This window comes from Mesorhizobium escarrei, from assembly GCF_935825525.1.
Taxonomy (GTDB): domain Bacteria; phylum Pseudomonadota; class Alphaproteobacteria; order Rhizobiales; family Rhizobiaceae; genus Mesorhizobium; species Mesorhizobium escarrei.
This window is the reverse complement of sequence record NZ_CAKXZT010000119.1, coordinates 55,591-111,296: the sequence shown is the minus strand read 5'-3', so window position 1 is coordinate 111,296 and position 55,706 is coordinate 55,591. Positions and strand designations below refer to the sequence as shown.

Here is a 55,706-nt window from a genome sequence, read left to right as displayed (position 1 = left end):
TTGTCCAACGCGACGCCGATAGCCGCGCCGATCACAACGCCGAGTGGTTTGGCATCTATCATGCCGGGTCATGTAGAATGGAAGGGGAGAGCCGCAACTGGTCGGCTACCAACCGGTGTTGCCTGAATCGCTAAGGCCCGCTCTTCGGGTCGTCGACCTTCAGCGCCTCCATGACGGGCGCCAGATCACTGTCTTCGGCCGGATCGGCGGCCTGCGGCTGTTCGCCTGTCCTGGCCTTGTTCAGAGCTTTCTCAATGGCCTCTTCAATGTCGCCGATCTCGTCTTCGCGCACCTCGTGACCATAGCCGGCCGCGTCGGCATCTTGCTCGAATTGATGAACCAGGACGGCCACGCTCACCTCGCTTTCCGCGGGCAGGTTACCGACGTTCTCCTGGAGCCAGGTTTCAAAGAACTCTTTCGTAGCACTCATGCGGGTCTCTCCTTCGGCACACTAAAGCGCGGCGGTGGTCCGAAGTTCCGCTGTTTTCCGGATCATCTTTGCGGTCCACACGCGGGGTTCAATCGTGGGTGACGAGGATGCAATTTCGAATTGTGGGCAGAAGCCTCTCGACGGCCATGCTTCAACCCATTGTCGAAAACCCGATTGATTGGGTGCAGAGCGCTCTTGGCGAAACGATCCGAAGCGGCTATGTGTCGGGCCGCGTGGTCCCGTAGCTCAGTAGGATAGAGCGGCAGATTCCTAATCTGTAGGTCACAGGTTCGATTCCTGTCGGGATCACCATATTTTTCAACCACTTATCGAACCACCGCCATACTTTTTTGCAAATTAGTATGGCAATTAGTATGGCGCATTCCGCAAATGTTTGCGTTTGGTTGGTCGGCAACCCACCGCTCGATGGCATGGTCGCTCCATGAGCTGCAGTTCGTGGCGCTTCTTCGAAGCTGACGTTCGCGAGGGCCGGAGTAGCCGGGCCTCCCCAGGAGAATTCAAAGGGGAACGACTGACCCAAACGCATATGCTTTGGTGGTGCCATTCCAAAACCGGACATTGGTTAGGAAGGAGGCTTTGGACGAGCAAAGGAGCAGAACCGTTTTCATGGCGTAGTTAAGCCTCGGCCTTGGTCATGCCGTCGCGCAGCAGCTGTATACGTTTCCAAGCCGGAAGCCGTTGCCGCCCTCATCCAGCAGGCCGCGACTGCCAATTGAATATTCGGTTTTTCTCACACCCGACTGATACCGGAGCGTCCCAAATAGCGCAGACCTAGCTCGCGGGGCGAAAGCGCGTTAGAGAACCAGTCGCTTCTCCGTTGTCCGCAAGATGCGTATCATATCCGCGGTAGGATGAACCTGCCTGGCGGGCGTGTCTATCTCCTGAGGCTGGCCTGTGGTGGCGGCGCGCTCGATGGCGAGCAGGGCACGCACGTCAGCAAGCCCCTCTCCCCCATCCGGTTCAGGCGGTTGGGCATTCAGGATGCAGTCGGAGAAGTACGCGGTCTGTCCGGCGAAATGGTCGGTCTGCGGGAAGGTCTTTTCGGTGCCGATGTCGCCCTGCCGAAATTTCATGCGCACGGCAGTCTCGAAACGGAAGCCCGGGTCGGCCGTTACGCTCCCCTTCGTTCCGCCCACGTGGTAAAAATCCGAATTATCCGAGCCGAAGCTGGCAATGAACTGCGCAAGCCGGCCCTTGGGGAAGCGCAACGTCACGGCAATGCTCTCCTCGACCTCCCGAACGACGACGCTGCCGTTGCCGAAACTCCTTACCGCGACTGCCTCGATCGGCTCGGCGGCAAAGATATGGCGCGCGGCATTCAGGCAGTAGACGCCGATGTCCTGCAAGGGACCGCCCCAATAGCCGGCCTTAAGGCGGTGATTGTCGGGCGACGCCACGAATGAGAAGACCGCGGAAAAGATGCGGGGATCGCCGATCTCGCCGCTGCGGATACGCTCCAGCAGTTCAACTGTGCCGGGCTCGTTATGCAGCCGATACGCGGTCATCAGGTAGGCCCCGCTCTCATTGGCGGCGGCGATCATAGCCTCGCATTCCGCCTCGGTTGTGGCCAGCGGCTTCTCGACGAGCGCGTGCTTGCCGGCTCTCAGGGCTCGGATCGCATAGTCGGCATGCATGGAGTTCGGCAATGCCACGTAGACCGCATCGGCGACGTCCGATGCGAGCATCTGGTCGTACCGCTCGTAGCTGAAGACGTGTTCCACACCGTGGAATTCGGCGAGCTTTGCGGCGTTTTTGGCTGAGCCGCTGACGATCGCCGAGATCGTCGAGTTTCCGGTCTGGGACACACTGGGCATGAAGGCTTCCTGTGCAATCCAGCCCGCTCCTACCACGGCATATCGTATCTTTCTCAATTGCTCCTCCGGATGGGATTATTCTCGGCACGCGTTCTCAACTGCAACGCCGTGACCAGCAGAATCCTCTTTAAGGCCCTGACGGCAACGGTCGATTTTGAGCCAGTCGCAAACGGAATTGTCGTCGCCTCTCAGCGAAAAGGCGGGCGAGAGTCTCCCCTCGCCCGCCGCAGAGTTGCGCGCCTCGCCTACTTTGCGATGCAGGTGTCGGCGGTTTTGGGGGTACAGACGTCGAGGCCGGTGTAGGTCGGGTCGGCCGGAGCCGGCTTGCCGTCCTTCATGTCCTTCAGCGCCAGCATGGTCTTGTAGCCCATCTCGAACGGCCGCTGTCCGACCTGGCCGAGCGACAGGCCTTCCTTCATCTGGTCCATCTGCACCGGCAAGGTGTCGGCGACGACCAAGGCCAGCGCCTTCGAGGCGATCTTGTCCTTGTACGGCTCGACCGCAGCGCGATTGGCATCCGGTATGAATTGCGGAAAGCCACCTGTCGGGACGAAGGCGTCGAGGTTTGGCGTCTTCGCCATGAAGTCCTGGAACTGCTGAACCGACAGCGGGAAGTCGTCGTTGGTATAGAGAGGGCAGCCCGGTGCTTCCGTCCAGCCGTTCTGGCCTGTCAGGGCATCACCCGGCGAGGCCGCCGACTCCTTGCCGGCCAGCGTATCGCGTATGCCCTTCATGCGCTCGTTGTGGTTGGCCGCAGCCGCGCCACCCGATTGGATGCAGATCGTCCCGCCTTTCGGCTTGATGGTCTGCACGATCTTGGCGAGGTTGACGCCGATCTCGTAATTGTGCGTGCCGACATAAGCGACGCGCAGGTCCTTGTTCTCCGGCAGCACATCCGAGTCCCAGGTAAGCACGGGAATGCCTGCTTCCTTGGCGGCCTCGAGCGCGACGGCCATTGCCGCGGCGTTCGACGGGGCCACGGCGATGCCGTCGACCTTCTTGGCCACCAGGTCCTGCACGATCTGCACCTGCTCCTCGCCGCCGCCATGCTCGCCGGGGCCGATATACATGCATTCGAAGGCGCCGTTGGCTTCCGCTTCCGCCTTCTTGCAGCCGTCGCGGGCCTGGTCGAAGAAGGGATTGTTCATGTTCTTCGGCACCAGCGCGAAAGTGTATTTCTCCTGGGCGTAGGCCTGCCCTGCCATCAGCGCTGAAAACGCCACGGCCGTCGTCAGAATGTATTTTTTCACCTGTTCCTCCACTTTGTTTTGACGTCCACTGTTCCCGACAGCTTGCGGCCGCCGGATATCTAGCCGCGTTTCCAGGCAAACATGCTTGCCAGCGTCTCCATCAGGGACTTTCCGCTGGTCTGCATGCCCAGGAGCACGGCAAGAATGATGAAGGCGCCGACGAACGCGCCTTGCCAATTGGAATCGATTCCGGCCATCAGCAGTGCGTTGCGGATGACTTCCAGGAATGCCGAGCCGATCACCGCGCCGAACGCGGTGCCGTAGCCGCCCATTAGGTTCGCGCCACCGATTACGGTGCCGGCAATGACGCGCAGTTCGTAACCGGTGCCCATGGCGTTGATGGCCGAGCCGCTGTAGCCCAGCAACAGCAGCGATGCGATCGAGGCGGTGAACGCCGAAAATACGTAGGCCTGAAACTTGACCCGATCGACCGGCACGCCGGTCAGGCGCGCGGCGTGTTCATTGCCGCCGATCGCAAAAAGGTGACGGGCCCACGCGGTGAAGATGAAGACGAAGCCGACGATGAGCGCGAGGATCACCATCACCCAGAAATGCGAGGACAGCTCCGGGATCCAATGCGGCACCCAGCCGTCCGGCGTGTGCCGCGGCCATTTGGCCTGGCCGATTGCCTTGACGATCGGCGCATCGGGTCCGAACTGGTAGAGCATCTGGTTGCCGGACAGCACGACCGCCGCGGAGCGCGCGATCGACAGCATGCCTAGCGTCACAACAAAGGACGGCATGCCGATATAGGCGACGAAGAAACCGTTGAAGGCTCCACAGGCCATGCCCGCGAGCAGACCGGCGCCAAACGCGACGTACCAAGGCTGATGCCAGGTCAGCAGCAGGCCGGCGACGATGGCGACCAGTCCCATCACGGAGCCGACCGAGAGATCGATGCCGCCGGTGATCAGCACCACCGTCATACCCAGCCCCATAATGGCGATAGGCGCAAAATTGCGGGTAATGTTGGTGGTGTTGTCGACCGTGCCGAAGCTGGGCTCCAGCCACGTCATGAAGACCACCAACACGAAGAGCGCGATCCCGACCCAGAAGGCTTGGCTGGCGACCATCTTCTGGAAAGCGGTCTGCTCTCTTATTCCGACCACATCGCCGATCGACGCATGGCCTTCCTTCAGCGTGTCAGTCTGGCTATGCGTCACGGATCGCTCCCGTAATCAGGCCGGTGATCTCCTCCGGCGATGTATTCTCCGTCGCCTTGTCGGCCACTTTCGAGCCACGTCTCATCACGATGATGCGGTCGCAGACGGCGAACACATCCGGCATGCGGTGGCTGATCAGCATCACCGACACACTTTGCGATTTGAGCCGCCGGATCAGCTCCAGCACCTCGGCTACCTGGCGGACAGAAATCGCCGCGGTCGGCTCATCCATCAGCACCAGCTTGGCGTTGGAGAGCCGGGTGCGGGCAATGGCGACCGCCTGCCGCTGGCCTCCCGACATTTTTTTGACCAGATCGCGCGGCCGCGTCTCCGACTTCAGCTCCGCGAACAGTTTTGCCGAGCGGTTGATCATCGCCTGCTTGTCGAGCACGCGGAACGGCCACAACCCCTTCTTCATCTCGCGGCCGAGAAAGACATTTTGGGCGGCTGTCAGATTGTCGGCCAGGGCCAGATCCTGATAGACGACCTCGATCCCTGCGCCCCGTGCCTCGATCGGCTTGTGGAAATGGCAGACCTCGCCATCGACCGCGATCTCGCCGTCGCTGGGCGGGAAGTTCCCCGCGATCAGCTTCACCATGGTCGACTTGCCGGCGCCGTTGTCGCCCATCAGGCCAACCACCTCGCCGGCAGCAACCGTGAAGCTAACCTCCGACAAGGCGCGGATAGCACCGAAGCTTTTCGAGACGCTTCTTACGTCCAGTACAGACACGCTCTCCTCCCTATGCGACATCGGCTTGAGCGATCAGCCGACTTGTCTTTCTTGTTGCAATGCATATTGCAATGCGTGCTGGAATGCAATTCCTATTTCAAGCATCGAGGGTGGCAGCGACCAATTTCTCCCTGGCATCAGCCTGTCCGTAGCCACTTGCTCTGCCATGCCGAGGCCTGAATTGCCTCCACGAGTTCCTGGATGCGCTGGCCGGCCCGGAAGCCGAAAGGCTCATCTCGCTTCCCGGCGATCGCATCGACGAACCGCGCCACCTCGGTAGCCTTCAGATCGTTGAAACCGAGCTGGTGGCCCGGTGCGACGCAGAAGAGTCCATAGGGGTCGTGATCCGGACCGGCCTCGATGCGCCGAAAGCCACGCCGGCCGTCGGGATCGGCCGTGCTGTAGAAATGCAGTTCGTTGAAGCGCTCCTGGCTGAAGACGAGCGCCCCCTTGGTGCCATAGACCTCGAAATCGTGCTGCATCTTGCGGCCGGTTGCGACCCAGCTCGCTTCGATGCTGCCTGATGCACCGTTTGCAAAACGCAGAAACGCGCGACCGATGTCGTCGACCGCGACGGTCCGGCGCCCGCCTCTGCTGTCTGGACGGCTCGCTATGACGGTGACGCAATCGCCGAGGACCTGTTCCACCGAGCCAAGCAGAAACTCCGCCGTGGCCAGAGCATGGCTGCCCAGATCCGCCAATGCGCCACCGCCGACTGGATCGTGCCGGAATGTGAACGGACCTTCCGCATCGGCCATGTAATCTTCGGCGTGAATGCCGCGGTAGCTGCGGATGTCGCCCAACTCGCCCTCGCGGATCATCTGCCGCGCCAGCGCGAGCATCGGATTGCAGAGATAGTTGAAACCGACCTGCGTCCTGACGCCGGCCGCTTCCGCCGCCTCGGCCATCTGTCGGGCATCCGCCGCAAGCGGCGCCAACGGCTTCTCGCAATAGACGTGCTTGCCGGCGGCGATTGCCCCGAGCGCCATCTCCTTGTGGAAGGCGTTGGGCGCCGTGATGTCGATCACATCGATCTCAGGGTCTTCGACCAGAAGCCTCCAGTCCCCGCTCGCCCGCGCGAAACCCAAGGCCTGCGCCGCCTGCGCGGCGAGCTCTTCGGTCCTGTCCGCGACGGTGTGAAGAACCAACTCATAGGGCAGGTCAAAGACACGCTGCGCTGCGGCGAAGCCGAACACATGGGTCTTGCCCATGAAGCCGGTGCCGATCAGGCCGATTCTGAGTTGAGGTCTTTCAGCGGCCATTCAACTCGGCTCCGTTTACCACCAGCGCCGTGTCGATCCGCCCGGCGAAAAAATCGAGCACGTTCTGCACTGACGAGATTGCCATGCGCTCACCGCATTCGGCGGTGAGCCCGGCAATGTGCGGCGTCAAAATCACCTGGTCGAAGCCGAAGAGCGGATGGTCCGCGGCAGGCGGTTCATCATCGAAGACGTCGATACCGGCCGCTGCGATGCGCCCCGCTCGCAGTGCCGTAATCAGCGCCGCCTCGTCGACGACGCCGCCCCGCGCCGTGTTGATGAGAACAGCAGTCGGCTTCATCGCCGAGAGTTCCACAGGGCCGATCACCGGGCGCTCGGCCTTGGGTACGTTGACGGAGATCGCATCAGCCCAGGCGAGACCCGCTTGCAAGTCGCTCACCGGCGCGACCGGCCCCTCCGGCCAGCCTTGCCTCTCAAGGAATGGATCATAGGCACGCACGTCCATGCCGAATGCCGCCGCCAGGCGCGCCAAGTGGCGGCCGATCCGGCCGAACCCGAGGATCAGCAGTCGCTTGCCCGCGAGTTCGCTTGGCTCCAGCCGGTTGCGCCAATCCCATTCGTTGTCGCGGACCGAACGATCGGCGCGGATTAGCCGCTTGGTTGCCGCCAGAAGAAGCATCATGGCGTGCTCGGCCACCGATACCGAATTCACGTCGCCGACTATCGCCAGCGCGATGCCACGCAGGTTCAGGGATGGGAGATCCACCGCATCGTAGCCGACGCCATGACGCGAGACGATCTTGAGCCTTTCTGCACGGGCCACCGTTGGCGCCGACAGAGGCTGGGTACGGATAACGAGGCCATCAGCCTTGCCGATCAGCGGCGCATAGCTCGGCTCAGACACCTCTTCGACATAGTCATATGTGACGCCCCCCGCCGCATCGAGAAGCTCGATGCCGCTCTGATGAAGCTTTCCGGCGACCAGGACGTGCGGCATCAGTAGCCTTCCTTGCCGGGTTCGACACGCACGGCTTTCGCGCCGATCAATTCGCGAAAGCGGGTGACGCTCGCCTGGGCCGCAGCGGCAAGCAGGCGAGAGTCGCCCGAGACGGTGATCATGTCGAAACCCCATTCGATGGCGCGTGCGGCGTAGTCGGCCGTGCCGCAATGGAGCGCGGCGCGCTTGCCATGCTTCTTGCAGGCCGCGACAATCGTTTGCAGCGCCTCGATCATCTCCGGCTCCTCGCGGTCGAAGGCCGGTGCAAGACGTCCCTGGTGCAGGCTGAAGGTCAGGTCCGCGGGACCAACATAGATGCCGTCGAGCCATGGCGTTGCGGCGATCGCATCGAGATTGCGCATCGCCTCGGCGGTCTCGACCATGGCGAGGGCCAGGATTTCGTCATTGGCCTCGGCGGCGTAGTTGGCGCCTGCCGAGAAGTTGGCGCGTGTCGGCCCGAAACTGCGCTGGCCGGCCGGCGGGTAACGCATGTAGCCGACGAACTGAGCAGCCTGTTCGGCCGTATTCACCATCGGGCAGATGACGCCATAAGCGCCGGCATCCAGCACCTTCATGATGATGCCTGGCTCGAGCCACGGTACCCTTGCCATCGGCACGACGCCCGAAGCGCGCATCGCCTGGAACATCGGCAGCAGCATCGAATAGTCGAGCGCGCCATGCTGGACATCGATGCTGACGCTGTCATAACCCTGCGCGGCCATGATTTCGGCGGTGAATGAATTGCCGATGGAGAGCCAGCCATTGATCGTGGGCCGGCCTTCGGCCCAGATTTGCTTGAGCTTGTTATTGATCAAGGCGGCCTCCTCAGAGCACGATCTGCGCGAGCTTGGTGTCGAGGTAGTCGCCGATCCCCTCGCTGCCGCCTTCGCGACCCATTCCGGAATAATTCGTACCGCCGAACGGGGCTTCCGATGCCGCCAGCGCGAAACTGTTGATGCCGACCATGCCCGCCTTCAGCTCCGCCACCGTGCGTCGCGCCCGTTTCGGGCTTGACGTGAAGGCGTAGGCGGAAAGCCCCATCGGTGACGCGTTCGCGCGCTCCAAAACCTCATCGTCCGAGGAAAATCGGGTGATCGCCGCGATTGGCCCGAAATTCTCCTCGGCAAAGACTCGCATGTCGTCGTCGACGTCAGTCAGCACCGTCGGTTCGTGAAAATGGCCGGCATTGAACGCTGCGGCGCGATGCCCGCCCGCGACCAGCTTAGCGCCTGCCTTCACTGCGTCCGACACGATGTCTTCGACCTCGGACAGCCGGCCGGCATTGATCAGCGGCCCCATCTGCACGGAGGGGTCGAGCCCGTCGCCCAGTTTCAACGCCTGGGCTCGTTGAACGAAGCCCTCCACGAAAGCGTCGTGCAGGCTTTCGTGGACGAAGAAACGGTCCGGGGTGACGCAGACCTGCCCGGCATTGGCGTATTTGGTCGGGACGGAAACGCTGAGCGCGGCGTCTAGGTCGGCGTCGTCGAAGACGATCAGCGGCGCGTTGCCGCCAAGCTCCATTGACACCTTCTTCACGGTGTCGGCGGCATCGCGGATCATCTGCTGGCCGACACGCGTCGAGCCGGTGAGGGACACCTTGCGCACCGCCGGCGAAGCCATGATCGGCGCATAGGTCGTGCTCGTGGGTCCAACGACCAGACTGACGGTGCCGGCAGGAAGATTGCCGGCGCGGATGCAGTCGACCATCAGCATCGCCGTCCCCGGCGTCTGACTTGACGGCCGGACGATCGTCGAGCAACCGGCGGCGAGCGCCGGCGCCACCTTGCGGGCGACCAGGGCTGCCGGAAAGTTCCAGGCGGTGAAGGCGGCTGCGATCCCGACAGGCTCGTGCAGAACTTCGAAACGACCGCCGGGCACGCGCGATTCGATGACACGTCCATAGATCCGGCGGGCCTCCTCGGCATACCAGCGGAACTGGTCGACCGCGAGCCCCCATTCGCGCTCGGACTGGGCAATAGGCTTGCCGGTCTCGCTGGAGATCATCCGTGCGGCCTCGTCCTTGCGGCGGATCATCTCGTCGGCGATGGCATGCAGGGCGGACGCGCGCTCAAAACCACCCGTGGATTTCCAGGCGGAAAACCCACGGGCGGCGCTATCCAGCGCCTCTTCCGTGTCCGCGCGGGTGGCGACCGGAGCCTCGCCCAGCGGCTTTTCCGTCACCGGGCTCATCATCGGCGCCGTCCCGCCGTCGGATGCCTTGCGCCACTTGCCGTCGATGAACAGTCCGTAGTTCGCGTACATGGCTTATCCGATCTCGCTGACCTTCACGAAGCGGCCTTCGACCGCCGATTTCACCGCCGCCTCAGCCAGGATCAGGGCGCGGCGCCCGTCCTCAAAACCGACCAGCGGCGGCTCGCCCTTCTCGACAGAGGTAACGAAGGCGTCGATCTCGGCATCGAACGCTTCGCGGTATCGCTCGATGAAAAAATCCAGGTAGGGCGCGGCGGCTTCCGTGCGCGCGGCCGAGTAGTGGCGCAATTCGTGGGGCTTGCGATTGCCGCTGATCACCATGCCTGTGCTGCCCAGCAGCTCGACGCGCTGGTCATAGCCATAGGTGGAGGTGCGGGAATTGTTGATGTGGCACTGCTTGCCGCTTTTGGTCCGCATCACGACCATGACGCTGTCGTAGTCGTTCAGCTCCGCCATCATCGCGGGGTCGATCAGCCGGCCACCGATGGCGAACACCTCCTCCGGCTCTTCTCCCAGCATGAAGCGGGCGAGGTCGAAATCGTGGATCGTCATGTCGCGAAAAAGCCCGCCCGCGACCTCGTAGTAGGAACGCGGCGGCATGCCAGGATCACGCGAGGTGATGATGACTTGGTGCAGATCGCCGATCTCGCCGGATCGTACGGCGTTCCACGCCGCACGATGACCGGGGTCGAAACGTCGGTTGAAGCCGATCTGCACCGGCACGCCCTTGGACGAAATTGCCGCGGCGCAACGGTTCACCCTTTCCAGGCTGAGATCGATCGGCTTCTCGCAGAGCACAGGTTTGCCTGCGGCCACCGCCTTTTCAATGTAATCGGCGTGCGTATCAGTCACCGTTGCGACAAGGACCGCATCGACATCCGCCGAAGCGAATACCTCGTCGGCGGACGAAGAAGCGCGGACGCCGTGCCGCGCCGCGACAGTCTCCGCGGACGATTCGTCGATGTCATATACGGTGGCCAGTTCCGCACGAGGATGCGCAGCGATGTTTGCCGCATGCATCCTGCCGATCCGACCACAGCCGAGCACAGCAATCCTGAGCAAGAAATCCTCCCGGTTTGAATTTATGCAATGATCGTTGCAAACATGTTGATTTGTCAATGGGCATTCCGTATAGAGTTGGAAAGATCGTCATTAGGGAGGAGACAAAGATGACCAGGGCCACCGTCCGTCTGACCATGGCGCAGGCGCTCGTGCGTTATCTGTGCAACCAGTTCACGGTCGTCGACGGCGAGAAAGTTCCACTTTTCCCGGGCGTCTTCGCCATATTCGGGCACGGCAACGTGACTTGCCTTTCCGAAGCGCTCGAAGCCGTGAAGGATGTGCTGCCGACCTGGCGTGGTCAGAACGAGCAATCGATGGCGCTCGCGGCGATCGGTTTTGCAAAGGCGAAGCGCCGGCGCCAAATCATGGTGGCCGCCACGTCGATCGGTCCGGGAGCATTGAACATGGTGACGGCAGCGGGTGTCGCCCATTCGAACCGGCTGCCGGTGCTGCTGCTCTCCGGCGACACCTTTATCAATCGCCGGCCCGATCCAGTCATGCAGCAGGTCGAGCACTTTGGCGACCCGACCATCAACGTCAATGACGCCTTTAAGGCGGTCACGCGCTACTGGGACCGCATAGTCCATCCCGAGCAGATCATCTCGTCGCTACCGCAGGCGGTTGCGGTGCTGCTTGATCCGGCGGATTGCGGACCGGCCTTCATCGCTTTGCCGCAGGATGTGCAGGAGATCGCCTGGGATTTTCCCGAAGCCTTCTTCGAGCCCACGGTCCACGCAATTCCCCGCCCCCGGCCGGATCGTGCCCGCCTCGAAGAGGCGGTACGGCTTCTCAAGACGGCCAAGCGCCCCTTGATCATTTCGGGCGGGGGCGCGCGTTACTCCGGTGCGGAGGCCACTCTTGCGAAATTCGCCGAAGCGCGCGGCCTACCGATCGCTGAAACCATCGCCGGCAAGGGCACAGTCACGCACGACCATCCCGCCCATGTAGGGCCAATCGGCATCGTCGGCTCGACTTCGGCCAACGCGCTTGCGGGTGAAGCCGATGTGATCCTGGCCGTCGGCACACGGCTCATGGATTTCACCACCGGATCCTGGAGCGCCTTCTCCGCCGACGCGAAATTCGTCTCCATCAACGCCGCACGCTGGGACGCCACCAAGCACCGGGCGCTTGCCGTTGTCGGCGATGCGCTGGAGACGGTGAGCGAACTCGAAGCCGCCCTCGGCGACTGGAAGGCGGAAAAAACCTGGACCGACAAGGGCAAGATGGAATTCGCCAAATGGAACACGATGCTCGACGGCTTCCAGAAGCCGACCAACGAGCCGGTGCCGACCTATGCGCAAGTGGTGGGCGTGGTGAACGCCAAGGCGGGCGAGCGTGACCTGCTGATTACCGCGGCCGGCGGACTGCCCGGCGAAGTGATGAAGAACTGGCGGGTGAAGGAGCCGAACACCTTCGACTGCGAGTTCGGCTTCTCCTGCATGGGTTATGAAATCTCTGCCGGCTGGGGGGCCGCCATGGCCGACCCCTCCCGCACGCCGATCGTCATGATCGGCGACGGCACGTACATGATGATGAACTCCGACATCTATTCCACGGTGCTCGCCGGCCACAAGATGATCCTCGTGGTGTGCGACAATGGCGGCTATGCGGTGATCAACCGGCTGCAGAACGCCAAAGGCGGCGCCTCTTTCAACAACCTCATCAAGGACTGCCGGGTGAAGGAGCCATTCTCGGTCGACTTTGCCAAGCACGCGGAAGCCATGGGGGCGCTCACGCGGCGTGTCGAAAGCCTCGCCGATCTCGGCCAGGCGATGGAATGGGCGAAGACCACCGACCGCACCACCGTCATCACCATCGTCTCCGACGCCTTCACCTGGACGCCCGGCGATGCGTGGTGGGACGTCGGCGTGCCTGAGGTCAGCGACCGCGAACAGGTTCGCGAGGCCCATTCAGCGCAAGCCGAAGGCCGCAAGAAACAGCGCGTAGGTGTCTGAGCTTTTCGGGCGCGGGGCGTCCCCTGCCGGAACGATGCGACACTCCCTGAGCATTGTTCCGGCAGTTTTTTTACGGCGCAAGCAGCCGGCGACGGCTGGAGATCATGATTGGAGCTGAAGATGAGAGCCAAGCTTGGCATCGCGCCGATCGCCTGGTGGAACGATGATCTCCCCGAATTGAGCGACGACGTCTCGCTGGAGGAGTGTCTGCGGCAGGCCCGCGAGGCCGGCTTCACGGGCATGGAGACCGGCCGCCGCTTCCCGATGGACGCGGCGGTGCTTGAGCCCGTCCTGAAGCAGCATGGCATGAGCGTCTGCGGCGGCTGGTTCTCCGGTCGCTTGCTGGTCGGCGACATCGATGAAGAGAAGGACCGCATCGCCGCGCAGATGCAGCTGTTCAAGGCGACCAACGCGCCCTGCATCGTATATGGCGAGACGGGTCGCACCATCCAGGGCGACCGCGGAACGCCGCTGGCCAAGCGTCCGCGTCTCGACGAAGATCAGATCAAGGCCTACGGCCGCAAGCTCACCATTTTCGGTGAATGGTGCGCGGATCAGGGTATGCCGATTTCCTACCACCACCATATGGCCGCGCCGGTCGAAAGCGAAGAGGACGTCGATCTCCTGATGAAGCATTCCGGCGAAGGTTTGCCCCTGCTCTACGATGCAGGCCACATGGCCTTTGCCGGTGGCGACGTATTGCGGGTGATCGACAAGCACCACGCCCGCATTTCGCATGTACACACCAAGGATATCCGGCAGGCGATCGTGGACGGACTCGACCGCAGCCGGGAGAGTTTCCTCGACGCGGTGATCAAGGGAGCCTTCACCGTGCCCGGTGACGGCTCGCTCGACTTCGAGGCGATCGTCAAGCGCTTGGCGAGCCACGGCTACGAAGGCTGGTTCGTCGTTGAAGCCGAGCAGGATCCCGTCAAGAGCCCGCCGCTCGAAATGGCGAAGATCGGACACCAGGAATTGCTGCGCGTGATGGCCGCGGCTGGCTACACTGTGGAGAGCTGAAGCATGAATCGCATGGATGGAAAGGTTTGCGTCGTCACGGGTTCGACGCAGGGGTTGGGAGCGGCCGTTGCGCGCCGGCTAGCGGAAGCCGGCGCTGCGGGTATCGTGACGCTCGGCCGCAACGAAGCGAAGGGTCGTGCCGTCGCCGAGGCGATCACCCGCGACACCGGCGTGCCCGTCCATTTTGTCGAGGCCGATCTCGGCAAAGTCGAGGATTGCCGACGCGTGATGGCGGAGGCCGAGCGCTTTTACGGCAAGATACATGTGCTGGTGAACGCCGGTGCGCGCACCGACCGTGGCACCATCATCGATACTTCGCCTGAACTCTTCGACGCCCTGTTCGCCGTCAATGTGCGCGGTCCTTACTTCCTCATGCAGGAAGCCATCAGGCACATGATCCGCAATGGCATTGAGGGTGCGATCTGCAACATCGGCTCGATCTCGGAACATGCCGGCCAGCCCTTCATCAACGTTTACTGTGCCACCAAGGCGGCGCTGGCAACGCTGACCCGCAATACAGCGTTTTCCGTTATGAAGAACCGCATCCGCATCAACCAGTTAGACATTGGCTGGATGGCCTCTGATAACGAGCGGGAATTGCAGGCGAGCGAGAAGGGCGATCCCGACTGGGAAGCGAAAGCCGTAGCAAAGCTGCCCTTCGGCCGGCTTATCGACCCGGCCGAGGTTGCCCGCACCGTCAACTTCATTGTTTCGGATGATGCCGGGCTCATGACAGGTGCTGTGGTGGACTACGACCAGACAGTCCTTGGTGCCGCATCCGGTCCCATGGCCGTGCCTGAAAAGGCGATGGCGCTCTCGCCCTCCGACGCCGATTGAGAATCGACCGTCAGCGGACCGCAATACTGCAACAACGCCAGGTTTGCAGTCCCTACCGCTCGGTAACCGTTGGAATGCGGGGATTGACCGTGTTGTTCTGAAGCCTGGCCGCCAAGGCCACGGTCAAGGCCTGAGCAAGACACATGGGCGCCGCCAGCGAGCGCGAGAAAGTGTATTCGTGCTCCGGCACGGCGAAGAGAACGCGCGCGCTCTTGGCCAATGGAGACAGCGTGCTGTCCGAGATCGCCACGATGGGTATGCCTCTCCCCGCGGCTTCCTCCACGACATTAACGACTTCGTTCGCGTAGAAGCGAAACGACACCGCAAACAGCAGGTCCGTCTTCCGCATCGCGCGGGCCATATGAGTGGCCAGTCCGCCGCCCGGATCCAGGAGCACGCAGCGCTTGCCCAGCATAGTCAGTATATAGCGAAGGAGTTCGACGACCGGTTCCGAGCGAAGTTGGCCGATCAGATAGACGACGTCGGCCTTCTCGAGCAGGCTGACGGCTTCCGCCAGATCCTCGGGTTGAATATCTGTGAGCATCTCTTTCAGGGACGCGATGTCACGGACGACCAGGTCGTGCATGAATCCCATCTCGCTGCGATCCGTCCGCTCGCCCAGTTCCTTCTCCAAAGCCTTGACGCGTGCTTCGAAGCCGGGAGCTGCAGTGGACAATCGTTTCTGGAAGAGGCTCTGCAGGTCCTTGAACCCCTCATACCCCAGTGCTTGGGCAAAGCGGACGAAGCTCGACGCGTGAACGCCGCTAGTTTCCCCGATCGAGTTCACCGATCGCACTGCGACGTCATTCGGATTTTGGGTGAGGTACAACGCAATCTTCTGGTACGACTTGCTCATCCCGTCATACCGGTCGTGAATCACGCGGATGAGATCCTCATAGTCCTGGGGAGTCTCGATCTTCTGTTCCACGATGCCCATCCTCGCAATTTTTATTGCATATTGGCGTCTTTGAAGGTTTTTGACCAGCAGAGAGTCATCGTCTTCGTACTGCGCAGTTCAGCTTCGCGGTTCGCCGCGCGCGCGATCGCGAGCAGGCGCACACATCCGCAAGCCTCCCGAGCGGCTCGTCGCCTAAGTCGCGTCATCTGCCTAGCTCTCCGCCCAATGCCGGTGATTGAGCCCGAGTCGCATCATGACTTCCCTATCGAAATCCAGACGACGATCAATGCGCGAAGATGCCTCGTACAAGGCCGTGCCTTACTACCGACTTGAGGGTCGACTGGCCTTCACCCCGACGCTGTTGCGGCTCGCCCCGTCTGATTCACTGTCGATAATCAGCGAAAGGTAGCGCTCAAGAGCCTTCGAGAACTTGGCTTGCCAGATTTCATGCGCAGCGCGGAGATCTCCGTCCTGCAAGCTTTCGAATAGCTTGACGACATACTTCTCGGCGTCCCCCTTTCGGTCAGTATAAACGACCCCCAGTTGATGGTTGAAGCGCCTCACATCTGCGGTCAGCTCAGAAAAGTAGCGTATGGTCCGCTGCAGTCCCGTTGCATCGATGATCGCCTGCTGGAACTCAAGGTCGTTGCGAACGGTCTCGGCCTGGCTATCAAGATTAGCGAATTTGACGGCATTCTCAGCCAATTTTTCAAGCCGCTTGATGTCAGCCGAGGCCAGGCGACCCTCCTCGGCGAGGAGATGATCCAGGGCAATTTTCCCCAACGCCATCCGGATATTGTAGACTTCAATGACGCTGTCTGCGTCCACCGCCCTGACAGATGCTCCCTTGTTCCGCTTGAGCTCGACGAACCCCTCGCGGGCAAGCAGGCGCAACGCTTCCCGGACCGGATGCCGGGATACCTTCAACATGTCGGTAAGCTGTTGCTCGACCAGCCGGTCGCCGGGCTTGAAGTGCCCGGCAATGATCGCGTTCCGGATTTGCTCCGCAGCGAACTGCGTGCTTTCCATCTGCGTCATGGGAGCCAGAATGGCGCCTATTTCATTTGCGTGTCGCATCAAGATCCTCATAAGGCGACCGCAGGAGATCGGCTGCAGGGCATTCGGAATGTAGACTATATACGAATGCGATCACCTAATGAGAAGGCCGCCACTAAGCTATCCTTACGGAACAAGTGGAAAACGTTCTGTCCCGCCTGACTTACCGTTCCTGTCGTTTCAGTGCGTGTCCAGCTTTAGGTAGTTGCGCTGCAGCGCCCAATCAGCCTCGCTGAATCGATCCCGTACAAAGTTGAACTGATGCCAGTATGGATAGATGGAAGGAATGGCGCTCACGTCGTCGAGACGCTTCTTCTCATCCGCGGTAAGCTCCAGCTCCACAGCCGAGATGTTGTCCAGGAAGTGCGCTTCGGTCGCCGCACCACATCCGCAAGGCTGCTGCCGACCGCCTCAAGCGCGCCTTCGACGTTCTTCATCGCCTGCCTTGCCTGCTCGATGGCCGTCTCAGGCATCACACGGGTCTTGTAGTCGCGTCCTGCGGTCAGGGACATGAAGATCCAGTTGTCGAGGGCGACGATCCGCGAATAGGCTTCCTTCTCTTCAAGGATGCTGCCGGACTTGAGCTTCAGGAGTTCCATGCGGTTCTCCATTGCTGATCAGATAGAGATGCCGCCGTCGATCGCCACCGTCTGACCGGTGATCAGCGCGCCGGCGAAACCGAGGAAGACGATAAGCTCCGCGACATCCGCCGTGGTGCAGACTTTCTTCAGAGGTGTGCTGGCGAGGGTGCTCTGACGACGCTCCTCCGACCATTCGATCGCCCACGAACTTTCAACGACGCCGGGCGCCACCGCGTTGACGCGCACATCGGGAGCGAGCGCACGCGCGAGGTTCTTCGTCAGGTTGATGACGGCAGCCTTGGAGCCGCTATAGGCGATGGTGCTGGCTACGGCCCCGAAGCCGGCGATGGAAGCGGTGTTCACGATCGAACCTTTGGCTACCTTGAGAGCAGGCGCGGCGGCCTTCGAGCACCTGAAAACGCTCATCAGGTTGACGTTCAGCAGATTTGCCCAAAGCTCCTCCGTTATGCTGTCCAGGTCGTTGATCGGCACCGGGATCTTCACGCCCGGTATTCCCGCGTTGTTGACGAGCAGGTCGAGACGGCCGAGCTTCGCCACCGCCTCGAGCACCATTGCCCTGGCCTGTCCGGCATCGCCGACATCGCCTGGAGCACCGATGACGTCGAGCCCCTGCTTTTGGAGCTCAGCCAGAGCAGCCTCGCCCCGCTGGTCCGCCGGCAGATAATTAATTGCGACCTTGGCGCCGGCCTTGGCCATCATGCGCGCGGTTTCGAGGCCGATGCCCGACGCGCCGCCGGTGACGAGCGCCGCCTTTCCCGTGAGATCGAACGAGATCATGAGTTAACCCTCGATGGTGCGTTTGGATGGAATTCGCTAGGCGACCGAGCTTCTTACGATTTCAAGGGGCTTGCGCTGCTCGCGTCGCAGGAACTTCTGTGTCTGTTCTTTGCGGGGATGGTCGATCACCTCTTCGGCGGTGCCGATTTCGCAGACTTCGCCCTGGCAGAGAAAGGCCACGCGGTCCGCCGATTCCCGAGCGAAATTGATATCGTGTGTGACAACCACCATCGTCATGCCTTCGCTCTTCAGGAGGCGCATGGTCTCAAGCACTTCGCCGACAAGTTCGGGATCCAGGGCGGAGGTGACCTCGTCGAAGAGCATGTAGCTCGGCTGCATCGCAAGGGCTCGGGCGATGGCGAGACGCTGCTGCTGGCCGCCTGAGAGCTGAGATGGCAAGCTGTCGCCCTTGTCGCCGAGCCCCACATGCTCGAGATTCTTCTGCGCAAGAGCGCGCGCCTCCGCGCGGCTGCGCTTTGCGACCACCCGGGGTGCCAGCGCGACATTTTCCAGCGCCGTGAGGTGCGGGAAGGCGTTGTACTGCTGGAACACGATGCCCAGCTTTTGGCGCAGCTTGTTGATGTCCGTCTTCGGATCGTGGACGCTGATGCCGTCTACGAGGATCTCGCCACCCTGGATCGGTTCGAGCCCGTTGATGCATTGCAGGAGCGTCGATTTTCCCGACCCGCTCGCGCCGATGAGGCAGACGAGTTCTCCCTTTTCGACCGTGAGATCGATGCCCTTGAGCACGATTGCCGATCCGAAGGCCTTCTGGACGTTGCTGATGCGGATCATACGCGGACCTTTCTTTCGAGGTGCCGGCTGTACCGGGAAACAGGATAGCAGATAAGGAAATAGAAAAGCCCCGCCCCCATCAGCAGCAACCAGGTCTCATGTGTCCTGGTGATGAGTATTTGGGTGGAACGCATATATTCGATGTAGCCGACCACGCCCGCAAGAGCGCTGTCCTTGATCAGGCTGAGAACGAGCCCGATCCACGGGGCCAGTGCCGTCCTGAATGCCAGGGGTATGGATATGTACAAAAGCTCCTGGTAGCCGTTCATGCCGAGCGAGCGCGCGCTCTTGCGGTATTGAACCGGGACCGAGAGGAGACCCGCCCGGACCACCTCGGCCGTTACTGCCGACATCCAGGCACCAAGCGCGACGGTACCGAACCAAAAGGGTGAAGCGCCGAACCCCAGGATCGACAGAAGGCTGTTGGCGAGTATCAGCTGGATGATCATCGGCACGCTGCGCAGGATGTCGATGATGGGGGCCGTGGCGATCCTCACGGTCACGGACACGGTGCGCAACCAGCCAAGGACGATCCCGGCAAGGGTGCCGACGAGGGTTGCCGCGGCGGCCAGCCTGACGGTGTTGAGCAGCCCCTGAGCCAGGAAATAGGCATCCGACCACGCGAGGCCTTGGTTTGCGAACTGAAACTGCACGCCTAGCTCCTGTATATGAGCCGAAAGGCTATTTGGGACGAGAACTGCAGCCCTTTGGCGATGAGGTAATAGATCAGCGCCGTGACCAGAAAGAACTCGAATGTCCGGAAGGATGCCGACTGCGCGTACTGCGTGGCGCCCGAGAGCTCCTGCAGTCCGACCAGCATGCCAAGCGAGGTGTTCAGCATTCCCCAGATGCCTTGTGTGACATAGGCAAGGAAGATCACCTTGAACATCTGCGGAAAGATCACATGGATAAAGCTCTGCGGGCTGGTCATTCCGAGTGAGCGCGAAGCCGACAGCTGCTGTCGCGGGATGGCGTTGAGGCCACCTCTGAAAATTTCCGTCATGTATCCGGCGTTGTTGAAGGAAACGGCGATGAGGACGGCGGCGTAGCTGGGGATGTTGATATGAAAGGCCCCGAGCCCGAAATAAAAGAGATAGAGCTGAAAGACGGCAGGCGTGTTGCGCGACAGCTCCACCCACCAGGTCGAAAAGCGGTAGGCCCATCCCTCGCCCTGCTGGCGCGCGACAGCCATGGGCATCGCAATGAGCGTGCCGACAATGAAGGCGAGAATGGTGATCTGGATCGTCACCCAGGCTCCGGCCAGCAACAGAGGCAGTGAATCCCAGACAATGGACCAGTAGAACTGATAGCCGTTCATGCCAATCATCCCGTGCTCATGCCGGCAGGCTTTCCTGCCGGCACAAGCCTTATGGTTAGAAGTTAATGCCTTCAGCTGTCAGCGGCGGCAACGGACCATCCCCGTAGTACTTGTGATAGACCTCGGCCCAGCGGCCGTTTGACACCTGAGTGAACACGAAAACCCGCGCCCAGTTCAGGAATTGTTGGTCGTCACGCCGTACCGCAATCGAACCAAAATCGGCGAGAGGGGCCAGCCCGGCCATCACGAATTCCGGAAACTGACCACTTTGCGATAGCGCGTTGAAGACAGCTACATTGATCACGATGGCGTCGATCTTGCCCTGCTGCAGAGCGAGGAAGGTTTCTGAATCGCTCGCAAAACCGGTGTAGGTCGCTCCCGAACCCTTCCAGCCCTTGCCAAGCTCGTCCTTGAAGAGCTGTTCAGGCGTGGTGCCAACGACACCACCAAGCTTCTTGGATGCCAGGTCGGAGTATTTGGCGATGCCGGTGTCCTTGCGCGTCACCACGGCCATGACGTTGTTGGTATAAGGCTGGGTGAAGGCTACCGTCAACGCACGCGCCGGGGTCGGCGTGGTGGATGCGATCAGCACGTCGATGCGGTTCGAAACCAAGGATGGGATACGATCCGGCGATGGCGTCTCGACGACCACCGGCTCTGCGCCGAGCGCCTTCGCCATGTCCTTGCAGTAGGTGACGTCATAGCCGTCGGGCTCGTTGTTCTGGTCGCGAAATCCGGCGGGCGGGCTGTCCAGCATGATCCCGCAGCGCAGCTTCTTCGACTGCACGATCGTGTCCAGGGCCGAGTCGGCATGCGCCTGGCCGGCGAGCGCCAAGGTGGCTACCGCTGTCGCCAGCAGGGCCTTAACAATCGTTCTCATTTCATTCCCCTTTTCTTTGTTACAGACCAAGTTGTTGGCTGAGCATTTGTGAGGCCGCTCAACTCGCCTTTCTCGCCAGCCCAGGTGTGACGCCAAGAGCTTCGATAGGTCCCACTTCCTTCTCGATCAGCGGCACGACTTCATTCTTGAATCGAACGATCGAGCGATGCGCCAACTCGATTGGCATGCAGCCGAAGGAGAAGTTGCAGGTGTAGTTGCCTGGATTGAGACGTTTGATATCCGCGACCATTTTCTCGGCAACGGTGTGTGGATCGCCCACCACCATGTTGTCCGCATATTGGTCGAGCGTGTACTCGCCTTCGAACGCCTGGTTACTGATGTAGCCGTTGTCGTCCAGCGGCGGTGAGGCTTGGCGCAGATAATTCGCCATGCGCCCCACGTACCGGGCACGCTCCGCCACGGCCAATGCCTCGCTGCGGCTGTCGGTTATGGCCAGGTACTGCATGATCGCCAAGGGCTTGGTCGAAGGCTGCTCGCCGATGGACGTCCAGGCATCGTTGAGCCCGTCGACCATTTTGTAGAGCACTGGCGATCCGAGCGTGCTGGCTGCAAGGAACGGGACCGCCTTCCATTTCTTGAAGCGATCGAGGAGCTTGGGGTGCGACGACGTCACAAAGATCGGCGGAAGAGGCTTCTGCTGGGTGCTGATCGCGAAGCTGGTCTTGGGGAGGGAAATATACTTTCCCTTGTACTCGACCTCGCCATCAACGAGCGCCCTTTCGATGACGTCCCAATACTCGAGGAAAACGTCGATCCTGTCGTCCAGCACGACATTGTAGCGGTCAAACTCATAGCGCTGATAGCCCGTACCCATACCGATGATGAGGCGGCCCTCGGTCTGCGTGTCAGCGACAGCGATCTCCTGGGCGACACGGAGCGGGTTATAGAGCGGCAACACGATGACGCCCGGGCCAAGCTTGATCCTCGTGGTCCATCCGGCCGCATAGGAACACATCATCAGCGGCGACGGCGAACTCGAATAGTTCGCGAAATGGTGTTCGGCGAACCACGCGACATCGAAGCCGAGCTCATCGGCGGTCTCCACCATCTTGCGCGTGTCGCGCATCACGCCTGGTGCGCCGTCGGGATGATCGCGAAGTGTCATCAGGTTGAAAAGACCAAGCTGCATTCATTTGCTCCTAAAATCCTCGGCGACTGCTGTCGACGTTGGCGAACAGTCCTATCCAGCCTTCTGCAGGACCATGGGTGAGGTCAGCGCATAGGCGCCGTTCTGGTAGATCAGGGGGTCGACATCGGAGGCGAATGCCACCCCTGAGACCCGCCCGATGATGATGTCGTGCGTGGCATAGGAGATCGCCTGATCCATTTCGCAGAACAGGTTCGCCTGGGCGCTTGCCAGGTACGGTATGCCGTCCCTTTCGGTCCACTCGCCGATATCGAAACGTCTCTCGGCTGGCCGTCCGCCGCTGAAGGAATTGGATATGTCGGCCTGCGAGGCTCGAAGCACATTGATGCAGTAATGCCCCTCTTCCTTGAGCGGCACGCTGATCGACGAATTGCGGTTGACGCAGGCGAGGATCGACATCGGAGCGAAGCTGAGCGGCGTGACCGATGTGACGGTGATGCCATATCGGCAGCCTTCATGCCTGCATGTGATCACGCTGACCGTGGATGCCACGCGCCGCATCGACTGACGGAAATGCTCGGTTCTCAGATCCTGCGAGAGCACTTTTCTTTCCTCGTTATCGGCTCAAAATTGCAGATTATCTACAATCCGTCAACGTCTTTTTGGGCGATTTGATCCATACCGCCGCCGGCCAAAAGGCGCCCCCAAAGAGAGCTCTCGGCCGCCTCGTCGCAGGAACGAAAATGGAAGAGAAGCAGAACTTTCGTGTGCAGTTTTTGCACACGAACTCCCATGACTACTTGATTTTGTTTATTTGTATGTCCCATCCATCATGGGACACAATCGAAATTGTTCTGTCTTGACCAGTTAGCTGTCCTATCCTGCTCTCCAAGAGATTAGTACAAAAACTATGCTAAGTATCTGAAATAGATAACAAATAGCCATTCGATGGTAGCGGTCCGTTTGAATTTGGCAATAAGTTTGCAGAGCCGCCGATCCGGAAGCCATCCTCTTGAGTTTTCTCGAGAGCAACCTATCGCACCGCTGCCGACGTCGCGGACTGGGATGCCGCCGCTCTCGAATGCTCAATCGGACAACCTCGGCGACCACGGCCCTGTAAATGCTCTCGCGCGCCGACGGTCGTATCGGCATGACTGTCCTATGACCATGACTGTCCTATGACTTTGAAAGCGACACTGGCCGCGAATGTGTACCGCGCACTTCCGGCCGGAACGCGTCACAAGCGCAAAGGTTCTTGGAGGTCAGGCAGGAAGATGCCGCCATTTGACCATCCGCTTGCGCAGGTCGACGACCTCGCCGTCTATGGTGAAGGACCCGTCTCCCCTGTGGTGCAGTGTCCGCCGCTCCTCCCGGTCGGGATCGGTCCAGATCCTGATCGCCTCCAGAAGGAAGAGGTTGTAGGTCTCGACCATGCTGTCGTCGGCAATTCGGCACTCGATATTGGCGAGGCATTCCCCGATAAGTGGCGGCGCCACGTCCCGGGCGGGCAGAGGTGACAGCCCGAATTTCTTAAATTTGTCGACCTGTTCGCCCGAGCAGTTGCCGATATCGACGACCGTGCGGGCAAGATCGACCGTTGGGATAGCGATCACGCATTCGCGGCTCTCGCGCAATGCTCCGTAGCTGCGGTCCCAGGGTCCGATGACGCATCCAATCAGCGGCGGCGCGTGCTGGACCATCATGTGGAAGCCCATCGTCATCACGTTCACTTTGCCGCTTAGAGCAGTCGTGACCAAGACGATGGGGCCAGGTTCGAGCAGTCGGTAGGCATGGGATGCAGGCATTTCCTTCATGGGAGTTCTCCTTGCGATGTGAGCAGCCCACGAGATCCTGAGCCGTGACGACGAGACAACCACCGCTGACGGCCAGCGCGCGATGTCGCTCCAGATCGACCGCCGGATCAGCGAGGCTTCAACTCCAGACCACCGAATACTGTCTCAATGACCGCCTCGATGTAAGCGTCGGGGATGTCAGAGTTGACGTACGGAACGAGGAGCCGGTGATAGATAGGGCCATATAGAGCATCGAGCACTACATCCGGATCCAAACCGGGTCTCAGTTCACCATTGGCTATGCCACGTCGCACGATTTCACGGGCGATCTGTCGCCGCGGTTCGACCCAACGCATCTTCACGGCCTCCAGCAGCCTGTCGTCGGTTTGCGCTCGCCCCAATAGCGGCCGCATGATCCTGCCCTGCTGACCGCGGTAAGCCCGTGAGAGCAATTTCATGGACGCTGCAAAACTCTCTCGCGCCGTTGCTTTTTCCTGGATCGGCGCCGCCTTCGTGACTTCGGTAAGAAACGCATCCATCACGATCGCCGAGACATTCGGCCATCGGCGATAGATGGTCGTCTTGGCCACACCGGTCCTTTCCGCGATGCCTTCAATCGTCAGCGCATCGAATCCTACCTCTTCGCCCAGCTCCAATGCGGCGCGGAGAATCGCCGCCGTAGCATCCGCGCCGCGCGGGCGCGGGGTGGCGACCTTCGCCGGTACTTTTGGATTATTCTTTTCCATCGATCCTTGCCGTAGTCCATGTGCCGAGGTCGCGGGCAGAGTTGTTGGCTTTCACAAAAACACGCGACTCGGCTTGACAAGTGTACGCTACGTATCGTAGTTTGCAAGTAGACGCTACGTATCGTATCTTTTTGCATGGATTCCATCCCGCAAGTCGGGACTCCGCAGATGCTGCTCACTGAAGCAGCCTGCCGGATGATCGCCCTGAACGGAGTAGTGCTATGGCTTCAGTTCATATGGAGACCAACGGTCGCGAGCAGCCGACTACGCGGGCCGCAGCGAGTTCACCAACCCTGGCTGGCGAAGAAATCCGGGGCACCTCGACCCCTAAACAAGAGGCCAACCGACATTCAGTTCAGCTGCGGGTCAATGGCCAACTTCATGCGGTCGACCTCGATCCCCGTACGACGCTGCTCGATGCGTTGCGCGAACACCTGCACCTTACGGGAAGCAAAAAGGGCTGCGACCAAGGCCAGTGTGGTGCCTGTACCGTCCTCGTCAACGGACGGCGCATCAACAGCTGCCTCACCCTCGCCGTCATGCACGAGGGCGACGCCATCACCACCGTTGAGGGACTGGGCACGCCCGATCGCATGCATCCGATGCAGGCCGCCTTCGTCGACCATGACGGCTTCCAGTGCGGCTATTGCACGCCGGGACAGATCTGTTCGGCGGTGGCGGTGTTGGACGAGATCTCCGCCGGCATTCCGAGCCATGTCACCGTCGATCTCGCTGCGCCGATTGCGCTGAGCGAAACGGAAATCCGTGAGCGCATGAGCGGCAACATTTGCCGCTGCGCCGCATACCCCAACATCATCGAGGCGATCCGCACGGTTGCAGGAGGACGGCCATGAAAGCCTTCACCTACGAACGCCCAGGCAGCGCGGCCGAGGCTGCAGCAGCAGCGGTGCGTACCCCCGGCGCAAAATTCATTGCCGGCGGCACCAATCTGCTGGACCTGATGAAATTGCAGATCGAGACGCCGACGCATCTTGTCGACGTCAATAACATCGGCCTCGATCGGATTGAGCCAACCGACCAGGGCGGCCTGCGCATTGGCGCGCTTGTCCGAAACACCGACCTTGCTGCCGATCCTCGGATCCGCAGGGATTACGGCGTGCTGTCCAGGGCGATTGTCTCGGGCGCCTCCGGTCAACTCCGCAACAAGGCGACAACTGCCGGCAATTTGTTGCAGCGAACACGGTGCCCCTATTTTTACGACACCGATATGCCATGCAACAAACGCGCGCCGGGTTCGGGCTGCGCTGCGATCGGTGGCCTCAACGCCAATCACGCCATTCTCGGTGCCAGCGAAGCGTGCATCGCGACCCATCCTTCAGATATGGCGGTCGCCATGCGGGCGCTGGATGCCAACGTTGAGACGGTTGCGCCGAGCGGAGCGTCGCGCAGCATCCCGATCGCCGATTTGCATCGCCTCCCCGGGAAGACCCCGCATGTCGAAACCATGCTGGAGCCGGGCGAACTGATCGCTGCAGTGACGCTGCCAAAGCCGCGCGGCGGCGTGCAGCTTTACCGCAAGGTTCGCGAGCGCGCTTCCTACGCGTTTGCCACTGTCTCGGTAGCGCTGATTGCAAAGATCGAGGAGGGCCGCGTCACGGTGGACCGGCTTGCCTTCGGGGGTCTCGCGCACAAGCCATGGCGTGTCGAACAGGCCGAGCGTGCCGTTGCCGGTAGTGACGCCGCAGCCGATTCGATCGCCGACATCGTGCTCGCCGGCGCCAGGCCAGCCGAACAGAACGCCTACAAGCTGCCACTCGTCCGACGGACGCTCTCGGCTACTCTTGAACACGCACGCGAAGGAGCATCCAGATGATCGGCGCCGGCATCAACCGCATCGACGGCCCGCTGAAAGTCACCGGACGCGCCGCGTACTCATATGAACGGCAGGACGCGGGCCAACCGTTCTACGGTTTCATCCGCGGCGCGGCGATCGGAAAGGGTAAGATCGCCGGCATCGACACCGCCGAAGCCGAAGCGGCACCCGGCGTGCGCCTGGTGCTGACCCATCGAAACGTTCCCAAACAGGGGGCATTCGTCAACAAGCCGACGATCTTCGACCGGCCGCATCCGCAACTGACCAGCGACCGGATCGAATATTTTGGGGAGCCGGTGGCGTTTGTCGTCGCGGACACCTTCGAACGAGCCCGCGCCGCTGCGGCTCTGGTGAAAGTGACCTACGCGCGTGAAGACGGCGCCTTCGATCTTGCCAATCATGCCGATCGGGCAGAGCCGCAGGCCACCCTCAGTATCGGGCTTCCCGGCGAGACGCGCTTCGGTGACCTCGAGGCAGCGATGTCGGCCGGGCCGGTGACTATCGACCAGACCTATACGACACCGTACCACTTCTCGCAGCCGATGGAGCCGCATGCCTGTCTCGCCGACTGGCGCGATGACCATCTCACCGTGTATCTGGCGACGCAGACCGTCGCGCAAAACCGGATCGCGCTCGCCGAAACGCTGGGGCTGGCGGCCGATCAGGTGACCGTCGATGCGGCCTTTGTCGGCGGCGGCTTTGGTTCCAAGCTCTATCTCCACGCCGAGGCTGTTCTCGCGGCGCTTGCCGCGCGCGAGCTGGCCCACCCGGTCAAGGTCGCCCTGACGCGCCGGCAGGTCTTCACCCTCACCGGCCACCGGCCAGAAATGATCCACCGCGTACGTTTGGCGGCGACATCAGACGGCCAGCTCACCGGCCTCGGGCACGACGTCAATCTTCAGGCGGCTGTGGCGGAACCGTGGATCGAACAGGCGGCGACGGTGGCTCGCTCGCTCTACGCAGCGCCGAACCGGCTGACCCGGCACTCAATCACCAATCTCGACCTCAAGGCCGCCGAAGCGGTGCGCGGCCCCGGCGAACTGCCGGGCCTGCTCGCCTTCGAAACCGCGATGGATGAGCTTGCCAATGCGCTTGATGTCGACCCCGTGGAATTGCGGCTCAAGAACGACACCGCGATCGATCCCGAGCTGGGCGTGCCGTTGAATGGACGACGTCTTGCCGATTGCCTGCGCGAGGGTGCCAAGCGCTTCGGCTGGGGCCAGCGGCCGAAGACGCCGGGTAGCCGTCGCGAGGGAGATCACCTAGTCGGCTACGGCATGGCGGTGGGAATCCGCATGCATTTTCAGGGAGCGACGGGCGCCGTGGTCCGCATAGACCCAGACGGCCGCGTGATCGTGCGCTCTGACACACCGGACATCGGCACCGGCACGTACACCATCGCCGGGCAGATCGCGGCGGAAGCCTTGGGGATCGGCGTGAACCGGGTAACAGTGCAACTGGCACATTCGGACTTTCCGCCGAGCGCCGGCGCCGGCGGCTCGTGGGGGGCGTCCAACCTGTCGATAGCCATCGACCTGGCCTGCCAGAAGATCAGGAACAAGATCGTCGAAGCCGCTGGTCCGGGGGCCGCTCCCAACGACATCCTCGCCGATGTCGGTCGCTGGTTTCCAGAAGGCGTTGAAGCCACCGGACAAACCATTGGCCAGGCCGACGATCCGAACTTCAAGAATTACTCCCAGAACACCTATGGCGCGGCGTTTGCAGAAGTCGCCGTCGACATCGCCACCGGCGAAGTCCGGTTGCGGCGTATGACCGGCGTGTTCGCGGCGGGCCGTATCATCAATGCCAAGACCGCGCGCTCACAGTTGATGGGCGGCATGATCTGGGGCGTCAGCTCGGCATTGCACGAGGCAGCCCATGTCGACCCGCGCCACGGCAATTGGGTGAACGGCGATCTCGCCGAATATCTGATGCCTGTGCACGCCGACATTCCGGCCATCGAGACCGTGCTGCTCGACGACTATGACGAACACGCCAACCATCTCGGCATCAAGGGCGTTGGCGAACTGGGCGTCTGCGGCACGGGAGCGGCGGTCAGCAACGCAGTGTTCAACGCCACCGGCATCCGGGTCCGGGACTTTCCGATCACCCTGTCCAAGCTGCTGTCGGGACTACCGCCGATGAGGACGGCGGCGTGACCACTCAGCGGTCGCAGCAACCAGAGGAGAAGCGCTACGCGCGGGGACTGCGGATCCTGCACCGGATCGGCGGCGAGGATTATGACGGTCCCATCAAGCGCCTGGCACAAACCTCGCCTGATCTGTCGCGCTTCACCGTCGAATACCCGTATGGCGACATCCTGTCACGTCCGGGTCTCGATCTGCCGTTACGGCAATTGTGCACCGTGGCTATGCTGATTACCGATGGCAGCGCGCAGCCGCAGCTCAAGTTTCACATCACGGGCTTCATAAACGCCGGCGGCGAGCCGCGCGTGCTTGTCGAACTATTATTCCTTGCGGTGGCGATCCTCGGTTTTCCCGCGGCGATCAACAGTGTCGGGCTGGTGCGCAAGGTGTTCCAGGAACAGGAAATCGCCTTCGAACCGCTGCCGCCCGCGACCGACGATGGCAGCGAGCGCGAGCGGCAGGGCAAAACTGCGCTGACGCAATTGATCGCTGGCGACTTGGGACAGTTATCTCAGAAGCTTCGGCGAGACCTCGCCCGAACTGGCGCGGCTTTGGGTTGCGTTTGCCTTCGGCGAAGCGCTGTCGCGCGATAGCCTCGACGTAAAAACCAAAAGCCTTGCCGTGATCGCTATGCTGGCAACCGCCGGCAATCGCACCGACGCCTTGCGTTTGCACCTTGCCGGCGCGCTGGCGCAGGGCGTCTCGAAGGCGCAGATTATCGAGCTGTTGATGCAGCTCAGCGTCTACCGCGGGTTCCCCTCGGCGCTGAACGCCTTCGCCGTCGCCAGCGAGGTCTTTGCGGCGGGAGCCGATCGCCAGACCCAGCCGCCGGCGCTGTCCAGGACGACTGAACACAGGGCGGCACGCCTTGCCCGGGGGCGCGCCACCCTGGCAACAACCTCTGGCGCCTCGGGCGACGCTGTCGTCAGCAGCTTCAACGACCTCGCGCCGGATCTCGGCCGCATGATCGTCGAGCATTCGTACGGCGAAGTGTTCTGCCGGGATGGTGTGGACATGAAGACCCGAGAGCTTTCGGCCTGCGCGGCACTGGCCGCGGTCGCAACCAAAACCACAGAGACACCGCTGCGCGTTCACATCAACGCCGCGCTCAATGTGGGAGCGCGTCCTCAGGAGATTATCGAGATTTTGCTCAACCTCGTCTGCTACAGCGGTTATCCCGCCGTACAGCGGGCGGTCCGCATCGCCGGTGAGGAATTCGCCAAGCGGGAGAGACCTGCGGAGCCGGAAGCTCGGCAATCGCCGGCAAGCCAATATCGGCTTGGTGATCGTTGCCGCATTGTTGGTCGCAGCACTTCGGCAGCCAAAGTCGTGCGACAGAACCAAACCGCAAATCAGAGAAAGCCTAAACGATGAAGCAGCATCCTGTTGTGGGCATGTGGGTCACCGCCGACGGCGACATCCGCCACAAATTGCTGCCGAACGGTCGCTATGAGGAGCAGCGCGGCAACCGGAAGAGCGCATATCAGGGCCGACGCTCAGTAGTAGGCCAACCGTGACAACTGCCCGGACGCCACTGTCGCCATGATCCTATACCCAAATGGGTCATGTGCGGCCCAAGGAACCACTCTATTATCGATGAGGGGTAGCTTGCTGCGAGCAAAATCGCACTTGGTATTGGTGGGGCAGGGGGAAACTACGATCATTCCTACGACCGCGCTGATGTCAAAGCTCAGTGGGTGGCGAGCGAATGCCTCAGGCCTTGCTTCATGCTGGAGGGCAACATGCGCGCCATCAATCTGGAACTCTTTAAGCTCGCGTCAGCTGTATTTCTATTTTGCGCGTGGAGCGGGGATATCCATGCGGGAGAGTTCAAGAAAACCAATTGTTGGTTCGAAATTCCGCGCGACCGTGGCATGACGTGCGGGGCGCTCAATGTCCCTGAAAACCGCAAAAAAGCTTCTGAGACTGAAATCACTCTATCGGTGGTGTCTTCGAGCCCGACCGCGAGCGGCACGAGCCCATTGTGTTTCTCACGGGCGGGCCTGGCCAGCCCACCGATATTGGCGACAGGGAAGACATCGAGGCATGGTGGCAGTTCATAAGCGATCAAAATTGGATGATCGGCCGCCGAGTGGTCGTGGTCGACCAACGAGGGATAGGAAAGTCAGTTCCCAGGCTCAGCTGTTCACGATACTTCAAGGCGATCATTGGAACGCCATTTCGCTAAGCGTCGATGCTGAGATCAGCTTTGACAAGCTCATGAGAGACGAGGTGGTCGCCTGCCGAGGCGCGCTGATAGCAAAGGGAATTGATCTTTCCGCCTACAACACCGCCGAAAATGCAGCCGATATCAACGACGTTCGGAAATCTCTTGGAATAGAGAAATGGGTACTCTACGGCGTCTCTTACGGCACCAGACTTGCCTTGGAAGTGATGAACGAGCATCCAGAGGGCATCTCAGCGAGCATTCTGGATTCCGTTCTTCCCCTTGATATCGACTACCCTCAAAGAAGATGGGCGAAATCTGGATCGTTCCTTGAAACTGCTGGAACGAGATTGCCAAAAGGCAAAAAACTGCATGCGCGGACTGGGAGACGCCGTGCGAGCGATCGTAAAGCAGCTGGACAAACAGCCGGTGCTTTTGCGGAGCGATGACAGAGAAAACGCTCCCACTCAGTATAGATATGTCTCCGGCGCGGACTTTCTTGAGCTTATATTCGGGTTGCTCTATGATCGTTACGCTATCGAAGACCTCCCAAAGCTAGTCGAGAAAACATACGAAAACGATTTCAGACCGCTTGCCAAGATGGTCTTTGAAGAAGACGATATCGAGATTGCCCAAGGCATGGATTTTTCGGTCACTTGCTCTGAGACCAACAGATCCGAGCTGCCTGACAAGCGCCTCGAATACTGGACGAAGTGGATCGGAGAGGCCGACTATACCTGGGTTTGCCCGCTTTGGTTTCCTCAGGGAATGACGGTTTCGCAAAAGCATCCCCGCCGCTTCGATATCCCGACCCTGCTGTTGTCGGGAGAATATGACCCGGCAACACCGACTCACTGGGCATATCGTGCGGCCAAAAGCCTTCCTTTTGGGCAAGTGGTCGTTCTTCGGGGAATCGGCCACGATGTGATCGATTCCGACCCTTGCGGATCGGAGGTTGTCGCCGATTTCCTGGCGAACCCCCGACGCAAGCTAAAGACCGGGTGCATTGAGCAGATGCAGCCTCCGCAGTTTACCGCCGCAGCCGAGGAGCAGCGGCAAGGGCCAGCAACGCAGCGGGCTGCGGCGATAAGGTCGCCAAAGCAGATGAGGTCGCCGTACCGGTTCAGGCACCGCTTTTCAACATCGCCCAAACAACACTAGTTCCGGCCCTGGCGGCCGGCACTGCCAAGCTGCATCACGATCGCAGGCGGCCCTGAGGGCGGCCCGACTCGCTGTTCAAACCTCGCGTGAGCGAACCCGCCGCGCAGGCCACACCATCACATACGCCGGCCGGTTTTCGCGTCGAACAGGTGGGCGCAGGCGCGGTCTGGCTCGATCCGTATCTGGGCGCCCTGCTTGAGCGGCAGCCGCTCGCGGAACAGGCAGGCAATTTCCTCGCCGGCGCAGTCGACCTTGGCGAAGATTTCCGAACCCGTGGCTTCCAGAAGCGTGACCGTGCCCGGCATGCCCTGGGCAGTTGCGCGGATGTGCTCGGGACGGATGCCGTAGACGAGTTCGCGTCCTGCAGCGTCGGTCGGGCGGGCGCCTTCCGGCAGCGGCAGGATCAGCCCGCCGGCGCTGCGGAACACGCCTTCCTCGATGCGCCCGGCAATAAAATTCATGGCGGGCGAGCCGATAAACCCGGCAACAAAGAGATTGGCCGGCTTGTCGTAGAGGTCGAGCGGCGCGCCGATCTGCTCGACCAGGCCATCATGCAGCACGACGATCTTGTCGGCCATCGTCATCGCTTCGATCTGGTCATGCGTGACGTAGATGGTGGTGGTGCCCAGCCGCTGGTGCAGCGCCTTGATCTCGCCGCGCATCTGGACGCGCAGCTTGGCGTCGAGATTGGAGAGCGGCTCGTCGAACAGGAAGACCTGCGGGTCGCGCACGATGGCGCGGCCCATGGCGACGCGCTGGCGTTGGCCGCCGGAGAGCTGACGCGGATAGCGCTCAAGCAGCTTTTCCAGGCCGAGTATGTTGGCGGCATTCCTGACGCGGCCAGCGGTATCGGCCGGATCGGCTTTCTTGATCTTGAGCGCAAAGCCCATATTGTCGGCCACCGTCATATGCGGATAGAGCGCATAGTTCTGGAACACCATGGCGATGTTGCGGTCTCGCGCCCGCAGATTGTTGACCATCCGCTCGCCGATGGTGATCTTGCCGCCGGAGATCGTTTCAAGTCCGGCGATCATGCGCAGCAGCGTCGACTTTCCGCATCCCGACGGGCCGACCAGGATGACGAACTCGCCGTCGGCGATGTCGACGCTGACGTCGTGAATGATCCTGGTGTCTCCGAAAGCCTTCTGGACGTTGTTGATGGTTACCGATGCCATTGGATTTCTCCGGGAGAAGAGTGATGTCGAGCTGGAATGCGGCGTCAGCCGCCCTTGACCGCGCCGGCGGTCAGTCCGGCGACGATCTGCTTTTGCGCGAACATGGTCAGGACCAGCACCGGCAGCGTCACCACCAGCGCCGCGGCGGCAAGCGGCCCCCAGCTCACCTGCTCATAGGAAAGCATGTTGTAGACGGCGACCGGCAATGTGCGCGTCTCGCGGCTGGCGAGCACCACGCCGAAGACGAAATTGTTCCACGAAAAGATGACCGACAGGATGAAGGCGACAACGATGCCCGGCCTGGCGATCGGCAGGGCGACCAGCCGAAACACCTGCCAGGAGCTGGCGCCGTCGATGTTGGCCGCCTCTTCCAGTTCCATCGGCGTGGTCTCGAAATAGCCGATCATCACCCAGACCACAATCGGCACCGTCACCACCAGGTGGATGATGATCTGCGGCCACAGCGTGCCGAGGATGCCGATCCATTGGAACAGCAGAAACAGCGGGATGAGATAGGACAGCCCCGGCGTCATGCGGGCGATCATGATGACGACCGCCGATTTTTCGGCCTTGAGCCGCGCTATGCCATAGCCGGCCGGTACGCCGATCAGCAGCGCAAGCACTGTCGCCGTGCCGGTCACCAGAACCGAATTCCAGAGATAGAGCAGGAAATTGTTCTCCTCGAACACTTTTACATAATTCGACCAGGCGAAACGTTCGGGGATCAGGATCGGCGGATAGGCGCCGTTGTCGATCTCGAATTTCAGCGAAAGCGAGATCATCCAGAGAAAGAAAAGAATCGCCGGCGAGACGATGACCAGAGCCGCGAAAAACAGGCCGATCTGGTTGAGCAATCGTGAGCTCATCTATTTGCCCTCCGCGTCGTTCCACTGCGAGCGCTGGCGCAGCATCAGGAGAATGAAGGACAGCGCCACGATGACGATGAAGAACACCACGGCCATGGCCGAGCCATAGCCGATGTCGTAGTAGGAGAAGGCGGTGTTGTAGAGATAGATGTTGATGGTTTCGGACGCCGTGCCCGGCCCGCCCTGGGTCATCGCATAGATGATGTCAAAACTCTTCAGCGCATCGATGGTGCGGATGATCAACGCAATCATCAGGAACGGCGCGATCATCGGCAAAGTGAGGTAGCGGAATTGCTGCCAGGCATTGGCGCCGTCGATCTCGGCGCTCTCGAACGGCTCGCGCGGCACCGAGGCCAGCCCGCCCAGCACGATCAGCATCACCAGCGGCGTCCACTGCCAGGTCTCGACCGCGACCAGCGAAGGGATGACCGTGTTGGCGTTGAATATCCATTCCTGCGCCGGGATGCCGACCAGCGACAGAAGGTAGTTGAGCACGCCGAGCTGGGGATGGAACATCATCGTCCAGACCAGCGCCACCGCAACGGGCGTGGCCATCATCGGCATGACAAAGACGCCGCGCAGCAGGCCGCGCAGCGGAAACCTGGCGTCGAAGATCAGGGCGGCGACAGTGCCCAGGAACATCGGCGCTGCCACCGACAGCGAGGTGTAGGTCAACGTATGAACAAGCGATTCCCAGAATCGCGGGTCGCTGGCCAGACGGAGATAATTTTCCATCCCGGCAAAGCTCCGCGACTGGCCGAGCGTCCAGCGGTTGACGCTCATCCAGAGCGTGAAAGCCCAGGGAAAGACGATCACGGCGCTAACGACGACGAGCGCCGGAACGACGAAGGGCCAGTAGTTGGGAGCCAGTCGGACCGACTGGCTCTCCTCGCTGGCTTGCGTCGTTACCTCGGTGCGGTCAGCCGTCACCCCGGTGCGATCCGTCGTCACCTCGGTGCGACCTGTCGTCACCTCGGTGCGGTCACCCGTCACCCCGGTGCGTTCTGGGGCAATGGCGGACATCAGCCCTGCTCGCTCCTGTCGAGAACCGGCTGGAACTGCGCGGTGGCCTTCTTCAGTTCTTCGGCAGGATCGGCGCCGGCAATCATGTTGGTCAACGCCACGCCGTAGATGTCGCGGAACTCGGTAACCGGGATGATCACCGGCAGCGCCAGCCTGCTGATATTGCCGGACTGAACCACTGCATCGAGCCAGCTTGCCGGCATGGTGACGCCTTCGCGCACCTTGGGATCTTCCAGCACCGACTTGCGGAATGGCACGCCGGCGCCGGCCTGGAGCAGGCGCGCGCCCATCGCCGGGGACACCGCCCACTGACAGAACAGATAGGCGGCCTCCTTCTTTTCGCTGGAGGCGGTCACGCCGAGGCCGTCGCCAAATGTCCCGGAGGCATGCGCCTTGGGCCCCTTGGGCATGACGCCATAGCCGACCTTGCCGACCACGCGCGACTTTTCGGGATTCTCCATCGGCGGGGCAAAACCGACGCCATCGAACCACATGCCGATCTTGCCCTGCAGGAAGGCCGACTGCGCTTCCGCCCAGTTGAAGCCGGTGACGCCCGGAGGCGCGGACTTGGTCATCAGCCTCTGGTAGAGGGCAGCGGCCTCGATCGCCTCGGGCGTTTCGGTGCGCAGCTTTCCCTTGTCGTCGAGCGGCGTCATGTCGTAGCCGAGCATCAGCGACGTCCACACCGGCGTGTTGGCATTCTTCAGGCCGCGGGCGACGAAACCGAAAGTGTTGGTCGATGGATCGGTCAGCGCTTCGGCGGCGGCCACCAGCTGGTCGAACGATTCAGGGTACTTTACGCCCTTGGCCTCGAACAGCTCCTTGTTCCAGTAGACGATCCAGTAGTCCACCGAGAAGGGCAGCGAACGCAGCACGCCCTGGTTGTCCTTGGCGAAAAGCATGCCGGCCTCGGCGAAATCGCTTTCGACCAGGCCGGGATCGGTCAGCGTCGGATCGGCGAGATAGCCGGCGATGTCGGCCAGCCAGCCACCCTTCTCGAACTGGCGCTTCTGCACGTGATAGCTCAGATGCACGACATCGAAGCTCGGCCTGCCGGAGCTGAGCTCGATCACCGTCTTCTGCCGCTGCTGCTGTTCCGGCGTCGCCTCGGCATTGACCTTGATGCCGGTCAGTTCCTCGAATTCGGCGATGTATTTCAGGATGGTGTCGCTGCGCGGGCTTTTCACCAGATTGACGTCGAGCGTGGTGCCGGCAAAGCGCTTCCAGTCGACACCGGCGGAAAAGCTCGGGCGAAGGCCGGCCAGGCCCGCGGCGGCGAGCGCCGTGGTTCCTGCAAGGACTTGCCTTCTCGTTGGCTTGAACGGATTGGACGACATTTCTTCCTCCCTTGGGTTGCTGTCGTTGTCGATAGCGTCGCGGCAGCCGCGAACCATACGTCCTCAGATCTGGAGCGCCAACCGGCGCGCATTGTCGATATGCCGGCTGATCGCCTCGACCGCCTTTTGCGGGTCGCGGCCCTCGAGCGCTTCGATCACCGTCAGGTGCTCCTGCATCACCGGCACGACGCGCCCGTCGATGCGGAAACGCTCCTGGTGGATCAGCCTGATCTTTACCGAATTGACCAGATACGCCTTGGCGATGATCTCGTTGCCCAGCGCATCGATGAAGGTGTCGTGCATGGCCCAGTCGATGTTCTGGGCCTTGGCTTCCATTTCCGGCGTCGGCGCCTGCGACAAGGCTTGAGCCAGCATATCCTCATGTTCGCGCCGCAGGCGGGCGAGCTCGGCGTCGGAGGCGTTGACGGTGAACAGCGCCACCGCCTCGCGCTCCATGAACAGGCGAAACTGGAAGGCCTCGCGGATCAGGTTGATGTCGATATGGGCGATCTGCATGCCGCGCTGCGGGATGGTCGTCAAAAGCCCCTCGGCCTCGAGACGCGGCACGATCTCGCGGATGGCGCCAAGCGGCAGCCCGGTAAAGGCAACCAGTTCGCGCTGGGAAACGAACTGTCCCGGCTTGAGATCGCGGGCCAGCAAATGCCGCGTGAAGCTGGCATAAGCTTTTTCCCTGAGGGTTGCCGGTTCGCTGCTGTCGTCCATTTCAGCGCGCTTCCTTTTGCCGGTCAGGCCGGCTCTGTCGCAAACAGCCTGTCATAGGCGGCAGCAAGCTGTTGCCGCCCCTGCGAACCGATCGGCTCCAGCGGCGGACGAACCGCCAGCCAGCGCTCGTCGCCGGTTTTGCGCGCCACCATGACCTTCACCGCCGGGATGACCGGGTATCTAAGCAATTCGAGCACGAAGCTCTCGACACGGGCATCATCGCGGCCGTCCTCGGCCATGGCGCGGATTTCGCCGGTGACGAAATTGGCCATGCCGGAAATGGCGCCCTGGCCGCCCAGGCGCACGCTTCTGGCCAGGTGCCGCTCGTCGCCGATCAGGATCACCAGGTCGCCATGGGCTCTCAGCAGCGCCTCGCTGTAACTCCAGTCGCCACCCGAATCCTTGACACCGGCGATCACCTCGGGGAAGGCCGCACGCAGCCGGCCGATCAGGGCAAGCGGCAGCGGCACCATGGTGACAGAGGGGATGTTGTAGAGGAGGATGCCGCGAGCCAGCGGGCCGAGCGCAGCGAAGACGGCAGAAAACCATCCGAACAGCCCGTCCTCGCCGACATTCTTGAAGTAGCTCGGCGGAGCCAGCAGGATGTTGCGGACGCCGCACTGCAAGGCATGCCGCGCCTGCTCGGCGGCGTCTTCGGCCGCATCGACCAGCACGCCGGCGATGAGCTGATGTGCCGGAATGCCGGCGCCAAGCATGGCCTCCGTAACAATCCGCCGCTCTCCCGCGCCCACCGAGGCTCCTTCCCCGGTGGTGCCGAACAGCGTTGCGCTGCTACAGCCGGCGCCAAGGCAAGCCCGGGCCTGCGTGATCATGGGAGAGATGGCGATTTGCCCGGAAGCTTCGAAAGGCGTGGTGAGGGCAACCGAAAGACCAAAGCGCGAAGCCACTGCTATTCTCTCCAGAGATCAATGTGAACGCAGCACTAACACACTAACATGTTAGTTGTAAATTGTGGCGACGCCCTTTTCGAAACAACGGCGACATCGGACGTATTATGAGGCGGATTTAGGCGCGGATGCCGACTTCCGGCAGCGCGATCCCTACTGTCGTGTCGCGTCCGCGTAGATATCGAGGACACGGCTGATGCTGCCGATCAGAAGCTCGTGCGCGAGAGGCTTGACCCCGCCTGCGGCAACCTCGGCGTCGAGCTGCCCCAGAAACTGGCTGATCAGCGGCCGGGGGATGTCCTTGTCGCTCAGCACGTCCAGCAGCGTCCGTATTGGTCGCTGCGCCTCCGGCGTCGGCCAGTAATAGCGGATGCGGTCGCTGAACGAGAAATGCCGCTGCACACGCTGCTTTTCCGGGGTGCCCGGATAGTATTGCTGCCAATTGTGCGGCGACGCCAGCATGATGCGTTCCATCGCGGCAGGCAGGCTTTCGCGCGAAGGGTCCGGCGCGAGGATATCGGCAATATGGCTGAGCCCATACAGCGCTTCGCGAAGCGCGAAGGTCAGCCAAGGGCCGACCTTGAGGATGGCAAAACCGTCGCGAACGAGAGCATTGAGCGCTCCGGCCGGCTGGTAGTCAGTCGAATGCGCCTCAAAAACGAATTGCGGCATACGGTCGAGCACAGCTACCAGTTCAGTTGCCTTGGCCGGTGCATAGGGCACGATCTCGGTGTTGCCGAATTCGACGCCGGGCTGGACGACGACGCCGATCGCACGGCCAAAAGCGGCTTCGAGCCCGGCGCGGGAAAACGCGCGCGCGTGGATCTCGACGGTGCGCGAGGCATCGCCGGGCGCCGTCACATGCAGGTGCTCCAGCGTCTCCAGCGCCCCGCCCGGCACCGGCACTTCGGTGCCGATGACGTAGACGGGTTTTTCGCCGCCTGCCCGCTCGACCGCCGCCTCAGCGGTCGCCGCAAGATCGGCCGCGCGCGCGGCGATCGTTTCGTCGGCAAGCACGGCTGGATCGTCGGCGCAGGCCATGCTCGTATCCAGATGCATCTTGGTGAAGCCGGCGCTCGCATAGGCATCGATCATCGCCGCGGCGTTCTTCATCGCGGCGGCGGCAGCCATGTGCTTCCACGGATTCGGCCCGAGATGATCGCCGCCAAGGATCAGGCGATCGACTGGGAAGCCCGCTTTGTGCGCATGCGCCTCGACAAAGCTGCGGAAGCCGGCAGGCGTCATGCCGGTGTAGCCGCCCTCGTGATTGACCTGGTTGCAGGTGGCCTCAATCAGCACATCCGCGTGCCGCGCGACGCCATGGCGCAGGGTGGCCTCGATGACCAGAGGATGCGCCGAGCAGACCGAGGCGATGCCGCTTTTCTCGCCTGCGGCGCGCCTGGCCGCAATGTTTGCTAACCTGTGCGTCGCAGCACTCACGGCGTGTTCTTCCCTGTGGCGATGAATGCCTCGACCGCTTCAAGCGGGAAAATCCCTTCCATCGGCCCCTTGCGGGTGACGGCGAGCGCCCCGCAGGCATTGGCGATCAGCAGCGCCTCTGCAGGAGCCGCCCCGCCCAGCCAGAACGAGACGAAAGCAGCCCCGAAGCAGTCGCCGGCACCGGTCGGATCGACCTCGTCGACGGCAAAGCCTGACGAGGCGACCGCGCCGTGGCGATCATGATAGACGGCGCCGGCGGCGCCTTTCTTCAGGACGATGCAGGACAGGCCACGGGCCAGCAGTTCCTCGACCGCGCCCTTCTCGTCCCTGGCGGATGAAAAGAGGAAGAGCTCCTCGCCGCTCGGCAGGAAGATTTCAGCTTGCGCCAGCACCTGGTCGAGTGCTTCGCGCATGCCGGATGCCTGCATGATCTCGCGGCGGATGTTCGGATCGAAGGACACGGTTCCACCTTTGGCCTTGACCGTCTCGATCGCCGATAGCGCCACCGCGATGGCGCGGTCGGAAAACAGCGACGAGCCCATGACATGGACGTGATCGGCACCGGCGAGCAGCTTTGTCGCCGCCGCGTTTGTCTCGATCAGGCCGGCGGCGCTGTTGCGGATGTTGAAGACGAAATGCCGGCTGGCGTCGGCACGGTAGGTGACGAAGGCCGTGCCCGTCGCATGGCCCTTGTGAACCGCGATCGCCGACACGTCGGCGCCAAGCGTCCGCAGCCGCTCGATATTCAGCCGGCCGAAATCGTCGTCACCGACGGCGCCGATGAGGCCGGCCGGCTGGCCGAGCGCCGCCGCCTGGCCGATGAAGATCGCAGGCGCGCCGGACGGGTAGGGTCCAAGCAGCGGACCAGGCTCGACCAGAATCTCACCGGCACTGACCAGCTTCTTCATCTCGCAGAGTCCCTCCCGGCGTTTCGTCCCGGCCTCGCCCACTGCAAGTGAATACGGCTTGTGCTTTTTCGCGTCAATTAATAAATTTACGCATGGAAACTGTGCAATTTGCCTGTAAAGTTTGGCCTTGCATTCGAGGGTTTTGATGTCGATGACGCACAAGACGATGGAGGATTTTGCTCGTTCTTGCGGCGTCTCCAGGCCGACACTGTCGAAGTATTTCGACGATCCGACCAGCGTCAAGCCGGCGACACGTCAGCGGATCGAAGTGGCGCTGCGCTCGTCCGACTACCAGCCCAACCTCTTTGCGCGAAACCTCAACCGGAAGCGGACCCGCAGCATCGGCATTGTCGTGCCGACGGTCGCCGATCCGTTCTATTCGGAAATGGTCAGCCGAATCGAACTCAGGCTGCGCGACGAAGGCTACTGGCCGATCGTGATCTCCTCGCACGGCTCGCGAGAGCTCGAAGTGCAAGCGACGCGAACCATTCTTTCGCTAAAAGTTTCCGGCGCGCTGATCGCGCCGCTCGGGCTGCGCTCCGACGAGCGCACGCTGGAGAAGCTGACACAGACCATACCGATCGTCTATTTCGACACTTATCTTGAGGGCGACACGCCATTCGTCGGCAACAACAACAGCCAGAGCGTCTCGACCATCGTCGATTATCTCTGCCGTTCCGGCGATGCCCCGGTCTATTTCGACATCCCGCACGTCAACCACAATTCGCGCGAGCGCCTGAACAGCTATGTCGTCGCCATGCAGCGGCTTGGGCATGAGCCGGTGCTCATCGGCAACACCTATGACTACACCTGGGACTTCGAACAGATCGGCTACCAGCAGATGGAAGCGATGCTCGCCCGTGGCGGCCTGCCGGGCAAGACCATTCTGTGCGCCAACGACCGTCTCGCCTTCGGCGTGATGGCTGCCGCCTACTCGCAAGGCCGCAAGGTCGGCCGCAAGGGCGATTGCGACCTGCGGGTCGCAGCCCATGACGACCATCCCCTGAGCCGCTACACCTGCCCTGCCCTCACCACCATGGCGCAGGACTTCGCTTCGATGGCGGGACGCAGCGTCGAGACGCTGCTGGCCTTGCTGGACGAGGACGACGCGACAGTTGCAGCCAAAGTCAAACTCGACGCGACGCTGGTCATGCGTCAGTCGGCCTGAGTCTTTCCAAAGACAGGATCGAAGCCGCGCCATGCGGCAACCGCCGCGCCGACCGCTTGCCGTGCCGCTGGGCCATGGCGGCCCATCGAAACGAAGCCGTGGATCTGGCCGGGCCAGCGCCGCAGGACGACCGGCACCCCGTCGTCTTCCAGACGCTTGGCGTAGGCCTCGCCTTCGTCGGCGAGAATGTCATGACCGGCGATTGCGACAAAAGCCGGCGCTGCGCCGGCAAGGCTTGCGGCCTTGAGCGGCGACACGCGCCAGTCATCGATATCGCCGGCATGGTTGACATAGTGGTCGCGGAACCAGGCCATGGTCGCCGAAGTCAGGCCATAACCGTCGGCAAAGCGGCGATAGCTGTCCTCCGCCTGCGAGGCGTCCGTGTTCGGATAGAACAGCAGCTGCGCCACCGGCGGCTTCTTGTCGCTGCGCGCAAGCAGGCAAAGCACGGTAGCGAGATTGCCGCCGGCGCTGTCGCCGGCGACAGCGATCCGTTCGGCGTCGATGCCGAGATCGCCCGCGCCGTCCTGCAAGAAGGAAAGTACGGCGCGGCAATCTTCGATGGCCGCCGGAAATTTGTGTTCCGGCGCCAGCCGGTAGCCGGGAGAGACGACGACGCAGGCCGCCATATTCGCAAACCAGCGGCAGATCTCGTCATGCGACTCGAGATTGCCGATCACCCAGCCGCCGCCATGCAGATAGAGCAGCGCCGGGGCAGCGGCCCCGACCGCGCCCTGTCCGCGGTAGATTCTGAGCGTCAACGGGCCGCCGGGTCCGGTGATGGTGCGCTCGGTCAATGAGCCGACCGGCTCGCGCTCGCCCTGGAGTGCCGGAAAGCCCTGCTCATAGGCGCGGCGCGCCTCTTCAGGCGTGCCGGCTTCGAATGGCGGGGCGGCCGCCTGCCGGTCAAGGTCGAGCACATGCCGGGCCTCCGGATCGAGCAAGGGTGAAAGCAATGTCGTCATCGTAAGCGCTCCGGTATCAGGCGAGCAGGCTCCCTGCTTCGTCGTCCTGGAAGAGCGGCGGCTGATCGACAGTTGCGTTGACGGCGACGGACTCGCGGCTCTCACCCGAAGCGAGGATCGCCTCCATGATCTCCAGCACATGAAGCGCAAGGTCGCCGGACGCCCGCGGCTTTCTTCCTGTTGCCAGCGCGCGCGAAAGATCGGCAACGCCGAGCATGCGGTAATTCGCCCGGTCGGGCGCGGCGAAGGGCCAATTGCGCGCGCCATAGAGTTCGCTCTCACTGGGAAAGTCGGCCCAGTCGGCCCCCCGTTCCGACAGCGAGACGGTGCCGCCGAACGTGTCCGGATCGGGCAGCCTGAGCGAGCCTTCGGTGCCATGCAGCTCGATCGGGTGGTTGGAATGCCTGAAGACATCCCACGAGGCGCCGAAGGTAACGGTGGCGCCTGAGCGGAACTCCAGCAGCGACAGGATGTTGGTCGGTGTGCCGACCTTGAAGCTGGTGTTCCGGTAGGGGCCTTCGGCGGTGATCAGCCGCTCCTCCTGGCCCCGCGTCGCCATCGCCATCACGCGGGCCACCGACCCGAGCAAATTGACCAGCATCGTCAGGTAATAGGGGCCCATGTCGAAGACCGGTCCGCCGCCAGGCTGATAGTAGAATTGCGGATTAGGATGCCAATGCTCCATGCCGCGCCCCATCATGAAGGCGGTGCCGGTCACCGCGCGGCCGATCGCGCCCTCGTCCATGAGGCAGCGCGCCCGCCGTCCGGCGGCACCAAGGAAGGTGTCCGGGGCCGAGCCCAGCAGCAGCCCGCGCTCCGCCGCCTCGGCGACAAGCCGCCGCCCGTCGCTGGCCGAGGTCGCCAGCGGCTTTTCGGTGAAGACGTGCTTTCCCGCCGAAAGCGCCGAAAACGAAATGTCGAAATGCGCCGCCGGGACCGTCAGGTTGAGGACAAGGTCGATCTCGGCATCGGCCAGCAGCGCGTCGACGCTGAGAGCCCGGATGCCGTATTCGCCGGCACGCAGGGCCGCCATGTCAGGCGATATGTCGGCGCAGGCGCGCAGCTCCACCTCGCCGAACAGAGCCGCATTGCGCAAATAGGTCATCGAGATGTTGCCGCACCCGACAACACCGATGCCGAGCTTTGTCTTTGATTTTCCTTGCATATTCAGTTTCGCCTCCCAACGCCATGATATCATGGCTGTACCGTTGCACCAGCAACCGGTCACGCTCGAAAACCGCCATACAATATTTTAAATCTTGACGCGCGTAAAATTTTTATGGAACATGCGAAAATGCTGGCGCAACATCGGGAGGCTGCCAGCGCTGGGAGGAGAAAATGACAGACGTGAAGAAAGGGCCGGTCTCCGGCTCGAAGCCCGTGGGTCATGCGCGCATTGGATATTTCCGTCGCGGTCAGCGACCGAGACGGGTTCAGGCATAGATCACCTTGGCCCCGATCCTATCAAGCTCGCTGCGTATTGGACCGGGCAGGCCATCGTCGGTGATCACCACATCGACGGCCGACAGCGAAAATGCCTTGGAGGTCCCGCTGACGCCCCATTTGCTCGAATCGGCGAGGAGGACAACGCGCCGGGCCATGCGAACGAGGTTTCGCTTCGTTCGCGCCATGTCTTCGTTCACGTCGACCACATCCAGTGACGAGTCTATCGCATGCGCTCCAACAAAGACCTGATGCGCCACCAAGCCGCCGAGAGCCGTATCGGCATCGGTGATCAGCGTGCTCACCGTGTCGGGATAGACCCGGCCGCCGATCATATGAACGTCGAGCCCGGGACGATGCATAAGATGCTGCACGATATTCATGGCCGTGGCCGCGACCACGACATTGCTGAGCGGCGGTAACAGCATGGCAACCTGCATCAATGTCGAGCCGCCGTCGAAGATGACCGATTGGTTGTCCTCGAACAGGTCTACCGCCGCCCGGGCGATCCGCTTCTTTGCGTCGAGGTTCGTTTGCATCCGCCGGGCGAACGCGGCCGTAGTCGAATCGGTGGTCCGGGTCACCGCCCCTCCTCGGGTCTTGGTCAGTAGTCCCTTGCGGTCCAGTATCTCAAGGTCGGAGCGCACCGTCACTTCCGACACGCCAAACCCGTCTGACAGGTCCTTCGTGCGAACCTGTCCGCTGCGTTGCACCTCACCCAGGATCGATTGGCGTCTTTGCTCCGACAACATTGCCCTGCCCTTGCTTCCCTGCGCCAAGCAACCGCTCTGGCCTCGGCTCACCTTACCAAAAATACGCAAATTCGAAAGCTTTCGAAAGATTGTATTTCTCATTTCTTTCGGAAACACTGGGTCCAGGATTTTTAAATCAACCGATTGGGAAATTTTGCACTCATGAGCCTAGGAACCAAGGTGCGTCTTGCGCGCCTCTTCTCGCATCCATCGGGGAAACTTTTCGGCGGCGCGGTCGACCACTTCGTCGGCTATGGTGACGTGCGCAAAGGCGGCCTTGCCGACCTGCCGGGTGCGCTCGCGCGCGTCATGGTAGGCAAACCCGACTACGTCAGCATCCAGCCTGGCACCGCGCGCCATCTGTGGCCGCAATACGCGGGCAAAGCTTCCCTGGTGATTCAGGCGGGCTGCTTCACTCCGGACGATCGCATCAGCGAGTTGATCGCAACGCCCGAGGATGCGGTCCGCGCGGGGGCCGATGCGTTGGCCGTGGCCATTCCGGTGCGCGGCGCGACCGAGGGCAAATACATACGCTGGCTGACCGATTCGGTAAATGCAGCGGCCCGCTACGGCATGCCCGTGGTGGCGCATATCTACCCTCGCGATTTCACCGACGGAGCAAAAATCGTCTTCACCCCCGACGAGATCGCCTATGCGGCGCGGATCGGCTACGAGTCCGGCGTCGACGTGATCAAGATCGGCTACACGGGCGATTTCGAGTCATTCCGAGAGACCGTCCGGACCTGCCCGGTGCCGGTTGTGATCGCGGGTGGTCCGAAGACCGATACGCTGCTCGGCGCGCTTCAGCAGACGGCGGACGCCATCCGTGCCGGCGCACGCGGTGCCGTGGTAGGCCGCAATCTCTGGGGACATGGCGATCCGGAGAAGGCAGCGCTTGCCTTTCGGGGCGTCATCCATGACGGCCTCTCGGCGCAAGACGCCCTGGCGAAGGCGGGTGCCTGAACGATGCCCACCGTCCCCTCGATCCTCGGCTTCGGCGCTATTGCGATCGACGACATCGTCTACGTCGATCAGCCGTTGTCGGCGGGCAAGGGGAAGGTTCGGCAAAGTGCCCGTGCTTTCGGGGGAAATGTCGCGACGGCGCTGGCCGCCGTCGTGCGGCTCGGCGGAACCGCCGGGTACATCGGATGGCTGGGCAGTGCCGCGGACGACGCCGTGCTGCGCGATCTCGTTGCGAGCGGTGTTGAAACCGTATTCGCGCCGCGCCATCCCGACGCGCGCCCGGTGCGCTCGCGGATCACCGTCGGCTCGGATGGGGAACGGTTCATCGCGTATGACGACGATGCGATGCTGGGCACCGCTCCGGACTTTCCGGACGATATCCTCAGCCGCGCGACCGTTCTGATCGTCGATAGCTACGCGATCCGGTCGCTGGATGTCGTGGCTCGGGCTCGCGATCTCGGCCTTGCGATCCTCGGCGATATCGAATGGAGCAACGGCCCAGCCACGGAGCGGCTGACCGCGCTCTGCGACCATCTCATTCTTCCGCTCGGCTTTGCGCGGACTGCCACGGGGTGCCGATCGCCCTCCGAGATGCTCGATGCATTGTGGTTGCCGTCGCGGTCTGCCGTGGTTCTGACCGATGGTGGCAGAGGCGTGTACTATCGCGGGCGTGAAGAGACAGGTCTCTGGCACCTGCCCCCGCACCGGGTCGTGGTCGTCGACTCGACCGGCGCGGGTGACTGCTTTCATGGCGCCTACGCCCATGCGTTGACGCGTGGAGCCGACACCGCAGGCCGGGTGGCATTCGCGGCCGCGGCGGCTGCCCTTTCGATAACGGGGCGTGGCGGGCGCGAGGCGCTTCCGACCGACTACCAGGTCACGGAACTCCTGGCATCGACGAACGCGCCGTCAGCAGTCGAACTCAAAAATTCTCATACCGATACTGTAACATAGGCTGAAACTATCTGAGGAAATATTTCGCAGGTGAACATAAGTCGAGGATCATTATAAGAATCAGTGACTTATACTTGTGGAGGGAGGAAGATGGCAGAAGTCATTCTTGAGAATATCTGCAAAATCTACGGGAACAATTTTCGCGCAATCGACCAATTGAACCTATCGGTCGAGGACGGCGAGTTCCTGATTCTCGTCGGGCCATCCGGCTGCGGCAAATCCACCGCGTTGCGAATGATCGCGGGATTGGAGGACATCACCAGCGGCAGCCTTCGGATCGGCGGAGTCGACGTCGTCGACATGCCGCCCAAGGACCGCGACATCGCGATGGTCTTCCAGAGCTACGCGCTCTACCCGCATATGACCGTGTCCGAAAACATCGCCTTTTCGATGCGGCTGGCAGGCAAGCCGAAGGCCGAGCGCAAGAAGCGCGTGGACGAGATCGCCAAAACCCTTCAGCTGACGTCTTTGCTGGACAGCAAACCCGCGAACCTTTCAGGCGGACAGCGTCAACGGGTTGCCATGGGCCGAGCCATGGTGCGCGAGCCGGCCGCCTTTCTCATGGACGAACCCCTTTCCAACCTGGATGCGAAACTGCGTGTTCAAATGCGCGCCGAAATCACCAGCCTGCAAAAGCAGCTCGGCGTAACGACCATATACGTGACCCACGACCAAATCGAAGCGATGACGATGGGGGACAGGGTCGCGGTGTTGAAAGGCGGCGTGCTGCAGCAGGTCGACACACCCAAGAGGCTCTATGAATCGCCGGTGAACGCCTTCGTTGCCGGCTTCATCGGCTCTCCTTCGATGAACCTTTTCGAGGCGACCTTGATGGGCGACGAACTGATGTCCGGCAGCTTCGCCATCCGGCTGCAGGATGCAGCTTTCGTGCGCAGGCCGGGCTTGCGGTCGTATGCGGGGCGCAAGATCGTGTTCGGGATCCGACCGGAGGATCTTTATGACAGCAGCCTCGAATCCGGTCGCAAGTATCAGACGATACCCGCAAAGGTGACTTCGATCGAAGAACTCGGCTCTGAACATATCGTCCACCTGAACATCGACGCGGTCCGGGTGGACTCCGGCGACCCGGACGCGGTGGACGATTTTGGCCTGGCATCGAACGCGGTGGCGAGATTCGAGCCGGTCAGCGCCGTCCACTCCGGCTCGGAAATCCGGTTGGCCGTGGATGATGCCAAGTTCCATTTCTTCGATCCCGAGACGCATCTGGCGATCTGAGGCAGACCGCAGGCGGGAGCGAGGCGCCTGCGAAAGATACTCGCAAGAAGGCTTCTGAATAAAGCAGACGATCGTCCGCATTGTGCGGTCGATCTTAAAGAAGGAGGAGAAAATGATGTTTCGGATACAACCCGCGATGCTGAAAATAGTCGCGGCCGCATGGTTGCTTGGCGCAACCGGCGCCATGGCGGACACGACGCTGGAATTCACCCAATGGTGGGAGCCCGAATTGCCGGCCGGCTCGCTCAGGGCAATCATGAATGACTTCGAGGCTGCAAACCCCGGAATCAAGGTGACGCTGGTCAGCGGCCCCTATGCGACCACGCGAGACCAGATCTCGGTTGGTGCTGCAACTGGAACGCTTAGCGACGTCGTCGGTCTCGACGGCGCCTGGGTGAACAATCTGAACGCGCAGAATGCGCTGGCCGACATGAACCCGATGATGGATGCGAGCGGGTTCGACAAGACCCAGGTCGCGGATATCATCAAGGTGGACGGCAAGGCGGTGATGTTTCCCGTGGCTTCGTTCGTCTATCCGGTCTTCGTCAACATGGACCTCGCCGCCCAGGCCGGCGTGACCAAGCTGCCGTCGACCCGCGCGGAGTTTCTCGAAGCCGCCAAGAAGATGACCCATGCCGACAAGAACCAGTATGGCTGGGTGCTTCCCTTGTCGCTGCAAACGCCGTCCGGTGTCCAGAACGACCTGATGTCGTGGGTCTGGGCCTCGGGTCAATCGATGATGGCTGACGGCAAGCCGGCTCTCGAGGGCAAGCCGGTCGTCGATATGCTCACCTTCGTCAAATCGCTGAACGACGCCGGCGTCATCTCGCCCGGCATTGCCACCAAGACCGAACAGGAAAAGGTCGAGGAATTCGTCAACGACCGGGTCGGGATGATGATCGACTCGCTCGCGCATGTGAACCTCATCCGCGAACGCAATCCCAAGCTGAACTTCGACCTCATCCCGGTCCCGGTCGTGGAGAACTACAACGGCAAGCGCGGCCTTCCCTACGCCTCTTGGGGCATCGGCATCTCTGCGGCCTCGAAACATCAGGAGGAAGCCTGGAAGCTCGTCCAATATCTGATGAGTGAAAAGGTGAACGCCAAGCTCGTGTCGCTTGCAAACGCCTTCCCGGGCAACGTCAACGCCAAGCCCGATTTCGTGACCTCGGACAAGGCTTTCGCCAAGGCTTTCGAAATCTACAAGACCGGCTATCTCGCCAACGAGTTCACCGGTCTGCCGGTGGCTGAAGACTTGATGACCAAGTTCGACGTGGAAGCCCAGAAGATGCTCGCCGGCGAGCAGTCTCCGGAACAAGCCGCAGCAAACGCTCAAAAGGGCTGGATGGCGAAATTCTGAACGGCCTGTTCCCCGTTTGCTATCTTCCACCGGGTGGCCTGACTTCGAGCAGGCCACCCGTCAACAACGGATCGGCAATTGAGATGGACCTGTTTCCGAAGCGCACCTTCCTCTTGAAGGCGTATCCCAAGGGTGGCACATGACTCGGCAGAAGCGCTCCCACCATAGACTGAAACGAGCGGTCGCACCCTATCTCTATCTGTCACCCTCGCTCCTCATAATCGGCCTCCTGATGCTGCTGCCGATGGTGACGGTGATTGGCTATTCGTTCCAGAACAGCGCGGTGCTGCGTCGCGACCCGTCCTTTGCCGGACTGAAACACTACCAGGCGATCTTTGCCGATCCGGTGTTCTGGGCTTCGCTGTGGCACACGCTCTACTTCACATGCATGAGTGTCGTCTTCCACATGACCATCGGCATGGTCTTCGCACTCATGCTGAACAGCGACCGCATCAATCCGACGCTGCGCAATATTCTGCGCGTGCTCTACATACTGCCATGGCTGTTCACCGCGGTGATTATCGCCGTGATCTGGCGCCTCCTGCTCGAGCCGAACGGTGTCGTGAACAGCGTTCTCATGCAGATGGGCATCATCGGTTCCAAGGTCGAGTGGTTTTCCTCGCCCGCGACCGCGCTGCACGCCGTCACCTTCGCCAATATCTGGGCGGGCTACCCGCTTTTCATGGTCAGCCTGCTCGCAGGCTTGCAGGGCATTCCCAGGGATTTCTACGAGGCCGCCGATATCGACGGGGCGAAAGCCTACCAGAAGCTGATCTTCATCACCATCCCGCAGCTGATGCCGATCATCATCAGCATCTCGCTGCTCGACTTCATCTGGACCATGCAGGTCTTTCCATTGATCTGGATAACGACGGGCGGCGGTCCGATCTACTCGACCGAGGTCCTCAGCACCTACACGTATAAGCTGGCGTTTTCGAGTTACAACCTGTCGCAGGCGTCAGCGAGCGCCGTGGTCATCCTGCTGATCTCGCTCGGCCTGACGCTGCTCTACATCCGCTGTCAAAAGGCTCGGTAGTCACCATGAGGAAAAGGCACACACCGAAAGACAGGCTGATCACCGTCGCGCTCCATGTCGCGCTTGCCGCAGGGCTCTTTTTCGCGGCCTTCCCGATCTACTGGATGCTGAGCAGCTCGTTCAAGTCGAATACCGAAATCTTTGCCCTGCCACCAACCGTCCTGCCGAAGGCCTTCACGCTGGAAGCGTATGCGGCCATCCTTGGCGACCCGGTAAAGCTGCGCTTCTTCTTCAACAGCTACTTCGTGGCCGGAGCGGTGACCGTGCTGACGGTGCTGATCGCCTTGCTGGCCGCCTACGGGTTCAGCCGTTTCAATTTCCGCGGCAAGGGCAGCCTCAACACACTCATCATCAGCACGCAGACGATCCCGCCGATCACGCTTTTGATCCCCTTCTTCGGGCTTGTCGTCTCGTATGGCATCTTCGACACCTACGTCGCACTGATCCTGACTTACCTGGTGTTTACGCTGCCCTACGCGATCCTGCTGATGACGGGATATCTGAACACCTTGCCCCGCGATCTCGATGAAGCGGTGGCTGTCGACGGCGGCACCAGCTGGACCGCACTCTGGCGGGTGATTGTCCCGATTTCACTGCCTGGTATCGTGGCGACGTCGGTCTACACCTTCCTGTTGTGCTGGAACGAATTTCTCTTTGCGCTGACGCTGACGAAGTCAACGTCCATGCGCACCGTCCCCATCGGCATCCAGCTGTTGATGGGGCAGCACGCCTTCGAATGGAACCAGATGATGGCGATGAGCGTGCTCGGCTCGCTACCGCTCTTGATCATCTACCTCGTTGCCCAGAGGTTCTTCCTCGCCGGCATGACCGCGGGCTCGGTCAAGTAGGATGTCCCTCCCACGGAGAACCGATGGGGTAGGCCGCGCGTCGAAATCGATGGATTGGACCTTCTCTGCTGGCAGGCGATATCACCGCGGCCTCGGGCGTCGTCACAGCGCCGCTGATCGTGCTCGTGCTGTTCTTCCAGCGCCATATCATCGAAGGGCCTATGCAGGTGAAATCAAGGAATGAAAGGATGACTGTGAAAGACCTGAAACTCGGCTGCCAGACCTTTACCTGGGAAATGCTCGGAGACCGCTTTGCCGGCGGCCCAGACGATCTCCTGAAGGCGATCGCCGACGGCGGCTATGCCGGCATCGAGATCACCGACACGATGATCGGCCGCTATGCCGACAGGCCGGCTGAATTCGCCGCCGCGCTGAATTCGACCGGCCTCACGCTGGTTTCCTTCGCCTTCGGCTCGAAGAGCGGCTTCACGCTGAAGGAGAGCATCGGCGCCGACCTTGAGGCGGCGCAGCGCTGGATCGATTTCGCCGCTGCCTTTCCCGGCGCGCTCGTCTCCATGGGCTCGGCCACCGTCGTGTCCGACGGCCCGCGCGACGACAAATTCCCTGTTGCAGCAGAGGTCTACAACAGAGCCGGCGAGCTCGGACGCAAGGCCGGCGTCGACGTCGCCGTCCATCCCAGCTCCCACCACAACACGCTTCTGTTCGACCGTGCCGACTACGATCGGATTTTTGGGCTGATCGACCCGTCACAGGTCGGCTGGGTGCCGGACACCGGCCACATATTGCGCGGCCACAAGGACATGGCCGACACGCTCACCACCTACCGCGACCGCATCCGCTACGTGCACCTGAAGGACGTCGATGCAAGCGGCAACTGGGCGATGCTCGGCAAGGGCGTCTGCGATACCCAGACAGTGATCGATATCGCCAGCACGGCGCCACGCTTCAACGGCTGGCTGGTGCTGGAAGAGGAATCCGAGACCGCCGCCGCCGACCCGGCAGCCGCGGTCAAGACCAACCGCCAGACCATGCGCGGCTACGGCGCGTGAGGAAGAGACCATGATCCGCAAGCAAGACCGTCGTCTTCGTGTCGGTGTCCTCGGCTGCGGGCCGATCGCGCAATTCGCCCATCTGGAATCCTGCGTGAAAGCCAGCAACGCCGACCTCTATGCGATCTGCGATGCCGCCCCCGATCTCCTGGCCCGCATGGGCGCAACCTATGAGCCTGAGAAAATGTATGGCGACTACGACGCCATGCTGGCCGATCCGCAGTTGGAGGCGGTGATCGTCGCCACCTCGGACGCCTATCACGTTCCGATGTCGATCAAGGCACTGGAGGCCGGCAAGCACGTGCTGTGCGAAAAGCCGATCGGCGTCTCGGTCGAAGAGGGTCAGAAACTCGCCGATGCCGTCAAGCGCTCCGGCAAGGTGCTGCAGGTCGGCCATATGAAGCGCTTCGACCCGGCGCTGGAAGCGGCGCGCGATTTCGTCCGCGACGAGATGGGCGAGATCTTGGCGCTAAAAGCCTGGTATTGCGATTCCACCCATCGCAATACCAACACCGACGCCATCCAGCCGCTGCCTGTCACCAGCAAGCTGGCACGGAAGCCGACCGGCAATCCAAAGGCCGATCTAAGACAGTATTTCATGCTGGCGCACGGCTCGCACCTCGTCGACACCGCGCGTTTCCTGTGCGGCGAGATCGTTGCGGTGCGCGCCCGTCTCAACGAGAAGTTCGGCGCCTACTGCTGGTTCGTCGAAACGGAATTCGCCAATGGGGCCTTGGGCCATCTCGACCTGACGGTGGCCGTCCGCATGGACTGGCATGAGGGCTTCCAGCTCTATGGCGAAAACGGCTCTGTCATCGCGAAGACCTTCAATCCCTGGTACTTCCGGGCGAGCGAGGTCGACATCTTCCACGAGAAAGACGCGACGTCGCGAAAGCCGCTCGGCGCCGACGGGCATTTCTTCAGGCGCCAGCTCGAAGGCCTCGCCGACACGGTGCTTGACGGCAAGCCGATGCGCGGCGCCAACGTCGAGGACGGCCTTGCCTCGATCCGCGCCATGGTGGCGATCGCCCGTTCGGTCGAAACCGGTGATCGCGTCGAGATCGCCTCCGTAACGGGAGCGGTCTGATGCAGATCGGGGTGTTCGCCAAGACCTTCCCGGGCAGCGAGCCGGCTGGCGTGCTGGCAGCGGTCCGCGACGCGGGATTTGCCGTCACCCAGTTCAACCTTGCCTGCGCCGGGCTGCCGTCGATGCCGGATGCGGTGCAAAAAGACGCCATTGATGCCATCGCGGCCGCATCCAATGCTTGCGGTGTCGCCCTGGCAGCGCTCTCGGGAACCTACAACATGGCCCATCCCGCCAAAGCTGTGCGCGATGACGGCCTGCGTCGGCTTGGCGTGGTCATCAAGACCGCGGCAGACCTTTCCGTTCCGCTGGTCACCTTGTGCACGGGAACGCGCAACGCGGACGATCAGTGGGCATATCATCCCGACAATACCGAGCCCTCGGCATGGGACGACATGGCGGGCGAGATGAAAAAGGCGCTTCAACTCGCCGAGCGTCACGGCGTTGATCTCGGCATCGAGCCCGAACAGGCCAACATCGTCACCTCGGCGTCGGACGCGATGCGCCTGATCGCCGAGATGGGCTCGACACGGCTGCGTATCGTGCTCGATCCAGCCAACCTGTTCGAGCAGGCGAGCCCGGCCGAAGCACGCGCCATCGTCGCCGCCGCCGTCGAACGCACCGCGGGCCACGTCGCCATGGCCCATGCCAAGGACCGCTTTGCCGACGGCCGCTTTACCACCGCCGGTCGGGGTGTCGTCGACTGTGCGGATTTCGTCGCCAGGCTGAAAGCATCGGGCTTTGACGGGCCGCTGGTCACGCATGGCCTCTCGGCCGAAGAGGCACCCAGCGTTGCCCGCTTCCTCAAAGGGCTGGTGTGATGGCGCGCCTGGTTACGCTGCTTCTCGATGACGCCGCGCTTCAAGTCTGCGACCATGGCGACGGGCTTGCGGTCGTCTTTCAGCATGGGCTGGGCGGCGGCGAGTCGCAGGTCGCCCAGGCTTTCCCTTCCGGGACGGGGTTGCGGCGCATCACGCTGGAATGCCGCGGACACGGCGCCTCCGGACTGGGCAGCCGCCGTCCGTTTTGCCTGAGCATGTTCGCGGACGATGTTGTTGCCGCCGCCGATCAGGCCGGCCTCGACCGTTTCGTCGCCGGCGGCATTTCCATGGGCGCGGCGATCGCCTTGCGCCTGGCCTGCCGTCACCCGGGTCGCGTCGCCGGCCTGCTGCTGGTGCGGCCGGCCTGGATTTTCGACAGCGCGCCGGTGAACCTGCGGCCGATCGCCGAGGTTGCCAAGCTTATCCTGGACCACGGCCCCGACGATGCCAGGACGATCTTCGCGCAATCGGAAACCGCCGCGCGCCTGCAGCGCGACGCGCCCGACAACCTTGCCTCGCTGTTCGGCTATTTCGACCGGCCGGACGCCGCGCCATTCGCGCAGGTCCTCGCCGACATTGCCGCCGACGGCCCAGGTGTTTCTGCGAGTGACGCCGCTGCCCTTGGCATCCCCACGCTCGTCGTCGGCAATGCCATGGATGCGGTGCATCCGCTGACGGCGGCCCATACGCTCGCGGCGGCGATCCCCGGCGCAACCTTTGCCGAAACCTCTCCCAAGGCACTCGACAGCGTCAGGCATTTCGCCGAGCTGCAGGCTGAGATCACGACCTTCCTTCACGCTCACTTCAACACCCGGAGCCTTGTTCCGTCATGACGACCAAATCCCTGTCCGGCCCCGCTGCCATCGCCGCCCTTACGCGCAGCCGGCTGCTCGGTGAGTTTTCGCTGTGGTCGGCCGACCTTGCCAATATGGAGCGCGACCTGAAGCGCATAGAACCTCATGTCGACCTCCACCACATCGACGTCGCGGACGCCCGCTTCACCCCCGGCTTCCTGTTCTTCCCTGACCTGGTGGCGCGGATCGCCGGGCTGACGGCAAAGCCGATCCATGTGCATCTGATGGTCGAAGCCGAGATCGTCGAGGAGCAGACGCGTCAGTTCATCGAGGCCGGCGCCGACCTGGTCAGCGTCCATGCCGAAAACGGCGAAGCCGGCCTGCGCGCCGTGCAACTGGCGCGTGAGCTCGGCGCCGAAGCCGGCGTGGTGCTCAGGCTGGAAACGCCGGTCGCTGCGGTCACCCCGTTCCTGCCCGAAGTCACGTTTGTGACGCTTCTTGGCACATCTATCGGCGTCAAGGGCCAGAGCCTTTCCGAACAGGCCTGCCCACGCCTGATAGAGGCGCGTACACTAATGCGGCAAGCCGGCCGGGAGGCCGACATCATCCTGGCTGCCGACGGCGGCATTCGCCACGAGACCGTGCCGCGCTTGCGCGCCGCCGGGGCCGAGACGGTGGTGCTCGGATCTCTCGCATTCGGCGACCCCGACCTTGCGCAGCGCATGGCCTGGCTGCATGGGCTGAAGGTCGCCGCCTGATGACAAGACTGGCCCTCGCCTTCGATCTCGGCGGAACGGACCTGCGCGGCGCGCTGGTCGAGAGCGGCGGCGTCGTCGTCGCGCAGGTTTCGGCCCCGACGATGGCGATCGCGGGATCGGATGCGGTGATCGGCCAGATCAT

General features: G+C 62.0%; 59 protein-coding genes and 1 tRNA gene (2 of these 60 only partly in view). 26 read left to right on the top strand and 34 right to left on the bottom strand.

Annotated elements, in window-relative coordinates; translation table 11 throughout:
• On the bottom strand, positions 1–62 hold the 5' end (the start) of the coding sequence (locus tag NMG80_RS38155; protein WP_495664009.1) for a glycine zipper domain-containing protein. It extends 79 nt beyond the left edge of the window; only the first 62 of its 141 coding nucleotides appear in the window; it begins with the start codon at positions 60–62; its stop codon lies beyond the left edge, outside the window.
• 68 nt (positions 63–130) lie between these two features.
• Positions 131–430, bottom strand: a complete 300-nt coding sequence (locus NMG80_RS11935) for a hypothetical protein (RefSeq protein WP_254018265.1) — start codon at positions 428–430, stop codon at positions 131–133.
• A gap of 235 nt (positions 431–665) precedes the next feature.
• On the opposite strand from NMG80_RS11935, the gene NMG80_RS11930 reads away from it, so the two are divergent.
• Positions 666–742: transfer RNA gene (locus NMG80_RS11930), tRNA-Arg, on the top strand.
• A gap of 503 nt (positions 743–1,245) precedes the next feature.
• On the opposite strand, the gene NMG80_RS11925 is transcribed toward NMG80_RS11930, so the two are convergent.
• From NMG80_RS11925 to iolG, 9 genes are all read right to left on the bottom strand, one after another.
• On the bottom strand, positions 1,246–2,322 hold the full coding sequence (locus tag NMG80_RS11925) for a Gfo/Idh/MocA family protein (RefSeq protein ID WP_254018264.1): 1,077 nt from the start codon (positions 2,320–2,322) through the stop codon (positions 1,246–1,248).
• Between the two features lie 188 nt (positions 2,323–2,510).
• A complete protein-coding gene (locus tag NMG80_RS11920; RefSeq protein ID WP_254018263.1) occupies positions 2,511–3,515 on the bottom strand; it encodes a substrate-binding domain-containing protein in 1,005 nt (334 codons plus the stop codon).
• 59 nt (positions 3,516–3,574) lie between these two features.
• Positions 3,575–4,678: an ABC transporter permease gene (locus NMG80_RS11915; RefSeq protein WP_436798597.1), complete on the bottom strand. Its 1,104-nt coding sequence runs from the start codon at positions 4,676–4,678 to the stop codon at positions 3,575–3,577.
• Positions 4,668–5,429: an ATP-binding cassette domain-containing protein gene (locus NMG80_RS11910; protein ID WP_436798596.1), complete on the bottom strand. Its 762-nt coding sequence runs from the start codon at positions 5,427–5,429 to the stop codon at positions 4,668–4,670. The genes NMG80_RS11915 and NMG80_RS11910 overlap by 11 nt, the downstream gene beginning before the upstream one ends.
• A 116-nt stretch (positions 5,430–5,545) precedes the next feature.
• Positions 5,546–6,670: a Gfo/Idh/MocA family protein gene (locus NMG80_RS11905; protein WP_254018261.1), complete on the bottom strand. Its 1,125-nt coding sequence runs from the start codon at positions 6,668–6,670 to the stop codon at positions 5,546–5,548.
• Complete coding sequence (locus NMG80_RS11900; protein WP_254018260.1) at positions 6,660–7,625, bottom strand: hydroxyacid dehydrogenase; 966 nt, start codon at positions 7,623–7,625, stop codon at positions 6,660–6,662. Before NMG80_RS11900 ends, NMG80_RS11905 begins: the two co-directional genes overlap by 11 nt.
• Positions 7,625–8,440, bottom strand: a complete 816-nt coding sequence (locus NMG80_RS11895; protein WP_254018259.1) for an HpcH/HpaI aldolase family protein — start codon at positions 8,438–8,440, stop codon at positions 7,625–7,627. Before NMG80_RS11895 ends, NMG80_RS11900 begins: the two co-directional genes overlap by 1 nt.
• Positions 8,441–8,450: 10 nt before the next feature.
• A complete protein-coding gene (locus tag NMG80_RS11890) occupies positions 8,451–9,887 on the bottom strand; it encodes an NAD-dependent succinate-semialdehyde dehydrogenase (protein WP_254018258.1) in 1,437 nt (478 codons plus the stop codon).
• 3 nt (positions 9,888–9,890) lie between these two features.
• Complete coding sequence (gene iolG, locus NMG80_RS11885; protein WP_254018378.1) at positions 9,891–10,856, bottom strand: inositol 2-dehydrogenase; 966 nt, start codon at positions 10,854–10,856, stop codon at positions 9,891–9,893.
• A gap of 149 nt (positions 10,857–11,005) precedes the next feature.
• On the opposite strand from iolG, the gene iolD reads away from it, so the two are divergent.
• The 3 genes from iolD to NMG80_RS11870 all read left to right on the top strand — a co-directional run bounded on the left by iolD (position 11,006) and on the right by NMG80_RS11870 (position 14,710).
• On the top strand, positions 11,006–12,853 hold the full coding sequence (iolD, locus tag NMG80_RS11880; protein WP_254018257.1) for a 3D-(3,5/4)-trihydroxycyclohexane-1,2-dione acylhydrolase (decyclizing): 1,848 nt from the start codon (positions 11,006–11,008) through the stop codon (positions 12,851–12,853).
• A 120-nt stretch (positions 12,854–12,973) separates the two neighbouring features.
• Positions 12,974–13,873: a myo-inosose-2 dehydratase gene (gene iolE / locus NMG80_RS11875; protein WP_254018256.1), complete on the top strand. Its 900-nt coding sequence runs from the start codon at positions 12,974–12,976 to the stop codon at positions 13,871–13,873.
• 3 nt (positions 13,874–13,876) lie between these two features.
• Positions 13,877–14,710, top strand: a complete 834-nt coding sequence (locus tag NMG80_RS11870) for an SDR family oxidoreductase (protein WP_254018255.1) — start codon at positions 13,877–13,879, stop codon at positions 14,708–14,710.
• 52 nt (positions 14,711–14,762) lie between these two features.
• Here the strand turns inward: NMG80_RS11870 and NMG80_RS11865 are convergent, their stop codons facing one another.
• The 12 genes from NMG80_RS11865 to NMG80_RS11810 all read right to left on the bottom strand — a co-directional run bounded on the left by NMG80_RS11865 (position 14,763) and on the right by NMG80_RS11810 (position 24,683).
• On the bottom strand, positions 14,763–15,638 hold the full coding sequence (locus NMG80_RS11865; protein WP_254018254.1) for a MurR/RpiR family transcriptional regulator: 876 nt from the start codon (positions 15,636–15,638) through the stop codon (positions 14,763–14,765).
• Between the two features lie 291 nt (positions 15,639–15,929).
• Positions 15,930–16,685, bottom strand: a complete 756-nt coding sequence (locus NMG80_RS11860; RefSeq protein ID WP_254018253.1) for a GntR family transcriptional regulator — start codon at positions 16,683–16,685, stop codon at positions 15,930–15,932.
• Between the two features lie 272 nt (positions 16,686–16,957).
• Positions 16,958–17,263 (bottom strand): Rid family hydrolase, encoded by a 306-nt coding sequence (locus NMG80_RS11855; protein ID WP_254018252.1) that lies wholly within the window; start codon positions 17,261–17,263, stop codon positions 16,958–16,960.
• A gap of 18 nt (positions 17,264–17,281) precedes the next feature.
• A complete protein-coding gene (locus tag NMG80_RS11850; RefSeq protein WP_254018251.1) occupies positions 17,282–18,043 on the bottom strand; it encodes an SDR family NAD(P)-dependent oxidoreductase in 762 nt (253 codons plus the stop codon).
• Positions 18,044–18,079: 36 nt separating this feature from the next.
• Positions 18,080–18,838, bottom strand: a complete 759-nt coding sequence (locus NMG80_RS11845) for an amino acid ABC transporter ATP-binding protein (RefSeq protein ID WP_254018250.1) — start codon at positions 18,836–18,838, stop codon at positions 18,080–18,082.
• A complete protein-coding gene (locus NMG80_RS11840; protein ID WP_254018249.1) occupies positions 18,835–19,491 on the bottom strand; it encodes an amino acid ABC transporter permease in 657 nt (218 codons plus the stop codon). The genes NMG80_RS11845 and NMG80_RS11840 overlap by 4 nt, the downstream gene beginning before the upstream one ends.
• 2 nt (positions 19,492–19,493) lie before the next feature.
• Positions 19,494–20,156 (bottom strand): amino acid ABC transporter permease, encoded by a 663-nt coding sequence (locus NMG80_RS11835; RefSeq protein WP_254018248.1) that lies wholly within the window; start codon positions 20,154–20,156, stop codon positions 19,494–19,496.
• Positions 20,157–20,211: 55 nt separating this feature from the next.
• Positions 20,212–20,991, bottom strand: coding sequence for an ABC transporter substrate-binding protein (locus NMG80_RS11830; RefSeq protein ID WP_254018247.1), 780 nt, complete (start codon positions 20,989–20,991; stop codon positions 20,212–20,214).
• A 103-nt stretch (positions 20,992–21,094) separates the two neighbouring features.
• On the bottom strand, positions 21,095–22,186 hold the full coding sequence (locus NMG80_RS11825) for an LLM class flavin-dependent oxidoreductase (protein WP_301943350.1): 1,092 nt from the start codon (positions 22,184–22,186) through the stop codon (positions 21,095–21,097).
• 51 nt (positions 22,187–22,237) lie between these two features.
• Positions 22,238–22,747 (bottom strand): flavin reductase family protein, encoded by a 510-nt coding sequence (locus NMG80_RS11820; RefSeq protein ID WP_254018246.1) that lies wholly within the window; start codon positions 22,745–22,747, stop codon positions 22,238–22,240.
• 659 nt (positions 22,748–23,406) lie between these two features.
• Positions 23,407–23,958, bottom strand: a complete 552-nt coding sequence (locus NMG80_RS11815) for a flavin reductase family protein (RefSeq protein WP_254018245.1) — start codon at positions 23,956–23,958, stop codon at positions 23,407–23,409.
• 107 nt (positions 23,959–24,065) lie between these two features.
• Entirely contained in the window at positions 24,066–24,683 is a 618-nt protein-coding gene (locus NMG80_RS11810; RefSeq protein ID WP_254018244.1) for a TetR/AcrR family transcriptional regulator, read from the bottom strand.
• A gap of 221 nt (positions 24,684–24,904) precedes the next feature.
• Between NMG80_RS11810 and paoA the strand changes: the two genes are divergently transcribed.
• From paoA to NMG80_RS11765, 9 genes are all read left to right on the top strand, one after another.
• Positions 24,905–25,537, top strand: a complete 633-nt coding sequence (paoA, locus tag NMG80_RS11805) for an aldehyde dehydrogenase iron-sulfur subunit PaoA (protein ID WP_254018243.1) — start codon at positions 24,905–24,907, stop codon at positions 25,535–25,537.
• The gene (locus NMG80_RS11800) at positions 25,534–26,517 is read left to right on the top strand and encodes an FAD binding domain-containing protein (protein WP_254018242.1); all 984 of its coding nucleotides are present in this window, start codon (positions 25,534–25,536) and stop codon (positions 26,515–26,517) included. The genes paoA and NMG80_RS11800 overlap by 4 nt, the downstream gene beginning before the upstream one ends.
• Positions 26,514–28,676: a xanthine dehydrogenase family protein molybdopterin-binding subunit gene (locus NMG80_RS11795; RefSeq protein WP_254018241.1), complete on the top strand. Its 2,163-nt coding sequence runs from the start codon at positions 26,514–26,516 to the stop codon at positions 28,674–28,676. Before NMG80_RS11800 ends, NMG80_RS11795 begins: the two co-directional genes overlap by 4 nt.
• On the top strand, positions 28,673–29,257 hold the full coding sequence (locus tag NMG80_RS11790; protein ID WP_254018240.1) for a carboxymuconolactone decarboxylase family protein: 585 nt from the start codon (positions 28,673–28,675) through the stop codon (positions 29,255–29,257). Before NMG80_RS11795 ends, NMG80_RS11790 begins: the two co-directional genes overlap by 4 nt.
• Complete coding sequence (locus NMG80_RS37040) at positions 29,154–30,038, top strand: carboxymuconolactone decarboxylase family protein (RefSeq protein WP_367185948.1); 885 nt, start codon at positions 29,154–29,156, stop codon at positions 30,036–30,038. Before NMG80_RS11790 ends, NMG80_RS37040 begins: the two co-directional genes overlap by 104 nt.
• Complete coding sequence (locus NMG80_RS11780; RefSeq protein ID WP_436798591.1) at positions 30,035–30,181, top strand: Atu4866 domain-containing protein; 147 nt, start codon at positions 30,035–30,037, stop codon at positions 30,179–30,181. The genes NMG80_RS37040 and NMG80_RS11780 overlap by 4 nt, the downstream gene beginning before the upstream one ends.
• A 225-nt stretch (positions 30,182–30,406) precedes the next feature.
• Positions 30,407–30,727 (top strand): hypothetical protein, encoded by a 321-nt coding sequence (locus NMG80_RS11775; protein WP_254018239.1) that lies wholly within the window; start codon positions 30,407–30,409, stop codon positions 30,725–30,727.
• On the top strand, positions 30,711–31,280 hold the full coding sequence (locus tag NMG80_RS11770; protein WP_254018238.1) for an alpha/beta fold hydrolase: 570 nt from the start codon (positions 30,711–30,713) through the stop codon (positions 31,278–31,280). The genes NMG80_RS11775 and NMG80_RS11770 overlap by 17 nt, the downstream gene beginning before the upstream one ends.
• Positions 31,225–31,992: an alpha/beta hydrolase gene (locus NMG80_RS11765; RefSeq protein ID WP_254018237.1), complete on the top strand. Its 768-nt coding sequence runs from the start codon at positions 31,225–31,227 to the stop codon at positions 31,990–31,992. The genes NMG80_RS11770 and NMG80_RS11765 overlap by 56 nt, the downstream gene beginning before the upstream one ends.
• A gap of 116 nt (positions 31,993–32,108) precedes the next feature.
• Here the strand turns inward: NMG80_RS11765 and NMG80_RS11760 are convergent, their stop codons facing one another.
• The 8 genes from NMG80_RS11760 to NMG80_RS11725 all read right to left on the bottom strand — a co-directional run bounded on the left by NMG80_RS11760 (position 32,109) and on the right by NMG80_RS11725 (position 40,372).
• Entirely contained in the window at positions 32,109–33,167 is a 1,059-nt protein-coding gene (locus tag NMG80_RS11760; RefSeq protein ID WP_254018236.1) for an ABC transporter ATP-binding protein, read from the bottom strand.
• A gap of 44 nt (positions 33,168–33,211) precedes the next feature.
• On the bottom strand, positions 33,212–34,033 hold the full coding sequence (locus NMG80_RS11755; protein WP_254018235.1) for a carbohydrate ABC transporter permease: 822 nt from the start codon (positions 34,031–34,033) through the stop codon (positions 33,212–33,214).
• Positions 34,034–35,056, bottom strand: coding sequence for a carbohydrate ABC transporter permease (locus tag NMG80_RS11750; protein WP_254018234.1), 1,023 nt, complete (start codon positions 35,054–35,056; stop codon positions 34,034–34,036). It abuts the gene before it with no gap.
• A complete protein-coding gene (locus NMG80_RS11745) occupies positions 35,056–36,393 on the bottom strand; it encodes an ABC transporter substrate-binding protein (protein WP_254018233.1) in 1,338 nt (445 codons plus the stop codon). The genes NMG80_RS11750 and NMG80_RS11745 overlap by 1 nt, the downstream gene beginning before the upstream one ends.
• Positions 36,394–36,456: 63 nt before the next feature.
• A complete protein-coding gene (locus NMG80_RS11740) occupies positions 36,457–37,116 on the bottom strand; it encodes a GntR family transcriptional regulator (protein ID WP_254018232.1) in 660 nt (219 codons plus the stop codon).
• A gap of 23 nt (positions 37,117–37,139) precedes the next feature.
• Positions 37,140–38,024, bottom strand: coding sequence for a dihydrodipicolinate synthase family protein (locus tag NMG80_RS11735; protein WP_254018231.1), 885 nt, complete (start codon positions 38,022–38,024; stop codon positions 37,140–37,142).
• A 153-nt stretch (positions 38,025–38,177) separates the two neighbouring features.
• Positions 38,178–39,464: a D-tagatose-bisphosphate aldolase, class II, non-catalytic subunit gene (locus tag NMG80_RS11730; protein WP_254018230.1), complete on the bottom strand. Its 1,287-nt coding sequence runs from the start codon at positions 39,462–39,464 to the stop codon at positions 38,178–38,180.
• On the bottom strand, positions 39,461–40,372 hold the full coding sequence (locus NMG80_RS11725) for a sugar kinase (RefSeq protein WP_254018229.1): 912 nt from the start codon (positions 40,370–40,372) through the stop codon (positions 39,461–39,463). Before NMG80_RS11725 ends, NMG80_RS11730 begins: the two co-directional genes overlap by 4 nt.
• A gap of 142 nt (positions 40,373–40,514) precedes the next feature.
• On the opposite strand from NMG80_RS11725, the gene NMG80_RS11720 reads away from it, so the two are divergent.
• Positions 40,515–41,540, top strand: coding sequence for a LacI family DNA-binding transcriptional regulator (locus tag NMG80_RS11720; RefSeq protein WP_254018375.1), 1,026 nt, complete (start codon positions 40,515–40,517; stop codon positions 41,538–41,540).
• Here NMG80_RS11720 and NMG80_RS11715 read toward each other — a convergent pair.
• The 3 genes from NMG80_RS11715 to NMG80_RS11705 form a co-directional block, all read right to left on the bottom strand.
• Entirely contained in the window at positions 41,528–42,505 is a 978-nt protein-coding gene (locus NMG80_RS11715; protein ID WP_254018228.1) for an alpha/beta hydrolase, read from the bottom strand. The two genes, NMG80_RS11720 and NMG80_RS11715, sit on opposite strands and share 13 nt — an antisense overlap.
• A 16-nt stretch (positions 42,506–42,521) precedes the next feature.
• Positions 42,522–43,670, bottom strand: a complete 1,149-nt coding sequence (locus NMG80_RS11710; RefSeq protein ID WP_254018227.1) for a Gfo/Idh/MocA family protein — start codon at positions 43,668–43,670, stop codon at positions 42,522–42,524.
• Between the two features lie 268 nt (positions 43,671–43,938).
• The gene (locus NMG80_RS11705) at positions 43,939–44,700 is read right to left on the bottom strand and encodes a DeoR/GlpR family DNA-binding transcription regulator (RefSeq protein WP_254018374.1); all 762 of its coding nucleotides are present in this window, start codon (positions 44,698–44,700) and stop codon (positions 43,939–43,941) included.
• 162 nt (positions 44,701–44,862) lie between these two features.
• Here NMG80_RS11705 and NMG80_RS11700 point away from each other — a divergent pair, with 162 nt between their 5' ends.
• The 12 genes from NMG80_RS11700 to NMG80_RS11645 form a co-directional block, all read left to right on the top strand.
• Positions 44,863–45,663, top strand: a complete 801-nt coding sequence (locus tag NMG80_RS11700) for a beta/alpha barrel domain-containing protein (protein ID WP_023797149.1) — start codon at positions 44,863–44,865, stop codon at positions 45,661–45,663.
• A gap of 3 nt (positions 45,664–45,666) precedes the next feature.
• Positions 45,667–46,617, top strand: coding sequence for a PfkB family carbohydrate kinase (locus tag NMG80_RS11695; RefSeq protein ID WP_254018226.1), 951 nt, complete (start codon positions 45,667–45,669; stop codon positions 46,615–46,617).
• A 90-nt stretch (positions 46,618–46,707) separates the two neighbouring features.
• A complete protein-coding gene (locus tag NMG80_RS11690; protein WP_254018225.1) occupies positions 46,708–47,853 on the top strand; it encodes an ABC transporter ATP-binding protein in 1,146 nt (381 codons plus the stop codon).
• 112 nt (positions 47,854–47,965) lie between these two features.
• Entirely contained in the window at positions 47,966–49,213 is a 1,248-nt protein-coding gene (locus NMG80_RS11685) for an ABC transporter substrate-binding protein (RefSeq protein ID WP_254018224.1), read from the top strand.
• 139 nt (positions 49,214–49,352) lie between these two features.
• Positions 49,353–50,249 (top strand): carbohydrate ABC transporter permease, encoded by an 897-nt coding sequence (locus NMG80_RS11680; RefSeq protein ID WP_254018223.1) that lies wholly within the window; start codon positions 49,353–49,355, stop codon positions 50,247–50,249.
• A gap of 5 nt (positions 50,250–50,254) precedes the next feature.
• Positions 50,255–51,097: a carbohydrate ABC transporter permease gene (locus NMG80_RS11675; protein ID WP_077373143.1), complete on the top strand. Its 843-nt coding sequence runs from the start codon at positions 50,255–50,257 to the stop codon at positions 51,095–51,097.
• A 188-nt stretch (positions 51,098–51,285) separates the two neighbouring features.
• Positions 51,286–52,107 (top strand): sugar phosphate isomerase/epimerase family protein, encoded by an 822-nt coding sequence (locus NMG80_RS11670; RefSeq protein ID WP_254018222.1) that lies wholly within the window; start codon positions 51,286–51,288, stop codon positions 52,105–52,107.
• A 10-nt stretch (positions 52,108–52,117) separates the two neighbouring features.
• Positions 52,118–53,194 (top strand): Gfo/Idh/MocA family protein, encoded by a 1,077-nt coding sequence (locus NMG80_RS11665; RefSeq protein ID WP_254018221.1) that lies wholly within the window; start codon positions 52,118–52,120, stop codon positions 53,192–53,194.
• Positions 53,194–54,012, top strand: coding sequence for a sugar phosphate isomerase/epimerase family protein (locus NMG80_RS11660; RefSeq protein ID WP_254018220.1), 819 nt, complete (start codon positions 53,194–53,196; stop codon positions 54,010–54,012). Before NMG80_RS11665 ends, NMG80_RS11660 begins: the two co-directional genes overlap by 1 nt.
• Entirely contained in the window at positions 54,012–54,845 is an 834-nt protein-coding gene (locus NMG80_RS11655; protein ID WP_254018219.1) for an alpha/beta fold hydrolase, read from the top strand. The genes NMG80_RS11660 and NMG80_RS11655 overlap by 1 nt, the downstream gene beginning before the upstream one ends.
• Entirely contained in the window at positions 54,842–55,564 is a 723-nt protein-coding gene (locus tag NMG80_RS11650) for a ribulose-phosphate 3-epimerase (RefSeq protein ID WP_254018218.1), read from the top strand. Before NMG80_RS11655 ends, NMG80_RS11650 begins: the two co-directional genes overlap by 4 nt.
• Positions 55,564–55,706: the 5' end (the start) of an ROK family protein gene (locus tag NMG80_RS11645; RefSeq protein WP_254018217.1), read on the top strand. It continues 841 nt past the right edge of the window; 143 of the gene's 984 nt are visible here — the first part of the coding sequence; it begins with the start codon at positions 55,564–55,566; its stop codon lies off the right edge, out of view. Before NMG80_RS11650 ends, NMG80_RS11645 begins: the two co-directional genes overlap by 1 nt.

What these genes read in the sequence shown, in the direction of transcription:
- NMG80_RS11935 (WP_254018265.1), bottom strand. Translation starts at nt 430, where the DNA reads ATGAGTGCTACGAAAGAGTTCTTTGAAACCTGGCTCCAGGAGAACGTC.
- NMG80_RS11910 (WP_436798596.1), bottom strand. Translation starts at nt 5,429, where the DNA reads ATGTCGCATAGGGAGGAGAGCGTGTCTGTACTGGACGTAAGAAGCGTC.
- NMG80_RS11905 (WP_254018261.1), bottom strand. Translation starts at nt 6,670, where the DNA reads ATGGCCGCTGAAAGACCTCAACTCAGAATCGGCCTGATCGGCACCGGC.
- NMG80_RS11900 (WP_254018260.1), bottom strand. Translation starts at nt 7,625, where the DNA reads ATGCCGCACGTCCTGGTCGCCGGAAAGCTTCATCAGAGCGGCATCGAG.
- NMG80_RS11890 (WP_254018258.1), bottom strand. Translation starts at nt 9,887, where the DNA reads ATGTACGCGAACTACGGACTGTTCATCGACGGCAAGTGGCGCAAGGCA.
- iolG (WP_254018378.1), bottom strand. Translation starts at nt 10,856, where the DNA reads ATGCATGCGGCAAACATCGCTGCGCATCCTCGTGCGGAACTGGCCACC.
- iolD (WP_254018257.1), top strand. Translation starts at nt 11,006, where the DNA reads ATGACCAGGGCCACCGTCCGTCTGACCATGGCGCAGGCGCTCGTGCGT.
- iolE (WP_254018256.1), top strand. Translation starts at nt 12,974, where the DNA reads ATGAGAGCCAAGCTTGGCATCGCGCCGATCGCCTGGTGGAACGATGAT.
- NMG80_RS11870 (WP_254018255.1), top strand. Translation starts at nt 13,877, where the DNA reads ATGAATCGCATGGATGGAAAGGTTTGCGTCGTCACGGGTTCGACGCAG.
- NMG80_RS11860 (WP_254018253.1), bottom strand. Translation starts at nt 16,685, where the DNA reads ATGCGACACGCAAATGAAATAGGCGCCATTCTGGCTCCCATGACGCAG.
- NMG80_RS11855 (WP_254018252.1), bottom strand. Translation starts at nt 17,263, where the DNA reads ATGGAACTCCTGAAGCTCAAGTCCGGCAGCATCCTTGAAGAGAAGGAA.
- NMG80_RS11850 (WP_254018251.1), bottom strand. Translation starts at nt 18,043, where the DNA reads ATGATCTCGTTCGATCTCACGGGAAAGGCGGCGCTCGTCACCGGCGGC.
- NMG80_RS11845 (WP_254018250.1), bottom strand. Translation starts at nt 18,838, where the DNA reads ATGATCCGCATCAGCAACGTCCAGAAGGCCTTCGGATCGGCAATCGTG.
- NMG80_RS11835 (WP_254018248.1), bottom strand. Translation starts at nt 20,156, where the DNA reads ATGAACGGCTATCAGTTCTACTGGTCCATTGTCTGGGATTCACTGCCT.
- NMG80_RS11825 (WP_301943350.1), bottom strand. Translation starts at nt 22,186, where the DNA reads ATGCAGCTTGGTCTTTTCAACCTGATGACACTTCGCGATCATCCCGAC.
- NMG80_RS11815 (WP_254018245.1), bottom strand. Translation starts at nt 23,958, where the DNA reads ATGAAGGAAATGCCTGCATCCCATGCCTACCGACTGCTCGAACCTGGC.
- NMG80_RS11810 (WP_254018244.1), bottom strand. Translation starts at nt 24,683, where the DNA reads ATGGAAAAGAATAATCCAAAAGTACCGGCGAAGGTCGCCACCCCGCGC.
- paoA (WP_254018243.1), top strand. Translation starts at nt 24,905, where the DNA reads ATGGCTTCAGTTCATATGGAGACCAACGGTCGCGAGCAGCCGACTACG.
- NMG80_RS11800 (WP_254018242.1), top strand. Translation starts at nt 25,534, where the DNA reads ATGAAAGCCTTCACCTACGAACGCCCAGGCAGCGCGGCCGAGGCTGCA.
- NMG80_RS11795 (WP_254018241.1), top strand. Translation starts at nt 26,514, where the DNA reads ATGATCGGCGCCGGCATCAACCGCATCGACGGCCCGCTGAAAGTCACC.
- NMG80_RS11780 (WP_436798591.1), top strand. Translation starts at nt 30,035, where the DNA reads ATGAAGCAGCATCCTGTTGTGGGCATGTGGGTCACCGCCGACGGCGAC.
- NMG80_RS11775 (WP_254018239.1), top strand. Translation starts at nt 30,407, where the DNA reads ATGCGCGCCATCAATCTGGAACTCTTTAAGCTCGCGTCAGCTGTATTT.
- NMG80_RS11770 (WP_254018238.1), top strand. Translation starts at nt 30,711, where the DNA reads ATGGTGGCAGTTCATAAGCGATCAAAATTGGATGATCGGCCGCCGAGT.
- NMG80_RS11760 (WP_254018236.1), bottom strand. Translation starts at nt 33,167, where the DNA reads ATGGCATCGGTAACCATCAACAACGTCCAGAAGGCTTTCGGAGACACC.
- NMG80_RS11755 (WP_254018235.1), bottom strand. Translation starts at nt 34,033, where the DNA reads ATGAGCTCACGATTGCTCAACCAGATCGGCCTGTTTTTCGCGGCTCTG.
- NMG80_RS11750 (WP_254018234.1), bottom strand. Translation starts at nt 35,056, where the DNA reads ATGTCCGCCATTGCCCCAGAACGCACCGGGGTGACGGGTGACCGCACC.
- NMG80_RS11745 (WP_254018233.1), bottom strand. Translation starts at nt 36,393, where the DNA reads ATGTCGTCCAATCCGTTCAAGCCAACGAGAAGGCAAGTCCTTGCAGGA.
- NMG80_RS11740 (WP_254018232.1), bottom strand. Translation starts at nt 37,116, where the DNA reads ATGGACGACAGCAGCGAACCGGCAACCCTCAGGGAAAAAGCTTATGCC.
- NMG80_RS11725 (WP_254018229.1), bottom strand. Translation starts at nt 40,372, where the DNA reads ATGAAGAAGCTGGTCAGTGCCGGTGAGATTCTGGTCGAGCCTGGTCCG.
- NMG80_RS11715 (WP_254018228.1), bottom strand. Translation starts at nt 42,505, where the DNA reads ATGACGACATTGCTTTCACCCTTGCTCGATCCGGAGGCCCGGCATGTG.
- NMG80_RS11710 (WP_254018227.1), bottom strand. Translation starts at nt 43,670, where the DNA reads ATGCAAGGAAAATCAAAGACAAAGCTCGGCATCGGTGTTGTCGGGTGC.
- NMG80_RS11705 (WP_254018374.1), bottom strand. Translation starts at nt 44,700, where the DNA reads ATGTTGTCGGAGCAAAGACGCCAATCGATCCTGGGTGAGGTGCAACGC.
- NMG80_RS11700 (WP_023797149.1), top strand. Translation starts at nt 44,863, where the DNA reads ATGAGCCTAGGAACCAAGGTGCGTCTTGCGCGCCTCTTCTCGCATCCA.
- NMG80_RS11695 (WP_254018226.1), top strand. Translation starts at nt 45,667, where the DNA reads ATGCCCACCGTCCCCTCGATCCTCGGCTTCGGCGCTATTGCGATCGAC.
- NMG80_RS11690 (WP_254018225.1), top strand. Translation starts at nt 46,708, where the DNA reads ATGGCAGAAGTCATTCTTGAGAATATCTGCAAAATCTACGGGAACAAT.
- NMG80_RS11685 (WP_254018224.1), top strand. Translation starts at nt 47,966, where the DNA reads ATGATGTTTCGGATACAACCCGCGATGCTGAAAATAGTCGCGGCCGCA.
- NMG80_RS11680 (WP_254018223.1), top strand. Translation starts at nt 49,353, where the DNA reads ATGACTCGGCAGAAGCGCTCCCACCATAGACTGAAACGAGCGGTCGCA.
- NMG80_RS11675 (WP_077373143.1), top strand. Translation starts at nt 50,255, where the DNA reads ATGAGGAAAAGGCACACACCGAAAGACAGGCTGATCACCGTCGCGCTC.
- NMG80_RS11670 (WP_254018222.1), top strand. Translation starts at nt 51,286, where the DNA reads ATGACTGTGAAAGACCTGAAACTCGGCTGCCAGACCTTTACCTGGGAA.
- NMG80_RS11665 (WP_254018221.1), top strand. Translation starts at nt 52,118, where the DNA reads ATGATCCGCAAGCAAGACCGTCGTCTTCGTGTCGGTGTCCTCGGCTGC.
- NMG80_RS11660 (WP_254018220.1), top strand. Translation starts at nt 53,194, where the DNA reads ATGCAGATCGGGGTGTTCGCCAAGACCTTCCCGGGCAGCGAGCCGGCT.
- NMG80_RS11655 (WP_254018219.1), top strand. Translation starts at nt 54,012, where the DNA reads ATGGCGCGCCTGGTTACGCTGCTTCTCGATGACGCCGCGCTTCAAGTC.
- NMG80_RS11650 (WP_254018218.1), top strand. Translation starts at nt 54,842, where the DNA reads ATGACGACCAAATCCCTGTCCGGCCCCGCTGCCATCGCCGCCCTTACG.